Annotated in this window: 48 protein-coding genes, 2 tRNA genes and 1 pseudogene; 35 read left to right on the forward strand and 16 right to left on the reverse strand. The window is 37.6% G+C overall.

All coding sequences use genetic code 11. The features are described from left to right. The first annotated feature begins 299 nt into the window (after positions 1–299). Positions 300–372: transfer RNA gene (locus AC5I6P_RS06125), tRNA-Ala, on the forward strand. 209 nt (positions 373–581) lie between these two features. Here the strand turns inward: AC5I6P_RS06125 and AC5I6P_RS06130 are convergent. From AC5I6P_RS06130 to AC5I6P_RS06155, 6 genes are all read right to left on the reverse strand, one after another. Further along, positions 582–731, reverse strand: coding sequence for a hypothetical protein (locus tag AC5I6P_RS06130; RefSeq protein WP_495692869.1), 150 nt, complete (start codon positions 729–731; stop codon positions 582–584). 63 nt (positions 732–794) lie between these two features. Beyond that, positions 795–1397, reverse strand: a complete 603-nt coding sequence (locus AC5I6P_RS06135) for a hypothetical protein (protein WP_495691872.1) — start codon at positions 1395–1397, stop codon at positions 795–797. A 361-nt stretch (positions 1398–1758) separates the two neighbouring features. Beyond that, positions 1759–3108: a hypothetical protein gene (locus tag AC5I6P_RS06140; protein WP_495692870.1), complete on the reverse strand. Its 1350-nt coding sequence runs from the start codon at positions 3106–3108 to the stop codon at positions 1759–1761. 44 nt (positions 3109–3152) lie between these two features. Next, positions 3153–3548 (reverse strand): GNAT family N-acetyltransferase, encoded by a 396-nt coding sequence (locus tag AC5I6P_RS06145; RefSeq protein WP_495692871.1) that lies wholly within the window; start codon positions 3546–3548, stop codon positions 3153–3155. An 80-nt stretch (positions 3549–3628) separates the two neighbouring features. After that, positions 3629–4828, reverse strand: a complete 1200-nt coding sequence (locus tag AC5I6P_RS06150) for an AlbA family DNA-binding domain-containing protein (RefSeq protein WP_495692872.1) — start codon at positions 4826–4828, stop codon at positions 3629–3631. A 127-nt stretch (positions 4829–4955) separates the two neighbouring features. Next, on the reverse strand, positions 4956–5180 hold the full coding sequence (locus tag AC5I6P_RS06155; RefSeq protein ID WP_495692873.1) for a hypothetical protein: 225 nt from the start codon (positions 5178–5180) through the stop codon (positions 4956–4958). A 701-nt stretch (positions 5181–5881) separates the two neighbouring features. Here AC5I6P_RS06155 and AC5I6P_RS06160 point away from each other — a divergent pair. The 3 genes from AC5I6P_RS06160 (at position 5882) to AC5I6P_RS06170 (ending at position 9602) form a co-directional block, all read left to right on the forward strand. After that, a complete protein-coding gene (locus AC5I6P_RS06160) occupies positions 5882–6670 on the forward strand; it encodes a hypothetical protein (protein ID WP_495692874.1) in 789 nt (262 codons plus the stop codon). A gap of 285 nt (positions 6671–6955) precedes the next feature. Beyond that, a complete protein-coding gene (locus tag AC5I6P_RS06165; RefSeq protein ID WP_495692875.1) occupies positions 6956–7576 on the forward strand; it encodes a hypothetical protein in 621 nt (206 codons plus the stop codon). A gap of 268 nt (positions 7577–7844) precedes the next feature. Further along, positions 7845–9602 carry a phospholipase D-like domain-containing protein gene (locus AC5I6P_RS06170; RefSeq protein WP_495692876.1) on the forward strand — a complete coding sequence of 586 codons (1758 nt, stop codon included), beginning with the start codon at positions 7845–7847 and terminating at the stop codon, positions 9600–9602. Between the two features lie 537 nt (positions 9603–10139). Here AC5I6P_RS06170 and AC5I6P_RS06175 read toward each other — a convergent pair. After that, positions 10140–12950 carry a hypothetical protein gene (locus AC5I6P_RS06175; RefSeq protein WP_495692877.1) on the reverse strand — a complete coding sequence of 937 codons (2811 nt, stop codon included), beginning with the start codon at positions 12948–12950 and terminating at the stop codon, positions 10140–10142. A gap of 104 nt (positions 12951–13054) precedes the next feature. After that, positions 13055–13246: a helix-turn-helix domain-containing protein gene (locus AC5I6P_RS06180; RefSeq protein WP_495692878.1), complete on the reverse strand. Its 192-nt coding sequence runs from the start codon at positions 13244–13246 to the stop codon at positions 13055–13057. A gap of 289 nt (positions 13247–13535) precedes the next feature. Between AC5I6P_RS06180 and AC5I6P_RS06185 the strand changes: the two genes are divergently transcribed. The 28 genes from AC5I6P_RS06185 (at position 13536) to AC5I6P_RS06320 (ending at position 37908) form a co-directional block, all read left to right on the forward strand. After that, positions 13536–14339, forward strand: a complete 804-nt coding sequence (locus AC5I6P_RS06185; protein WP_495692879.1) for a hypothetical protein — start codon at positions 13536–13538, stop codon at positions 14337–14339. Positions 14340–14484: 145 nt separating this feature from the next. After that, the gene (locus AC5I6P_RS06190; protein WP_495692880.1) at positions 14485–14916 is read left to right on the forward strand and encodes a Crp/Fnr family transcriptional regulator; all 432 of its coding nucleotides are present in this window, start codon (positions 14485–14487) and stop codon (positions 14914–14916) included. After that, entirely contained in the window at positions 14906–16180 is a 1275-nt protein-coding gene (locus AC5I6P_RS06195) for a terminase large subunit domain-containing protein (protein WP_495692881.1), read from the forward strand. The genes AC5I6P_RS06190 and AC5I6P_RS06195 overlap by 11 nt, the downstream gene beginning before the upstream one ends. Positions 16181–16187: 7 nt before the next feature. Continuing rightward, positions 16188–17696 (forward strand): hypothetical protein, encoded by a 1509-nt coding sequence (locus AC5I6P_RS06200; protein ID WP_495692882.1) that lies wholly within the window; start codon positions 16188–16190, stop codon positions 17694–17696. Positions 17697–17788: 92 nt separating this feature from the next. After that, positions 17789–18370 (forward strand): hypothetical protein, encoded by a 582-nt coding sequence (locus AC5I6P_RS06205; protein ID WP_495692883.1) that lies wholly within the window; start codon positions 17789–17791, stop codon positions 18368–18370. A 14-nt stretch (positions 18371–18384) separates the two neighbouring features. Then, entirely contained in the window at positions 18385–19371 is a 987-nt protein-coding gene (locus AC5I6P_RS06210) for a phage major capsid protein (protein WP_495692884.1), read from the forward strand. 16 nt (positions 19372–19387) lie between these two features. Then, positions 19388–19732, forward strand: a complete 345-nt coding sequence (locus AC5I6P_RS06215; RefSeq protein ID WP_495692885.1) for a hypothetical protein — start codon at positions 19388–19390, stop codon at positions 19730–19732. Position 19733: 1 nt separating this feature from the next. Further along, positions 19734–20060, forward strand: a complete 327-nt coding sequence (locus tag AC5I6P_RS06220; RefSeq protein WP_495692886.1) for a hypothetical protein — start codon at positions 19734–19736, stop codon at positions 20058–20060. 47 nt (positions 20061–20107) lie between these two features. After that, positions 20108–20521 carry a hypothetical protein gene (locus tag AC5I6P_RS06225; RefSeq protein WP_495692887.1) on the forward strand — a complete coding sequence of 138 codons (414 nt, stop codon included), beginning with the start codon at positions 20108–20110 and terminating at the stop codon, positions 20519–20521. Next, positions 20518–21150, forward strand: coding sequence for a hypothetical protein (locus AC5I6P_RS06230; RefSeq protein ID WP_495692888.1), 633 nt, complete (start codon positions 20518–20520; stop codon positions 21148–21150). The genes AC5I6P_RS06225 and AC5I6P_RS06230 overlap by 4 nt, the downstream gene beginning before the upstream one ends. Then, on the forward strand, positions 21143–22597 hold the full coding sequence (locus tag AC5I6P_RS06235) for a phage tail sheath subtilisin-like domain-containing protein (RefSeq protein WP_495692889.1): 1455 nt from the start codon (positions 21143–21145) through the stop codon (positions 22595–22597). Before AC5I6P_RS06230 ends, AC5I6P_RS06235 begins: the two co-directional genes overlap by 8 nt. Positions 22598–22671: 74 nt before the next feature. Continuing rightward, positions 22672–23160 carry a hypothetical protein gene (locus AC5I6P_RS06240; protein WP_495692890.1) on the forward strand — a complete coding sequence of 163 codons (489 nt, stop codon included), beginning with the start codon at positions 22672–22674 and terminating at the stop codon, positions 23158–23160. 1 nt (position 23161) lies between these two features. Next, the gene (locus AC5I6P_RS06245) at positions 23162–23563 is read left to right on the forward strand and encodes a hypothetical protein (RefSeq protein WP_495692891.1); all 402 of its coding nucleotides are present in this window, start codon (positions 23162–23164) and stop codon (positions 23561–23563) included. 58 nt (positions 23564–23621) lie between these two features. Then, on the forward strand, positions 23622–23807 hold the full coding sequence (locus AC5I6P_RS06250; RefSeq protein ID WP_495692892.1) for a hypothetical protein: 186 nt from the start codon (positions 23622–23624) through the stop codon (positions 23805–23807). A gap of 2 nt (positions 23808–23809) precedes the next feature. Then, positions 23810–25819, forward strand: a complete 2010-nt coding sequence (locus AC5I6P_RS06255; protein ID WP_495692893.1) for a phage tail family protein — start codon at positions 23810–23812, stop codon at positions 25817–25819. A 1-nt stretch (position 25820) separates the two neighbouring features. Further along, positions 25821–26588, forward strand: a complete 768-nt coding sequence (locus tag AC5I6P_RS06260) for a CIS tube protein (RefSeq protein ID WP_495692894.1) — start codon at positions 25821–25823, stop codon at positions 26586–26588. Further along, positions 26589–26903 carry a LysM peptidoglycan-binding domain-containing protein gene (locus AC5I6P_RS06265; protein WP_495692895.1) on the forward strand — a complete coding sequence of 105 codons (315 nt, stop codon included), beginning with the start codon at positions 26589–26591 and terminating at the stop codon, positions 26901–26903. Between the two features lie 2 nt (positions 26904–26905). Continuing rightward, positions 26906–29044 (forward strand): CHAP domain-containing protein, encoded by a 2139-nt coding sequence (locus AC5I6P_RS06270; protein WP_495692896.1) that lies wholly within the window; start codon positions 26906–26908, stop codon positions 29042–29044. Then, positions 29041–29820, forward strand: coding sequence for a hypothetical protein (locus AC5I6P_RS06275; RefSeq protein ID WP_495692897.1), 780 nt, complete (start codon positions 29041–29043; stop codon positions 29818–29820). Before AC5I6P_RS06270 ends, AC5I6P_RS06275 begins: the two co-directional genes overlap by 4 nt. Before the next feature lie 79 nt (positions 29821–29899). After that, positions 29900–30247: a hypothetical protein gene (locus tag AC5I6P_RS06280; RefSeq protein WP_495692898.1), complete on the forward strand. Its 348-nt coding sequence runs from the start codon at positions 29900–29902 to the stop codon at positions 30245–30247. A 5-nt stretch (positions 30248–30252) separates the two neighbouring features. Beyond that, on the forward strand, positions 30253–31431 hold the full coding sequence (locus AC5I6P_RS06285) for a baseplate J/gp47 family protein (RefSeq protein ID WP_495692899.1): 1179 nt from the start codon (positions 30253–30255) through the stop codon (positions 31429–31431). After that, complete coding sequence (locus AC5I6P_RS06290; protein WP_495692900.1) at positions 31428–32060, forward strand: phage tail protein; 633 nt, start codon at positions 31428–31430, stop codon at positions 32058–32060. Before AC5I6P_RS06285 ends, AC5I6P_RS06290 begins: the two co-directional genes overlap by 4 nt. Positions 32061–32065: 5 nt before the next feature. Beyond that, positions 32066–34432 carry a hypothetical protein gene (locus AC5I6P_RS06295; RefSeq protein ID WP_495692901.1) on the forward strand — a complete coding sequence of 789 codons (2367 nt, stop codon included), beginning with the start codon at positions 32066–32068 and terminating at the stop codon, positions 34430–34432. Positions 34433–34467: 35 nt separating this feature from the next. Then, positions 34468–34905: a hypothetical protein gene (locus AC5I6P_RS06300; RefSeq protein ID WP_495692902.1), complete on the forward strand. Its 438-nt coding sequence runs from the start codon at positions 34468–34470 to the stop codon at positions 34903–34905. Next, positions 34905–35633 (forward strand): hypothetical protein, encoded by a 729-nt coding sequence (locus AC5I6P_RS06305; RefSeq protein WP_495692903.1) that lies wholly within the window; start codon positions 34905–34907, stop codon positions 35631–35633. Before AC5I6P_RS06300 ends, AC5I6P_RS06305 begins: the two co-directional genes overlap by 1 nt. 72 nt (positions 35634–35705) lie before the next feature. After that, the gene (locus tag AC5I6P_RS06310; RefSeq protein WP_495692904.1) at positions 35706–36836 is read left to right on the forward strand and encodes a phage tail protein; all 1131 of its coding nucleotides are present in this window, start codon (positions 35706–35708) and stop codon (positions 36834–36836) included. A 5-nt stretch (positions 36837–36841) separates the two neighbouring features. Then, the gene (locus tag AC5I6P_RS06315) at positions 36842–37252 is read left to right on the forward strand and encodes a hypothetical protein (RefSeq protein WP_495692905.1); all 411 of its coding nucleotides are present in this window, start codon (positions 36842–36844) and stop codon (positions 37250–37252) included. Positions 37253–37329: 77 nt separating this feature from the next. Then, positions 37330–37908 carry a C39 family peptidase gene (locus AC5I6P_RS06320; protein ID WP_495692906.1) on the forward strand — a complete coding sequence of 193 codons (579 nt, stop codon included), beginning with the start codon at positions 37330–37332 and terminating at the stop codon, positions 37906–37908. A gap of 159 nt (positions 37909–38067) precedes the next feature. Here AC5I6P_RS06320 and AC5I6P_RS06325 read toward each other — a convergent pair whose 3' ends face one another. The 4 genes from AC5I6P_RS06325 to AC5I6P_RS06340 all read right to left on the reverse strand — a co-directional run bounded on the left by AC5I6P_RS06325 (position 38068) and on the right by AC5I6P_RS06340 (position 42104). Beyond that, positions 38068–39183: a hypothetical protein gene (locus AC5I6P_RS06325; RefSeq protein WP_495692907.1), complete on the reverse strand. Its 1116-nt coding sequence runs from the start codon at positions 39181–39183 to the stop codon at positions 38068–38070. A 236-nt stretch (positions 39184–39419) separates the two neighbouring features. After that, positions 39420–39656, reverse strand: coding sequence for a hypothetical protein (locus tag AC5I6P_RS06330; RefSeq protein WP_495692908.1), 237 nt, complete (start codon positions 39654–39656; stop codon positions 39420–39422). After that, positions 39649–40758: a ParM/StbA family protein gene (locus AC5I6P_RS06335; protein WP_495692909.1), complete on the reverse strand. Its 1110-nt coding sequence runs from the start codon at positions 40756–40758 to the stop codon at positions 39649–39651. The genes AC5I6P_RS06330 and AC5I6P_RS06335 overlap by 8 nt, the downstream gene beginning before the upstream one ends. 203 nt (positions 40759–40961) lie before the next feature. Next, positions 40962–42104, reverse strand: a complete 1143-nt coding sequence (locus AC5I6P_RS06340) for a hypothetical protein (RefSeq protein WP_495692910.1) — start codon at positions 42102–42104, stop codon at positions 40962–40964. A 357-nt stretch (positions 42105–42461) separates the two neighbouring features. Here AC5I6P_RS06340 and AC5I6P_RS06345 point away from each other — a divergent pair, with 357 nt between their 5' ends. Then, on the forward strand, positions 42462–42866 hold the full coding sequence (locus tag AC5I6P_RS06345; protein ID WP_495692911.1) for a hypothetical protein: 405 nt from the start codon (positions 42462–42464) through the stop codon (positions 42864–42866). 416 nt (positions 42867–43282) lie between these two features. Here the strand turns inward: AC5I6P_RS06345 and AC5I6P_RS06350 are convergent, their stop codons facing one another. The 3 genes from AC5I6P_RS06350 to AC5I6P_RS06360 all read right to left on the reverse strand — a co-directional run bounded on the left by AC5I6P_RS06350 (position 43283) and on the right by AC5I6P_RS06360 (position 44953). Beyond that, positions 43283–43543: a hypothetical protein gene (locus AC5I6P_RS06350; RefSeq protein ID WP_495692912.1), complete on the reverse strand. Its 261-nt coding sequence runs from the start codon at positions 43541–43543 to the stop codon at positions 43283–43285. 66 nt (positions 43544–43609) lie between these two features. After that, entirely contained in the window at positions 43610–43855 is a 246-nt protein-coding gene (locus AC5I6P_RS06355; protein ID WP_495692913.1) for a hypothetical protein, read from the reverse strand. 27 nt (positions 43856–43882) lie between these two features. Beyond that, the gene (locus AC5I6P_RS06360) at positions 43883–44953 is read right to left on the reverse strand and encodes a site-specific integrase (protein WP_495692914.1); all 1071 of its coding nucleotides are present in this window, start codon (positions 44951–44953) and stop codon (positions 43883–43885) included. A 69-nt stretch (positions 44954–45022) separates the two neighbouring features. On the opposite strand from AC5I6P_RS06360, the gene AC5I6P_RS06365 reads away from it, so the two are divergent. Then, positions 45023–45091 (forward strand) — tRNA-Ser (locus AC5I6P_RS06365). Positions 45092–45714: 623 nt separating this feature from the next. Beyond that, positions 45715–45939 (forward strand): hypothetical protein, encoded by a 225-nt coding sequence (locus AC5I6P_RS06370; RefSeq protein WP_495692915.1) that lies wholly within the window; start codon positions 45715–45717, stop codon positions 45937–45939. An 8-nt stretch (positions 45940–45947) separates the two neighbouring features. Here AC5I6P_RS06370 and AC5I6P_RS06375 read toward each other — a convergent pair. Then, a pseudogene (locus AC5I6P_RS06375) lies at positions 45948–46109 on the reverse strand (IS1/IS1595 family N-terminal zinc-binding domain-containing protein); the annotation flags it as partial. Positions 46110–46200: the final 91 nt, after the last annotated feature.

The raw sequence follows: 46200 nt of genomic DNA on the forward strand, positions 1-46200 counted from the left end.
TCGTCACTTGAGTTATACCATCTGTAGCCTATCTTTGGAGATTTGGTATTATTCATCAAGTGGGCTGCGCTCAACCGCATGATCCAAGTAGCTAAGCCCCATAGTTATGTAGTTGAAGCTTAATCTCAACCGAGTTTAGGATGGATTTGTCTCAATTCTCAATCATGCAACAAAGCCGCGCTCTCGCATAAATTGACATAAGCTCAGATCTCATTTATGGGTTTGTGGGGTTTTTCTTAAATCGGCACAGTTCTTGAGTTGCGCTTTAGCGCTAAATGCGGCATGATTGAAAGGTGTAAGGGGCTATAGCGCAGTTGGTAGCGCATCTCAATGGCATTGAGAGGGTCAGCGGTTCGAATCCGCTTAGCTCCATAGGTTGAAAACATTGCTATATCAGGGGGCTCTAACAACTGCGCTATAGCCCCTTACACCTCTCAGTCATGCCGCATTTAGCGCTAAAAAAAGGAATACTCTATTTAGGAAAGTCTCTATATTATATGCAACTATATGCAAAAAAACCTCCCTATAGAATTTAAGGAGGTTTTTCAATTAGAGAGTTATTAGGTAAATTAAATTAATAATTACAAAAGCATAAGCAAAAGTAATGAAGGAATTAAACTGATGGCAATCCATAAATAAATACCAACAATAAAAGTGGTATCTACAATTTCTGGAGCAATGATCATCATTCTGAGTAACGTACGTTTCTGTTCAAAAGTTAGCTTAGACATAAAAATATTCCTGTAATTTATCTACTACAGGAATAATACAAAAAGTAAGGGTGTAGAATGTGGTCAATCTTCTAGACCTAACTCCTCCCTCAAGTCAATATCTTTAGGAATGCTGACATTTGTTCTGACATTGAGGTTAAATTCTTCAATAAGAGCTTTGGTTTTATCTTTATTTTCCTTTGCCCAGGCATCAGCAAACTTTTTATCTTGATTGCTTACATGAGAAAGAATTGCAGAGCTAGGGTAAATCTTAAATTGACCTTCCTCTGATCGGTTATATTCTACAATTGCATTAAATACTTCATCTAAATCAAGTGGCTCTAATTTGGTAGGTTCTTCTTTTTCTTCAGGACTGGGTGATTCAGTTTCAGAATTTGATTCATTTGAAGGATTAGCTTTGCCTGAACCTATGAGCAGTCTTAACCTGGCCTTTAACTCCTGCGATGCAATACCACTTGTTGCAGGTGTAGAGGATTCACCACTGAAATATGTTTTTATAGCTTCTAGGGCACTATTTCTGAGCACTGTAACTCCTCGTGGACTCACATCAAAATCTTTAGCTACAGTTTTAGAAGCATCACTATCTCCAGCTAATTCTAAATGAATGGTCGCTAGAGCGATTGTAGTTTTTTCATCTGGATGAAGTTCGTTAATTGAGCGAGGCATGGAATTGACCTAAAAGAAGAAACGCTCCTCAATATAACATTTCTTAAAGCTGATTGAACTTAATCATTAAAATACTCCCTCTAGAATGAGCTTTAAACCCATTGAAATTGAATGGGAGTATGATTGGTCATTTAATAAAATTGATCTGAGAGACATCTATTAGGCTCACTAAGGGATCAATATATCTGAGGACTTAAATTATTTAAGGAGCTAAGCCAGTCCCTTTAAAGCCTCTGAGTATAATTGCTTAGTCTCTTCGATAGCTTTATTCCAAGCTTCATCAGTGGGAGATTCAACTACTGGGAACTTGGAAGGGGCATTCATGTGATTAGTCTCCAGTGACGCGATCGTAGGATGACACTTACATGCTCTGAGCTGAAGGGCGTCTTCTATACAATCTTTCAGTATGTTCCTCAAGTAGAGCCATATCTGTGTATCCAGCTTCGATAAGACTCAATAAACTCAGAACTGTCCATGACGTATATTTGCATATTTCTATAAGCTCAGACTCATTTACTCCCCCTCTTAAACCTCTATGAACTATTCCTGATCGCTTATCGTAGAGTTTAGACAAGAAGGTGTATACCTGATCAATCTCACTCGGTTTTATGAATTGATAGTGACCATAAGCAGCTAAAGTAGAAATTCCCTTTGCTAGGGAGTGAGTAATGTTATCTTTGTGGCGCGAGAATATGCACTCAAGCGCAGTCCAATACTTTAAGAATGAGATATCCCAATCAAATTCATTCTGAGCTTCACCTGACCAATATATTGCTGCTATAAGGCAACCCTCCAGATCTGTGTGATTGCTATTATTTAGTATTCTGACAATTACCTCAAGAAAAAGCTTCTCTTTCATCTCGTTTACCATTTCTTGGTCAATACGGAACTTGTCAAAGGGCTTTCTTGTCGAACCTTGATGAAGAGTAATGTGTTTAGTATCTCTTTCCTCAACTAAAACTTGATTTTCATCAATGTATGTTTCAGATACGACATTTATTTTTAGCAAATTTTCATGTATTCGTTGATAGTAGATAAGACAAATCATGTATCTGAAAAAGTTTAGTGTTTCTCTTACTTTGATTTTTGAAAGCTCTTTGCAGAATTCATAATCTCCAAAGCAGGAATATCTGATACAAACTTTATCAAGAAAATTCTTCTCTACAAATTCAACACACCTTTCACCAAATGGTGTTGTTGCATCATTCTTTGACAGGACATCACCCATCATCTGCTCATCAAATTTTGATATTAAGATGGAATGCAAGTCTATTGATGCAACGTCAACTAATTCAATCCCTTCCAAGGAGAAGTAGAAATTATAGTTCTTCACATTTGAGTGAATTCTATAAAACAAGGACTCTAGAACATCTTCAAAATCTCTTAAAGGACTTGCCTCCACAAGCAAAAGCAGATCTGACTGAAGCTCCTGCTTCACACTCTTATACACTATTCCAAAACTACAGCTATCCTTAATTTCAGGAATTTCATGAATGATATTGGTTAAGCTTCTAATTCCTTCTTTTGCTGCATCCTTCGAGCAGAGATGAATTCCAGGCTTTATCTCTAAGCAATACGTATCAAACTCTCTGAATGGAAGTTCTAGCATTGCTTGGCTATCACTGAAGTAATTTTTAGTCTTCAGCAGAACGTTCTTCCAAATATATTTAGCCGTTCGTTTTGATTTTGTATTTTTGAATTTGAATACCATTAGACAGCCTAAAAGAGGATTTATACTCACTGAGAAACTTAGTTCTAGCTTGGTGGTTCGCGCCACATATAAGTTATCTCTGGATTTGAATGAGGAGTAAATCCATGTCTTTCGTACCAAGCTTTCCTATCAAATCCATTAGGAGCGATCGCATTTGATGGTCGTTCTAAGATAATATCCAGCTTCTTCTTCTTTTGCCAAAGAGCTTCACAGGTCTTTTCCAATAGCTGGCTACCGTAGTTATTACCCTGATATTCAGGCTCAATGAATATATCATCCAGATACCAAGCAAGCCCATTAAATTTGTCATTCCTACAAAAGGTTTCACCTAATTTAGTCCCGTCTTCCCTGAAGATCCCAAACATTACCCCTTCTATCTCATGTGTGTTGGGAATTTCCTTAAAAATGAGAGTTTCTCCATTTGAGTTAAATTTAGTCAAGGTTTAACCTCTGAATTCAAAGTTTAAGTAGCGGATCAAAAAAAGAGCATTCACAATATCTTCAAATACAATACGGCTCCCTAAGTATCTAGCGAACCTATCCACTTTCCTGCTTGGTCATAATTTGGACTGCCTTCACCCCCTGATGCTTGCCAAACTGCATCAAAAGATGGTCGCATAGCATTTTCTAGAACAACGCCATACTCTTCTAAACTGATTTCAGGAATGATTAGTACGTCTCGATCAATTATCCTTGCTGTGTAAGGAGAAGCATCAAATATTGAGCGGCCTACTTTGTAGCCCTTTACTCCAATCATGGTAAGAGAAATGATGATCGGGGAATTAATTGACAGCTCTTGCAGTAAGTGAAGGTACTTATCTAAACTTTTAAGAACCTTAAGTTCATAATCTTTTTCAATTACGTGCGTATCATCCCCCTTCATAAGAGAGCAAGCAGCTTCAATCGCTCCATTGCGAAAGAGCTGAGCGTAAGAATATGACTCATTATCCCGTGTGTAGTTATCAACAAAACTTAGGACACCATCCAAATTAAATCGCCTATCCCTTCTCGTAACTTCTCCAGGAGAGTAAAGATTATTTGCCCTAAAGACAGCGCGAACATCAACTTGCTCTGATGAACCAAACGTTGCAACTGGAATAAGGTGCAACATAAATTTTGCACCTGGCAAGAGTTTAGTTGGGCCTTCACCTTCAATAAGCTTTGCAACACGATCAACTCGGAATTGCCGAATCTGCTCTCCTAGTGACTCTGATGCAATAAAGGCATTACGTAATTCATCTACATCTAACTGATACTTTCCTGCACTGTTTCGAGAGAAGAACCGTGACCAATTCTTGAATGTCACCATATGAGGTGAGTTCCAACTTGGCGGAACCTGGATAAGTAGCACCTCTCCAGAGGAGAAACCATCAATTGCTTTGATTTGTAGCCCAATAATGCGACGAGAAATACCAGCTTGAAGGATGCTCTCTAATCGCAGCTTCTCAGCATCAATGTTGATATTACCCAAACCAACAATCGATTCAGGAAACCCAGTTGTTTTACCGCTCCCATCTCTCTGCTCACGAACTCCATAAATCAGAGTGCCTCCTGAAGCATTAGCAAACGATGAAACATCAGCTAAAAACTCACGCTTGTCATCATCAGCATTTCCGGGCAAAGCTTCCTTGTACTCTAATGTCCTACTCTCAGGAATATTATTAGAAATCAAGCTCTCAATGTCATCTTTACCGATTGAGTCAAATGGTCTGCTAATCATTTTGATCTATGTAACGCTCAAGTATCGGTTGAAGTTCTCTTGAGTATCTAGTTATAAAATAATACTCTTGTACTAAAGCAATGAGAAACGCCTTCCATTATAAGAAGCGTTTCTCATTACTCAACCGTTAGAACTCACCCCCTTCTTTATCAAGCTCAATTTCAAAAGTTGCAATTGGAGAATCAACAGTGACCCTCACAGATTCATACTTCTCGTGAACGGCAAAAGAGACACAAGCTACAACAACAACTCCACAGGCTAAGATGGCCCAACCAGTAGAGTTTGCTTTGAGCTTGTTATGAGACTTAGCTTTCTCTTTTGAGAAAGTTTGCAAGAACTGCTTAGGTGTCATATCATTGACCTACGAATTTTTTCAGTCTCCCTACCTCAAATGAAGTTGGGAGATTTTCCATTTCTGGAATAAAACCCAGACCTGATTTGAAGCAGGTTAGGTTTGTGAAGCTCAAGCTCACCAACCTAAGAGAAATGTACACGCTGTTTCGATATATGGCAAAGGAAATTTTTCAGGATACCGCTACAAATGGTGTTACGTCATATATATAAGCAACTTTAAACACCATATACGTCATATCTTACAGAAAGGCTCAAAGCTAATACAGAAGGCAGTTTAAGCGCCTATGCTCATCTAAAAAAGCTTCCTAAACTCGCACCCTGCAAGGCGATGACAACTCTAAGGCATCCTATCGATCTTTCTTATAGATGAGGATCGCGTCTAAATCTATAGAAGGTCATTTTACACCTATAATCGATTTCAAGCACCTTCTAGCCCAAATTTAAGGTGAGTAGTTATACTTAAACGCAACGTGGTAGTACTCCATTACTGATGTAGATCTATACAGATCTCTTATCAATAAGCTCAAAGCAGGCTGAAGCATACAAAAGAAGGGAATTTAAAGGACTGCAATAGGCTTAAGACAGCATCAATACCCTTCACCTTAATTTTATCTGTATAGATAATTTATGACTTTAAGTTGATTCGAGACAGCTAATGGGTAGTGGGATAGGATCGATAGCCTCTTTACCTTAAATAGAATGCGTGATCCTCATGTAGTTTGGCTGAAGTATCATCTTGAAACTGATGCAAGTGTTTCGTACAACGCCCCTGCTCTAGAGCGTGAGTATGATCTGTTCTCTCTGCACCTAGCTAATGGAGTGCTGATGGCAACCATGCAGCAGCATTTTTCATCAGAAAGTAAGGCTAGATCTAAAGTAGAGGAAGTCTTGAGAGCCTGGGAGTTGGATAATGCACTGAGGTTCGAAATTGGAGAACTTCAATTTATTTTTGAAGAAGCATCAGTCATTGATCGAGATCCTCCTCCTCCAGGCACACCTCAGGTAATAGCAGTATCTACAGCTATTTCTGCTACTTCTGCAATGTCAGCAACATTACATGTCACTCGTGGACAATACCCTGAGCCACCAACCAGATTTAAACTTTCACCAGATGTAGAGGTCATGTGGTTTAGGTATCAGCAGCATCTTGAGGGTAAGGAGCCCCTTCAATCAATGGCTTACTTCTGTCTGACTGTAATAGAATCACTAGTCTCTAAGGGTAAAAGAAAAAGGGCAGCAGATGAATACAGAATTGATTGGGAAGTCCTAGATAAGTTGGGCGACTTTACTACTACTAAGGGATCACAGTTTGATGCCCGTAAGCACAATAATGATTTTGTAGCTTTATCTGAAGCTGAAGAGAATTGGATGCGTGAAGCAGTTAAAATTCTAATTCGCAGAAAAGCCGAATATGACTATGATCCTGAGGAGGCTCATTCTCTAAAGCTAATTACAATGGCTGGTCTGCCTAAACTAGAACGCAATTAGCAATTTAACTTTACATTTGCGTTTAGTTGTGATTATCGGTTAATTCACATTTTTTGTTTGATTATTAACTCAGAAACAGAGATATTCACAATATCTTTAAACATCAAAGAGCTAAGTATGAACTTATTGAAGATTAGAGTTATCTCTGAAAATTATCTAAAGAAATGCTTCATTAGATAATTTGGTTAACCCTTTTAGCTATTTTGTATTTACACCGAGGACAGTCATAGAGATTAAAGGATAGAAAAGACTTGAACTCATTTTGAAGTACTTGTCTAGCCTAAAATGTTTAGCCTGAAAAAGATAGTTTCAATTCTCTTTACTACTGCAATTACAGTAGGGTCACTCTCATTTGCTTCTAGTGATGCTTGGGCAAGAGGGGGAGCGGGTGGAGGACGAGGAGGTTCTAGTAGTTATAGTGGGCAAAGTGGAGGAGGTCGCGTAAGTGTTAGAGGTTATACCAGAAAAGATGGAACTTATGTTCGTTCCCATACACGCTCTAATCCTAATGGCAGGTTTCAATTTGGTTCTAATAGCGGCTCATTCTCTACCGGAAGGTTGCGCTCTACGTCAGGTAGTTCAAACTTAACTTCACCTTTGAATACTCCAGATCTCAACTCCTATCCCTATCCAGACAATATTAATCCAATTAAAAAAGTACATCCAAAAGACAAGCAAGCATATGCTAGTCCTGATGATGAGGGGATGGGACTTGCATATACTCCAGAAGGAAATGTTGATCTATATCTCATGTATATGGACTGGGGGAATGAAGCCTTGAGTCAGTACCAGTATCAAACTGCCCTTAATTGGTTCAAAAAAGCTCTAGCAATCCGCCCTAGTTCTGTTGAAGCGGTTAAAGCTGTCCAGACCACTAAAGCACTTATTGCAAGTAGTAGAAATTGAACCTTTCTTCTAACTCGACTCCATTCAGAAAACAATAAAGTCCTCTAGATTGATGCTAGAGGACTTTATTGTTTTAGTTCATATGTATTGATAAGTGAGGAATTAATAATTTTGTACTAATCTTAAGTGAATTTTCTGTATGCGTTTCTTGAATAAACTATTTTTTTAGTAAATTTCCGACTTGATAATAAAGGCAAGGCAACGTTAGAACTTAGGATGCTTCAATCTAATAGAGAAGCTTCAACTGATACTAACGGAAGTAACACCTATGACCCTCTCTAACTCAAATCGAAAATATCTACGTTGGTTTGAAGTTGCAGAGTATGGTTCATTAGCAGGAGCATTTGCAGGATTACTATACCAACAGGTGCTTTGTGTACCTCTCCTAGCAGTATTTATATGGTTGAGTCAGAAGAACCGTCATCGTATGGAAGAAGCAACTGCTCGCCACATTGCAGTTAGTACTCGTCAAGTTCAAGAGCAGGTTACTCAAAGGATTACAGCTATTGAACAAAGCACCCTTATCCCTGACGTGTATCTGAAGCTCTCAGATGCAGCAAGTATTCAGGAGCAAATAGGGCAGCTACAGCACAAGCTCTCTCACGTCAGCGATCACATTAATAAACTTCCTCCTACTCCATCAGATTTAACTGAAGTTGAGAGAAAAATCGAACGCCTTTCAGAGGGTCTTGGCGTTATGCATTCTCTCGACCTAGCTAGTCTCTTTGAAAAGGTTACTCAAGTTCAGCAGCCTCTCCCTACTCCAACTCCTTTTAATCCAGTGCCAGTTCAGCAAGACATTGATACATTGAGAACTCAAGTGCAATCTCTACAACAACTTGTGGAATCTCAAAAGGAGAGTGTTACAAGTGAGCAGGTTGAGAATATTGCTAGTCTGGAGCATCAACTTCAGGATTATTTGACTATAAAAGATTTTGCTTCATGGCAGAAGAAGGTTGTAGCTTCAGAAGTAGTAACCATTCAGAGGAAGATTGAGGAGATTGACAGGGTAGTAATTTCCTTAAAGAACAAACTTCAAACTTCCCTTACTAAAGATGAGTTTTTATTGTGGCAACAGTCAGCAATCTCCCTAGATGAGTTGTCTGCTGTGAAAGAGCAGGTCGTTGCTTTGGCTAACAAAGTTGAAAACCGCCCAAAATTGAATGTTCAAAAACAGTTAGATACTCTGAGGGGGCACGTTAAGCAGTTAGAGGAGCATTTGACAGACCTAGATCATAGCTATCAGGATCTTCATGATGAGACTCGACCGCTTGAACAAATGCAGAATCAGCTAGAAATTTTAGCTTCAAGTAAAGATAATTCAACTGATTTTGAAAGCCTTTTGAAAGAGTTTTCTGAACGATTTCAAGGGCAGGTGGATGAAAGTCTGGAAACTCATCTGAGTGCTGTAAACCAGATGCTCAAAAATATTCAACCTAATTACGAGTATAAATTGGTGTGCGATCGCTCTGAAAGTCGGAAATATTTGGAGAAAGCTCTTGATGAAGTTGGGGAGCGGTTGATTATGGTTTGTCCTTGGCTTGCAACATACTCTATTGACAGCACTATAGAAGAGAAGATTGAAGCTAAATTGAAGAAAGAAATTAATATCAATATTGGGTGGGGCCATTTAAACGATATTAGCAAGAACTCAGTTCGGTATGGAGTAGGAGAGCTATGGCAAAGGCTCAAAAAACATTCTAACTTATACGATGCTATTGATTATCTGAGAGATTTAGAGGGTGACTACCTTAAACTTAAAATTATCGGAACTCATGAAAAATATATAGTCTGTGATCGCAAGTTTGCCGTTGTTGGGAGCCATAATTTTCTAACATCAGGTGACAGTTCCAAAGAGCGTGAAGCAGGACTCTTCACTACAGATCCCCGCATTATTAATGAGCTAATTAAACGATTTGATGAAGCAAAAGATCTGGAGTCAAAAGCATTATCAGTAATTAAAAGTTTTCCAAGCTCATCTAATTCACTAATCCATTCATTTGTTGATGATAGCCTTACTGTTTAAGGTTTAGTTTAATAACTGTAAAAATTTTCATGTTAGATGAAATAGTATGTCCTGCTCCCCCGAACATTAAAGCAGAACTTCTAATATTCAAAAGTTTAGCCCTCTGAGAATCAGTTTAGAAGGAAACTAATGTTTAAATGATAGGGGATTAGTTCAATCTTAGTTCAGTCAAGCTTGAAGGAGCTAATAGAGACAAATTAGAAAACATTAAGCACTCTATTCAAAATCATAGCGCCTCTTCTTAATAAATTTAATAGCCTCCACCTTCAAGTTTATTCTTTTTTAAGGAGCCTCTTTCATTAATTCTTTAATGTTTGCACCTCACTCACGTTCGGCCCAAACCAAGATTATGACATGGCTAAGTCGCCATGTCGGGGGCACTCCCCCAGTTAGTAAAATGAACTCCTGAAACCCTGATTATTAAAGGATTTTTTGTGGTTATGCCCCCCTACTTTTTTAAAAAAGCCCCCCCCCATAACCACTATTTTGACAATAAAAAAGAGCCGTTTCCGACTCTGTAATATGGTTAAAAATACTTTAGTTTTCTACTTCCTCTTCAACTAAATTATCCAACTTTTTGTAATCTGAATGAAACGGATGTAAAGATAAAACCTTTTCTTTAGGGTTCTTATTAGAGTACTTACAGATCCATGATTCACCGTCATCAATCTTTTCCTGAATAGTTGATACTGCTAATTGATAATTAATTGTTCCATCTTCATTCTGAAAGTACTGTTCAATACCCCAATTAGATTCTTTTTTCAATTTATCATTAGTTTTACTCCACGATTGAAACTGTTTATCACTTTGCCAATGAAACATGGATAAACTGATGATGGTAATCTGACTTTTCTTCTCTAAACTGTCCCCTGCTTCTAGATTATTTGTTTTAACTACATTATCTGAAAGGTTATTTAGCATTTCATTAGCTAAATTGCACTTTAAAAGTTGGCTAATGGTTTGGGGTGGCTGTGCTATGATTTCAGAAGGGTTATTTTCTAGATCATTGAATAAAGGAAACATGTTAGAAGCTTCAGTATCGTTGTTATATGGTGTGTTTTTTAACTTCTGCCCTCTAACTTTTGTTTTTTTATCTCCAGAAACGTGATGGAATTGATAATTAGTTTGAGAATGAGTGATTGCCTTTACATAAACGTCCTTATGTTCAAAAGTCAAGCTGTCTAAAATGCTAATCGGCTCACCATTTCTAAAAAAGTGTTGAACATGCTCCTTTAGTTTTTCATCTAGGTAAGTCCACTCACCTTCTTTACACTCTATAGTCACATTGCCGTCAGTTAATATTGTGTATCTATCATCCCCATTGCTTCTACCTTCAGTTACTAGCCATTTAGCATCTGTACCTAAAGATTTAGTATTTAAGTAGCGGGTTGCCGTTCTGTTTAATCTACTTTGATTTCTCCATAAGCTGATGGTGTTCATAGAAGGTTTGTGGTCTTTCCAATCTCTAACTGAATTTAAGTCATAAGGGGTTCCGTCTGTAATAGATAGGAAACCCCCTACTGCTGCTTGAGTACACCATAGAGCCGTTCTAACTGCTGCTGTGATGACATTTGCTAAGACGGCACTACCTACAGGGAAATAAGGGCTTGCAATAACTCCGTAAGCTGTATTGGGGATCAGCTTCATTTGATTCTGCTTAGAGTCAAAGAGTAGAAATTTATCAGAACCTTTCTCAAAGCTCCTCATTTTTCTTTTTAGATGTCCTCTAATATCTGAATACGGTTTGATAAAGCTATTTAGCGGTACAGCTAACCAATAAGTTGAACGGTTGTCTATGGTTACTTGTCTACCTTTTACGATCTTTACTTCTAATCTATTGCCTGTTTTATCAGTATGAGCTTTTGTTTTTTCAAACCATTCTTCAGGAGTTGTACACTTTTTAGATTTAGGATGCCAAACTGCACTTACCACTTCTAAAGATAGGATTTCAGATAGTTCCTTGCTTGAGCAAACGTTGTTAAGAGCTTCTAAAACATCTGAGGTTACAATGCCGTTGATAATCTGACGGGTATAAAGCCTAAAGTCAGCATTAATCTTAGGATTATCTTCTGAATAATTCTCATTAATCTTAATACTGTCTGTTACTTTTGAAGGGATCAACGTTTGATTGAAGCTTAAATCACCTGATACGGTAATAGCCCATTGTCTGTTCTCAAAGTCTTGTGATTCTTTCTTTAAGAATTGACCTAAAGTAACTACTCTCTTATCAGATTCATGCTTACCCCAACTTACGGGTAAACCAACAGCGTATTCTAACTTTTTCTGAACCTCAACATAAGCTCCACACATATCTGCATCGGCTATAGCCCCTTCAAAATAAAAGTCTGTCGGTCTTTCATTCTTGGCCCGACCACCTTGCACCAAGCTTGCTACGGACTTATTAGACTCTTTTTGTTGAGCAAAGTAAGCTACCGTTGACTTCTCTAGTAAATCTCTTAATGTAAACTTACGGGTTTTACCAAACTGAGTGGAAGTAAAGAATTCGTAAGCCTTAAATTCCCCAATATAATTTTCTAAGTATTTTTCCAACAGTATAGCTACTAGAGAACCCACGGTTAATATCTCATTTTGAGGTGGTGTTAGGTTTTGAATCTGAAAAAGTTTATTCTTTCTAAATTCATTCTTTTTCCTTAACCAATGTAAGATGCAAGCATCTGATTTAGAGTACTTAACGAAATCTTTCTGAAGGTTAGGTTCTGTGTAAGGGTATAACATATTGGTCTTGTATTGATCCATTAACCCTTTATCACTCATCTTGCCACCAAACATTTTTACCGTGTCTTCTAGCCCCCTCCCACCTAGCTTAGATAGGTCAATAACCTTCAGGACTAACTTTAGAATTCCTTTAGGGGTGTCTAAGTATATGGGTAGCTGTAATAGGTCTGGGTGATTCTTATCCTTTGTCTCAATTCTAAATCTAGTATCCTGAATACAATTCTTTTGAATAAAGCTTGTGATAGCTGGATCGTTAAAAGAACCTGCTAGAACATCTGCTGGCGCGAAAAAGATTATCTTTTCCCAAATTAGATAGCCGTCTGGAACTTTAACTGGACTTACTTCTTCAAACTCTAAAATACTGGACAATATACATTTAGTGTCCCAAGTAGGTAGAACTCCTAACCCTAAAGTTGGATGTTCTAGAACTACACATTCATTAGGGTCTTCTGAAAAAGCTGTTTGAGAAATAATCATTTTATTCTTCTGATTAGTCCTGCTCACATATTCAGTATCATCTCCAGTTGTGACTACATATGTGGGAGACTTCCAAAGCTTTGATGAACTCTCTTTAAGAAATTTGGAAAGGTAGTTTTGATATTCAGTTGTCATATATAATAGAAAGATTAAATAGTTTTTTAAGAGAGCAGAGGAGAGTTTATATTCTTCTCTGCTTATTTTTAGTTTGATATATACGTGATGTAATAAGTAGGCGATTAATCAAGAACTATAAAGTCTGGTCTAACTAATTTCTCCTCTACTTCAGCTTTAGAAACAAATTTCCAACCTCTAGGGTTTCTATAAGCTGTTAGACGCTTTGTTCTGATGTAATAACGGATAGTTTCAGAAGTAATATAACCTGCTATTTCTGCCGCTTCTTGAGTTGAAATCAAATCATCTGGAATCATTTTTTATCCTTTTGGTCTATATGCTTATCAATTTAAATAAAAAGAGTTCTCTAACTCCTTAATTAATACTACAAGTTTTATTACTTAAATTCCTGAATTAAATAAGTAGTAATTACCGAATTTATATAAGTACGGTTGAGAATAAAGTTCTCGGAATAAACTAGAAGTTGAAATAAACCTATATTAATAATTCAGCCCTCGCTTGAACTGCTACCTATACAACGCCCACTATTACACATATACAGTATGAAATATTAGAAGAATAAATCCTTTATAATTTATTCCTCTAATGAAACTCCCTAAAGAAATAATCAATCAAGCCTTTAACATCCTATCAACTGATACCAACTCCTCAGTAAGGAGCATCTCGAAGAAGCTTAATATCCCCTTTAGTACATTAAAAGATAATTTAATCAAGCAGTACGGTAATGATTACCGAGTAAAGGCTAAAGGGGCTGATGGAAGTCTCTATAAGATTTTAAAAGCCGAATATAAAAATAAGCCTGACCTTTTGAAATGGCTAGAAGAAAATAAATCAGCATTAATAAAGGATGATTCCATTTTATCCAACTCCCAACTGAACCGATTGACTAGAAATGAGTGCTCTCACTCAAAGAATGACTATCGAACCATCTTTGAATATTCCACCTTTATGAATGAGAAGCTGGAGCAGCAGAGAAGGCCAACTGAAGAAGTCATTCAGGAATTACCCTCCTACGATGAATCTAGAATCAAGACCTCATACATTGATCCAGTTCAACTTTTAAGGGTGCTGGAGGACTACTACAACGGCACTTTGAATGAATGTGATAAGTTCATTCCTAACATCTACAAGCCGCTCTCACAGTTGAATCCTGGCTCATCCTTATGGAGCCAGATAGATGAAAGCTTAATGTCAGATGCGATCGGTCAACTAAACTTTCCTCAATGTTTAGTTCTGAATTTTAAGATCACAAATGACCCTTCAGTACACTATCGGATTGGTTATATATTTACAGGGTTAAATACTTCAGAGACGTTTGAAGATTATATTGACCGTCTATGTCTCGAAGCTTTTGACGTTATCTCTGATTATTTACTAACCCATTTATAAATCCGCTCACTCGTAATGGTAGAGGAATCAATAATTTTTAACCTCCTAAATTACTGGAGGTTTTTTATTGAATCAATAATAGTCGCCACGAATTAAAATCTACGAATATTATTATTGATTCTATTTAACTTTCAACAAAAATCATATGGCTCGTTCAAAATATCAACCTGAAACGCTCGACGTTATTTACAAGGTTCTAGAGTTAACAGGTTCCGATAGTGCAGCCTGTGAAGCCGCTAAGGTATCTAGAGCATCATTCTATGACTGGCTTACAAAGTATCCAGACTTTGCTGAACGTGTTGCTGACATTAAAGCTACAAGACTCAGACAAGGACAAGAACAGGCTATAGACCGAATAGTGTTAGCTGAGGACTTTATCACTAAGGTTCTTAAAGGTGAGAAATTCAAAATCACTAGACAGGAAGCATTCAATTCTCAAGGTCAAATTGTCACTTTAGTAAAAGAAGAAGAAATTATACCTACTCCTCAAATGCTAGAGCGTGTTCTAGGTCAGACTCAAGCTGATATGAAAGTGGAAGTCTCTTTTGGAATCACCACTCCTGAAGATGATGGCTAAGCTTGACATTAAATTACACCCTACTCAGCATTCAGTCCTTACCTCTCCAGCTAAAGTAAAAGTTGTTTGTTCAGGTCGGGGGTGGGGCAAGACCAGACTCCTAAGAGCAGCAGCAATTAAAGCTCTACTAACCTACTCTGGTAAGTTTGACACTGAAAGTCCTTGTGAAGTTCTGATAGCGGCTCCAACCTTGAAGATGGCGATCGCCCTTCATTGGGAACCGTTAATAAACCTATTTGAAAGCTTGCCCCTCACTAGGAAAATAGATAGGTCTAAGCACATTATCTACTTTCACAATAATCTCCCCCTTCTCTCCTTAGCTGGAACCGATGATGGTGGAGAGCGGATTCGAGGTAAGAACCTTATTTTTGCTGGACTTGAAGAATATCAGATGTTTCCTCCTAAGACCTGGGATGAAATCATAACTCCTTGCTTTCGTGACCCTAGTGGATTCTATGAAAGTATGGTGATCGGCACTCCTAAAGGCAGAAACTCACACTTCTATAAGTTCCATCAAAAAGCTTTAGAGAATCCAAATTGGAAATATTTTCATTACACATCTGCTGATAATCCCTTTAACCCTTCAGAAATTAGAGAGCAGGCCCGACTAACCTTACCTCCTAGTGTTTTTAGACAAGAGTATGAAGCCAGTTGGGAGGACTTCTCAGGTAAGTTATACGATCAATTTAATGAAAGCCACACCGTTGATATTCTCCCTGATAGTTTCGGCACTATTTTAATTGGAGTTGATCACGGTGAGACTAATCCAGCAGTTTCAGTTATAGGAATTAAAGATAATCTCTACTACATAATTGACTGCTGGAGTAATCCCAACCCTTCAATCCCTGTTACTCAAGATGAAGTAATTAAGCAGATTATAACTTTCTGTAGAAAATATAAGGTTCATCAAGTAATGAGCCCCGATGATAGACCTAGCTTCACTATTGCACTGAGAAGAAAAGGGGCTACCGAGAATATTCAAGCCCTAAAGAATGCTATTACTGTTCCCAGATCAAAACCTGGTGTAATGGAAAGTATTGGAATTATTAACTCTCTCTTTTATCAAAATAGAATTTTAGTCTCTAATAGACTTCAAAGCTTAATTGATGACATTAACAGCTATCACAAAGCTGAAGATCGAGAAGGAAACATTTTAGAGAAGGTAGCTGAAGGTCAATCTGATCACATATTAGATAGTTTCCGCTATGTGATCCCGCAAATAGAAACTAAATATAATTTATCTTCAAGCCTATCTGCGGCTTAATAACAATATGGATATCCCTTATGAATTAAGTTTGGACTTTTTAGAATCCAAACATTCTGATTATATAAATAGTGAAGAATTAAACACCCAATTATATCCTCTAATTGAGGGATCAACAGTTCTAGAAAAAGTAAAAGGTCAATTCTTACCTATTCGAGCGGGAGAGGTTCCTGAAGCCTACACTGCTAGATTAAAAAAGTTCACTTACACTAACCTTCTATCTTCGGCACTTCTAGAATTAACTTCTAAACTTGCAGCAGGTAGCTATTCAATTTCAAATTTACCTGATAATGATTTCTGGAAGAACTTTAGAGAGAATACTTCCAAAAAGAAAGGGCAATCTGAACTTAAACTTCTACAGAGAATTTTCAGAGAAGCTTTAATTTATAAGAAAGTATTCGTTCAGGTTGACAAACCCCTAGCTCCTTTCATCCCTAGAAACAGAGCAGAAGAAGAGGCACTCAATCTAAACCCTTACACCATCCTACACAACTGTAGAGATGTATATGATTGGACTGAGGATGATACAGGCTCACTGACATTCATTAAGATCAGACAGCTTGTAGAGTACCGTCCAGACCCCTTCACTAAACCTGTCCCTCAAGTAATTTGGACGATAATCACCCCTGAACTGATCCTTAGATATTCGGCTTTAGTTGAGCTTAAGAACAATCAGATTGTCACACTAATCAAAGATGGAAAAATAGTTCCAGTTACTCCTAAAGATACTTATATCTCTTTAGATCAGGAACCTATCTATCATGGCTTCAGTTCATTCCCTGTTCTAAAGTTTGAACTACCTAGTGAACTCTATGCAATGAATCATGCCTATCTAAAAGCTAAAGAATATTTAACTATAGAGAATAATAGATTTGATGCTGCTGGAATGGCTTACATTCAAAGAATATTTAAGCCAATTCAAGAAACTCTTCCGAACTTAGAGATAGCTGTTAAAGAAGAAGAAACACCAATCTCAAGTAACGCCCACATTATGAAGGTTGAGGAATTTGAGTTTAAGGAAATGCAGGGATCAGTACTTACTATCCTTTCAACTCTTCTAGCAGACTTAGAGAATCAAATTAAAGACATACTCAATTTAGGTTGTATTTCATCTGATAAAGGGGCCGTTCAACAGTCAGGCATCTCTAAAAAGTTTGATCTCCATTCGGAAGAAATGGTGATGCGATCGTATGGAAAACTACTTCTAGAATTTCTACAAGATTTAATTCAATTAGTAGCTTCGGCTATTGGACTTCCATCAGAAACTATTAATTCAATCAGTGTTACTGGTTATGAGTCCTTTGAATTAGATTCGCTTGACTCCCTTTTAGCTACAGCTAATGAATTAATTAAAGTAGACCCTTATATTCCACAGACTAGTAAAAGACTATTTGCTAAATCACTTTCATCTCAACTTGCCCCTAATGCTTCATCTGAAGAAAAGGAATTAGTTAATAGCGAGATTGAAGCTTTAACTTTTGAATTACCTGAACTATCAACTAATCCAACCGTTTAATTCTACGCGGCTACTGGATAAAAGCCTTAACCCCAGATAAACCTACTGCATCATGCAGACACCTTAATTATTAAAAGGAAATTTCAATTCAAATGGATGAACAACAAGTACAGGCTCTTATTAATCAAGCTCTAGATACGTTTAAGACATCAATTATGACTGATGTTAATAAAGCAAATTCAGGCTTAGCTAAATCAATCGAGTCTACCCTTAAGAAATCCCTAGAAAACATTCAACCTAAAGCTGAAGAACCGACTGAAGAGAAACCTGCCAGTCTATCTCTTAAAGCTTTAGAAAAACAGATTCAAGATTTAACTACGCAACTATCTGAAAAGGATAAAGCTGCTTTTGAATCTGAGAAATCTGCCACTATTTCTCAACTTATTGCTGGTTCTGAAACGGTAAATAAAAGTGCCCTTCAGAAACTATTCACTGTTGAATTCGGTGCTTCTCTCAAGAAAGAAGATAACCAATGGTTCCTTGAGAAGGGTGATACAGTCACTCCAATCAAAGACCTTTTCAACTCCTACCTTCAATCAGATGAGGGTAAAAGCTTTGTACCTGCTTCACCTACTCAAGGTTCAGGAACTAAAGAATCTAAGACAATTACTGCTACTGACACTAAAGCTAAACCTAGTTCTATGGGTGAAGCGATCGCTCAATCTTTTATCTAATAATAAATTAAACAATGACTACGTATACAAACGGTGTAATTAATCTCTCTATCGAGCCTCAATTGGCCGAACTAGAGCAACTGAACGTACCTATGCTTGGACGTTTGAACCGCTATAGTACTTCTCAAACTCAAGTTAAATATAATGTGAATGTTGGAGGTGCTACTGCTGTTTCTGAATTAGTATCGGCTGACGCTGATGGTAATTCTGGAGATGTGATCAAGCCTGCAAAACTCCCTATTGCAGATTATAGACTCCGTTCTAAATTCTCTATTCATGAGGTTCAGATCGCTGAGGCCAAATCCCAAGGAATTCCAGCCCTCAGTAACTTGATCAGTCTCTCTGCTGAATCTGCTAAACGTGAAATCCTCCAAGGATTAGGTGCTGGTATCTTCGTAGGTAATGGTACTAGTCATAGTGATGTTCTTGGTCTAAGTCGTTTACATACGGCTATTACCGCTAGTAAAGCTACTAATGCTTATGCTGGTCTTGACCCTGCTGTTGATCCTCTATGGACAACCTATGTAAAGGGTACTTTTGGAGCTATCACTAAGGCTAAGCTTCAAGCTTTCTCTGCTGATTATCGTCAAGGTAAAACGACTGGAGTTGCTGGAACTTTTACGGCTTTAGTAATGAGTCCCACTACGGCTCTACTTTATAGCTCTGCATTTGACTCATCGGTTGTAGTTAATGCTGACTACACAAACGTAGCTGACCTAGGTGTACGTGGAATGAGCTTTGAGGGGCGACCTATTGTGGAAGATCCTAATTGCCCCGATGGAACGATCTACTTTGTAAATGAGAATGACCTAAGACTCTACTCCTTCCGTCAAACTAATGCTGGTGGAAGTGTTGATTCCTCAGAGCAAGGCATTCTAATGTATGTAAAAGAGATGGGTAGTGCTAACCCTCAAGAAGTTAGTTTTGTACTCTATGGTATGTACCAATTGGCACTAATGGAAAGACGCTCTGTAGCTGTAATCACAGGTGTAACGGCCTAATTAGCCCCTTAAACTAATGTTTATCACTCCTACTCTAGCTAATCACATTGCAGTAATTTTAGGAGATTCGGATAGTCTAAGGGATAAGTTAGCACAACCTGATTTTACTGAAGAGTTTACTGACTATATTGAGACTCTAGTAGTAAATCTAACGGCTATAGATTTAAAGATATTAGAAGCCACTGAGTTTTCATTTGTAGTTGGAAATAGAAGTCAGAAATTAGACTATTTCTCACATGTTAGACATCTGAAAGCTCAGGGGTCAGCTTACCTTTTTGAACTAGCTAATGCTCTAGAGGTTCAGGCTAGAAGGAATAAATACCTAACTGAATCCAGAACCTCTTATATCTCCAACTACTAAAATGTCAGTCAAAATTACAGTTACAGCAAGTGGCCCCTTATTCGATAATCCAACTAAAAATCTAAGAGAATCTGTAGAAGAAGCTTTAGACTTAACTTCTGATTTTGGTAAAGGGATTCTAAGAGATATAAGCCCTGTCAGAACTGGAAATTTAAAGGCTGGTTGGGATGTTGAGAGAGAAGATTATTCATCCTATTTAATTAATAATGCCGTAGATTACACCATTTTTGTTGATAAGAAAATTGAAATGGTTAAACGGGCACAATCACAAATAGATGAGTTTCAATCTCTCGCTTTAGAAGATGCAATCGATAGGACTTTCAATTAATGATAATAGCTAACTTATATGACAGACTCACCTTAATAGAAAATAAAATGGCACTTCTAGAAACAAATTTAGGTCTGCCGCAACGTAGACATCTATTAGTTAGAAAGTCCTATTTAAATTCTAGTAATGTCAGAGTTTATGATGACTCCCTAATTTTACCTCGCCCCTACATTGCTTCTGTTCCAGTTAAATTAATAGGTTTACCAATAGGTAGTATTACTGTTTCTCAAGCTGACTTTCAGGTTGAAGTTTCTAGATCCCAACTCATTGATTCGTATATTAAAGAAGATAAAAGTAGAATTATTTTATATATTGATCCCCCTGTTGTGGATTCAGAGATCCAATACATTAACCTCACAACTAAAACTTTAAGTACGGGAATTAAGTGTAGTTTGATTCACGTTATAGATGATGATCCTACCATCCTAAAATTAATATTAAGACGTGAAAAAGACAAATGAGTTCCAATATTCAATCAGTTAAAGAATTACTTAAATCCTGGATTCAAACTAAGGTTAGAATTGACAGTTTTGATTTAGATGTCCCTGAAGAACTTTATTCAAATGCTTCTACTGAAAATTTAAGTAAACCTGCCAATACAGGTACAGTTTTTCCAGTAGAGAACCTAAGTTATTCGAGAACACAGTTTAATTCTCTTGAAGGAACTGGAACTTTTCCCTTCTCTATTATTTTTAGATATCCTAGAGAATTTTCCTACCATCAATTACCAATATCAAAATTAGAATCTTTAGTTGAATACATTCAGGGTTCAGCTTTAGTTGAAGGAATTTGTTCAGATTCTATTAGTTCAGTTGAGCCAGAATCTACTAAGAATTCAGTTGGGGTTAAGAGAGATGGAACTGATCAAGATGATTGGCTAGTCAACTGCACCTTTTTACTTACAGTTCAGTTCAAAGTTACTCTACTTGAACTGGCCCCTGAATATGAACCTAATGATCCTGACACTACCCCTGTTGATAGCCCTATCAATTTAGGAATTAAGGTTTATAAATCCCCTTCACCAGTTGACCCTTCAAATTCAACTTTAGATACCGAATTAAATTTCACTAATATAAATAATTATGGTTAGTAGTTTATCATTTGCCAATTTCAAAGCCCCAGGAACCAGAATTGTAGAATCAACTTCTGGTTCTTCTATTTTAGAACTTACGAGTTTCCAAACCGTATACATGTTTGGCTACTCAACATCTGGCCCCTCACTTACTCCTACTAAAGTGGAATCCTTAGTGGATTTTACTAATCAATTTCCAAGCTCACAATCTGAGAATTCAGTAAAGCTATTCTTCAGAAATAATAAGTATGGAATTCTCTACTTTATTAGAGTTCCAATCGCCCCTAAGAAAACAGTAAAAGTTGATTCTATCAGTGCTGGTTCCTACACCTTAACAATTGCTGGAACTGCGGTTACAGTTAGCGTTACTAGTGAAAATACTAAACCTGAAGTAGTCTCTCTCCTAGTTAATGCCGTTAACACTGCTGCTGGTGTTTCTAGTTTAGTGACAGCTTACTCAAACACAGCTACAGATGAACTCTCGATTGTATCTGATAACCTAAGTACCTTTACTTTAACAGCTTCAGGTTCAATGACGGTTACAACCCTATCTAGTACTACTCCTACTGCATCTGATTATGTTTATAGTTTTGAACATACATTTGACATTGATGATGAGTATGAGCAAGGATTTTTGATCTGCCCTGAATTCTTCCAGGCTGCTACTAATACTCAAGCTCAAAGAACGGCTGTAGCTGCTTCTATGGAAGCCTTAGCATCTGATAAGAACTTCGACTGGTCAACTCTAATTGATTGTGCCCCCACTACTGTAAGCGTTTCAGATTTACAGACGGAATCTCAAAACTATATCAGTCCTCAAGGACACTCTAGCTACTACAGCACCTATCTAATCGATTTGGAATCACAGATTGTACCTCCCAGTGCCGCTATTGCTGCAATTTCTACTAGGCGTTACAGAGAAGAGAGCTTCGTTCAACCTGCTGCTGGTACTAAATACCCAATTTTAGGTGTTCTTGATGTAGTTACTAAGTACAGCAACAGTGATCAAGAGATTCTGAATCCTGCTGGAATAAACGTCATCAGAAACCTAAGAAATAAAGGTATTGTGGCATGGTCAGCACGTACTAGAGCTACTGAACCCTTGTATAAACAGAGCGTTTCACGGATCATTATGAACGTGATTAATGGCACTCTGAGAAAAGGCTTTGACAATCAACTATTTAATAGTATTGATGGTCAGGGTGTTTTACTTCACCGAATTGAAGAAACCGCTCGTGCTGTACTTCGTAAACTTTGGATTGGTGGAGCATTATTTGGTAATAGTGAACCTGAAGCATTTGAAGTCAGATGTTCCTTTGAGAACAATCCTAATTCAGAACTTGAAGTGGGTAATGTTTTACTTGAAGTTTATGCGGCTACTAGCCCCTCTGTAGAACGTATTTTAATTGCCTCAGTTAAAGTTCCAATCGGTCAAGTTCAGCAAGTAGCCTCACAACTCAATTAATCATCAAATAGAAAAGGAATCAATTTAGGTTCCTTTTTTATTGTCTAAATCTAAAAATAATAAATTAAAAAATAATGGCTGTTAAATTAATTGACCGCTCCCCGATCACTTCAGCAGATGTACTAATCACTATTGAAGGAGTACCTGGGTATTTTAGTAAGTTCTCAGGAATCAAAAAGAAGTTTTCAAGAGCTATGTATTCTGATGGTTTAAGTAATACTAAAAGACCTGCTGCTTCTGGTTCTATTGAATTTGAGAATGTAACGATCGCTAAGGCTCATGACCCTGAGAAAGATGATGAACTCCTTCAATGGATTGCTCAGCATGAGTGTGGTGAAGTCTTTAATATGTCTCTCAGACCTGTAAAAAGATGTAATGGTTTGGAGTTCCGAGGTAATAAAGTTTGGAATCTCTCTGAATGTAGACTTGCAGAAGTATCCATTATGGATTCTATGGATACGGAAGACGGTAGTAAAGTTTCCGAAATCTCTATTACCTTCAGCTACTCTAGTGCTGTTTTATCTGGCGCTAACACTACGAGTAATTCAGGACTAGGTATCTAATATGAAACCTATTATTAAAAAAGGAATGAAAGATTCCCTACAAGAACAATCTGAAGCCGTAGAGCAGCAGGAAGAAGCTAAGGAAGTAGAAGAGAAAGGTTATGAAGTTGACTATGATTCTACCCTAGATACTGCTTCAGTTGTCCTTTCAAGCGGTACTCAAATCACTCTCAAATCTCCAAAAGCTAAAGCATTATTAAAGATGCAGTCCTGGTATGAAAATGCTAGTGAAGAGTATCAATCTGATAGTTTTGCTGCCATGAAACTAGCTCACACCTGTCTAATCAATTCAAATCAATCCTTCGATGAATTCCTTGAATCACTAGAAATTGAAGATATTGAGCGGGTAGGTGCTGCTCTTACTTGCTTTCGTAATGTGTTCGACAAACTCAAGAAGCCCTAACCTTTTATTTGGAGTTCAGGATAGAGTTTTCACAGTTCAAGAATTACTTGAAACATTAATGTTAGCTTCTGGAGGTAAGGTTTCTGAAGGTTATTTTAAGCTTTTAGATACTGAAATTTCAGAAGCTCTTTATTTTGTAGACCTTTATATCAACGTTCAGAAAAGGATAAATCCACCTACTAAAAATAATGATATTGAGGGTTTTGAAGGGGTTGAGTTTGATTCTGAACCTTTAGTTTATTAATCATGAAAAATGTTATCGAAACAAGGTTAGTAGCTAAGGATGAATTATCAGCTACTTTCAAAAATCTAGGTGGGTTAATTAGAGGTAATGCCCTAGCCGCAGATTTAATGGGTAGAGGTATTACTTCTGCTGTAAATCTAGCTAAATCTGCCGTAGATGGATTAGCCAATTCCTTTAAAGATGCCGCAGAACTTCAATTAACTGCTGCTTCTGCATCTGCTACTTTTGCAGCCTTAACAGGTAAATCTTTTGGAGAAGGCACTAAATTTGTAGATGAGTTAAATGGTAAGTTATCTGAAGTAGCCTCTAAATTACCTGGCACTAATGCCGATTACAAATCATTAGCTTTAGGAATTCAGGATAATTTAATACCTGCTTTTAAGGATTTAAACGGTAATGTAGACACTTCTGCTTTCCAAAAAGATTTAATTGATATTACTAAGAGTATGACAGTTCTAGGGGTTTCCTCTAAGACTGCAACTAAAGATGTTAGTAAATTCACAGCTAAATTATTGGGTGGAGCTTCTGAAGCTGAATTAAACAATCTTTTATTTGCTGAAAATAATCCAGCATTTCTAAATCTCTATAAAGCAGAAGCCGAGAAAAGAAACATAGACTTAAAGGCTGCTACCGTAGCTGAGAGAAAGGAGCTAGTAAAAGCAGTCGGACAGAAGTTAGTCACCCCTGAACTGATTAAAGCCAGTTCTGAAGGTGTTTCAGGTCTAATCAGTGGATTGCAAGCTCAGCTATTCGACCAGGATACAGGTATCTTTGGTCTGATGAGAGACATTGATACTTCCACTAAAGAAAAAGAAACTGTTCTGCTGGCTATCAATGATTCTCTCTCCCTACTGATTGGTGGAGACGGTTTACTGACAGAGTTAACCAAGACGTTTGAATCCTTAGGGCTAACATTTGACCCTATGCGATCGTTGAGAAGTGGAATCTTGAAGTTCAATGAAACGATTAAATCCCTTAGAGACTTTGTAAGGTCTATCAATCAAATTTTTCTAGCCCCTAAAGCCGAGAAAGAAAAAGTAGATCTAAGTAGAATCAGACAAGGTATTTTTACTTATATTCAAGATTCAATCACTAATTACTTAAGCCAAATAAATGCAACTGAAATAGGTTCAAATATAGGTAATCTCATTAATCAAGGGATCAATTCATTAGGTAAGGTTGATTGGACTTCTACTTTTAAAGGTTTAGGTTCTGGAACTGCAACTCTATTCAGTAATTTACTAAAAGGTGGTTTAGCTCTTTTTGAAACTATTGATTGGCTATCTCTAGGTAATTTACTTCTGGCAGTTATTAGAGGCGTCTTTGAAGGATTAATTAGTTATATCAAGAGCATCAACTATCTAGCTGTTGTAGAGAATCTATTAACAGTAGTATCTGGTTCCATTATTGGACTTGCCTATTTAATTGGAGGGACATTAAAGATCGTTTCTGATCTCTACGTTAGAGAATCTACTGCAATGTGGAATGGAGTATTAAACTTTATTTCATCTAAGGTTGGAGAGTTCATCGGCTCCTTAAGTAATAAATTCTCAGAGCTAGGTCAATTTATCTCTAAGAAATGGAGTGAAGTTACTTCTACAGCTACTAACTTCTTTGATTCAGTTAGGAATTGGTTCACAGATTTACTGAGTAAGATTCCTTTTGTAGGGCAACCTAATCAAGCCAGTAATCAGGTTATTTCAGGCAATGTAGAAGCTGGAAATGCCGCTTCTGGATTCAATACTAAAGGCTTATTTGAAGCTGTTAATAGAGAGAATTCAGCTAAACCTGCTAATACTTCATTAGTAGTTGCTAACTCCTCAGAATCCATTTTAACTAACGCTCAGCAAGCTTCTCTAATTAAATCTGCTAATTCTCAAAATGCAGGTTCAGTAACAATTGGTTCTTTAACTATAAAAACCGAAGCTAAAAATGCTGAAGAGATAGCAGACACAGTTGTTAGCCTAATTACTTCTAAGTTTGCTGCCTACAGTAATGCAAGACTAGCTTAATATGAAATTATCCCCTTTAATTAATCCTCAATCAACTGCTAAGCTCTCTAGTGCTAATCAAAGTACAGGTCACTATGCTCGATTAGTAGACGCTAAGAATCAGAGAGTATTTGAATTCCAATACAACCCAGAGTCAAAGGAGTTTAGCCGTAAAGCAAATTATGGTGCTGCTCCTACAGCAGCTACTTCAACACCCAGTCAGAACTATTTATTTACAGAAGGTAAAACACTCAGACTCTCAAACCTTCTATTAGATAGCTTCTGCTTAAAGAAGAGTCTCAGACCCATTCTCAATGATTTAGAAGCTCTATTAGTTATTAATGAGAAAAGTTTCTCTCCTACCCCTGTCTACTTTGTATGGGGTACAGAGAAGTTCGGGCCTTGTGTAGTAACAGATATTGACTGGACTGAAACAGCTTGGTTAGCTGGTGAGCCTGCTAAAGTTATCCTCAATGTGAGCCTGCTTCGAGTACCTGATCCTGATTCAGTCCCTAAGCAAACATCAATCCCTAAGAATCTGACAAGCCCTAAGTTATCACAGAGACAAAAGGTAGATGGCTCTAAAAAGGCTAAGGAATTTCTAGTATCTAATGTAGCTAAATTCTCACCCAACATTAAAAAAGCAATTCAAACTAACAGCTATAAATTATCTACTTCTGATAGTGGCTCTATTAAGGTTCTGAATTCTAAAGGTGAAGAACTAGGAATTATCGGAACCTATAATGCTCTCACCAGTAAATTAGACACTTCTAAAACCACTATTAAATAAATGGAAGAACTCCAGTATGAAGTCAGTTCGGGTTCTACCTTAGCTGATATTGCCTATGAAACATTAGGTAGTTCTTCTAACTTTAGAGAAATAGCCGATTGGAATGAGTTGGATATATTTCAACAGCTTCCGATCGGTCAATCTTTATCTATTCCAAGTAAAGAAGAACTAAAAACATTAGCCATTAATCTAGCCAAAACTGAAGTTAGAAAAGCTGTTGATCCCCTACTCAAGGATTTAGATTTAAGCAGTCTTAAAGCGGCTAACCCCTTTGGATTATTTGACCATCAGCTAATCTCATGGCTTGACCTATAGATATGACTATTCTTATAAATCCTAATCAAGGACGTTCACTATTAACTCCTTTCATCAGAGTAACTATAGGGGATAAAGACATTTTCCAAACTGGAGACGGTTACTTGAAAGCCGCTTCTATCACCTTAGATGAAATGGAAGCGGGTTCAAGCTGCTCCTTTACTGTTAGTGATCCAGGCTCAAAAATAGCTGATAAATACTTTCAGATTATTAAAGCTGTAAAGGGACTGACTCCCGTTCAAGTTAAAGAAGAGACTACCCCTCCCTCAAATCCTGGTAATGCTTCTAATTCTGCAACTGATAATAATCAGAGTGCAAACATGAAGGCTTTCCTTGACACGATCGCTTATGGAGAGGGAGCAAACTACAACACTAAAGTTGGTGGAGGTACTTTTGTCAGCTACAAGGATCACCCTAGAGTCTATTTGGCTAGTGTAAACAGTGATGCAGCAGGTAGATATCAATTCATCTCAACTACTTGGGACGGTCTTAAATCTCAGTTAGGACTAAAGGATTTCAATTCAGTTAATCAGGATAAAGCAGCAGTAGCGCTCATTAAAGAGCGAGGAGCTACATCTGCTGTAGAGTCTGGAAACTTAGATGGAGCTATGGACATTCTCTATCCAACATGGGCCTGCTTCCCGCCAAGTCCTCAAGCTCACATCACTAGAGAGCAGTTCAGAGCTTACTTCAAACAGATGCAAGCTAAGTATTCTCCAGGAGTTCAACAAGCTAGGACAGCCGTTGATTCAACCCAAGCAGCAGGGGACATTCCTAAAGTCCCTATTACAACCACAGCAGCATATACAGGCTCTCAGATCACAGTTGAGCTAGGTTTTAGTGGACAGCTACTAGCCGCTTCTAGCTTCATCCACACATCCATAAAGTGCAGCCGATTTGATTCACCTACTCTAACTTTTGAAGGTCAGAGTGCAGCTTGGGTATTAACTCAACGTATTAAAAATACAGCCTATAAAAATCTCAGTCTCAGACAGATGGCTACCAAAATCTGTACCGCTTACGGTTTGAAGCTAGATATGAAAGAAGAGGGGCCGAAGTATGAATATTTCCCTCAACGAGGAGTATCAGACTATGAATCGCTTTTGATTGAGTGTAAGCGAATCGGGTATCGAATTTACTGTAGAGGAAATATTCTCTACATATATTCAGGCTTAAGGAAAAAAGGGGCTGAAGCATTCATCCTTACCTATGCAGATAATTGTGGATTCGTTCTTAACGTCAGTCATCAAGCTCGGAGTGATGAAGGTTCTGATAAAAAGTTTGCTTCAGGTCAGAGAAAAACAGTAGTTGACCCCTCTAGTGGAGTTCAAAAGATTATCAATCTTGAGAATCCAGTTGGAGCAGGTGTCTCTCCAGATACGGCAACAACCGGAACTAAAAAACCAGAAGTCAAACCTAAAACTGATGGGGCTACTGATGTTGAAGATGATGCTCGTAGAGAAGGACAGTCAATCTTAAGTCAAGTAGATGCTGATTTTGAATGCCCTACTACTCCTGAACTACTAACCTTAGATCCCAACTCTGCATTTGCAAGTAAAGGCTTCAGTGACTTCCTAGATCGGTACTGGATTCTCAAATCAATCAGTCACTCGTATGATGTTTCATCTGGATTCAGTTCAAATGGGATTTTATATAGTCCTATTAAAAGAGGAATTCGAAAGTCCAGTACCTCTTCTGGAAATAATACTTCTACAAGTACTTCCTCTAGCCCAATAGGGGGTAAAAATGATGCCCTGTATCAAGCAGCTTTGAAATATAAGGGTTCCGATACATCTGCTGGCCCAGGTAACGGTAATGAGGCTTGTGTGTATGCGATCAACAGAGTTTTCCAGAAAGCAGGCATAAATCCTCCTTGGGGTAATTCAGAATATGTACCGACTGCTGAAAGTGCTCTACAATCTCAAGCCACTTTAGTTTCTCAAGCTCAAGCTCAACCAGGAGACATTGTGATTTGGGATAATGCCGCAACTCAAAGAGGACATATAGGTATAGTAACTCAAGCTGGAGCTACAAAAGTTCTATCAAATTCATCTAGTAAAGCTAGGTTTGTTTGGGAGGATAGTAATTCAACTTATGAATCCTTTTATGGTGTCAAAGCCAGAATTTACAGAGTGAAATGACAAACGAATTAAATAATATATTTGAAATCTGGCATCAATCCAAGAAAGCTAACAAAATAGCTCTCGACTTAAATAATAGAGAATTAACCCCTAAATTAGCAATTGTTTCTAACAATAATGATCCAGAAAATAAGAGAAGAATTAAGGTTTCATTACCTGAATCTCCTGCTCTTGAATCTGATTGGATTCAACGCTCAGAAACCTGTCCTGGTATTGATCCCCCTTTACCTAAAGTAGGTCAAACAGTTCAAATTACTCACCTAGACGGCACTTTAGAGGCTCAATACACAGTAGTTGTAAATGACACTAATCCACCCCTAAAAAAGGATGATCCAGTGAATGACCATTATGAATCAACTCCTGGAAAGAGATGGTTAGAGGTCATTAAGGACTATGTTCTGAACGTTTCTAAAAACTTCATTATTAAAGTTATTTCTAACATCTTGATAGATGCAGACGGCAACATCAACATTACAGCAGGACAGAGAGTTACAATCTCTAACCTAGCTGGAGCTTCTTTAGTCCTTAGTGAGATAGGAGTTGCAATTTTATCTGACAACCTGGGAAATTCTGTGATCCTAGGGGCTGCTACTAATGGTGGAACTCAACCTACTGACATCCAGATGCATCTCACAACAGGCAGTTTCCACTTCAACTTGAACGGCAATTCTGTTGAGTTCAAGAATGCTGCTAATGTGACCATCAACGGCAAGGCGATCGCAACTATTGGGGCTACAGACACTAGAGGCGATACTTTAGTAACTAAAGGCTACTAATTGAGTAAATATACTTAGCCTCTAAAACAGGCTAGAAGCCCCCTGAAAATAATTGCCCTTACGTTTCTACCTTACAAAAATGAATATTACAGGCTTAACTTACCCTTTGCAGATAGATCCACTCACTAAGAATCTAAAGCTCTCCACAAATGTAGATTTAATCAGAGATCACATTATCAGCTACCTAACCGACACTAAAAAGAGTCACATAATGCGACCTGGTTATGGAACTGATGATTATCTGTTTCAAACTTATTCAAGTTGGGATGTGATAGCGGCTGAAATTGAGAGAAGTTTAACAGCTAATGTTCCTCAAGCCACATTTAATGTTTCAGGTTCTTTAACCGATGAAGGGGAGGGGCTAATTGAAGTTGAGTGGCAGTATCAAGGAATTAAACAAGAAGCCATTCCGGTTTTAATCAATTAAATAAAATGTCAGAAACTAATTTTGAAGAATTAACTTCCTATATCCCCCTTATAGATGAGCGGAATGAGGAGCAGCTAGTTACTGAAGCTCAAAGAACAGCTTTTAATAAAAGTAATGGACTGCTGAATGACTTTTCAGACCATAACCCTCTAACTTGTCTTATTCAAGGACAAGCTTACTCTGGTGCTGAACTTTTATATAGTGTAAATAAATTACCTCTAGTCCTACTCCTTAAGTTTCTACAAACAACTGGAGTTCAGAGAAATCTAGGAAGTAAAGCCGTTACGACTCTAACGTTTACATTAACTGCCCCTTTAACTCAAGCATTTCAAATTCCAGCTAACTTTGAGGTAGTAAGTTCTAATGGAAACCTTAACTTCTTCACTAATGAACTACTAGTAATTCCTGCTGGAAGTATTATAGGTTCTGTGAGTGCTACGGCTGGAGAAGTAGGGGATCAATACAATGTTGAGTCATATACCCTCAATCAATATCTACAACCATTAGCCTTCTTATCATCTGTTAATAACGACATTAAGGCTCAAGGTGGAGCTAATAGTGAAACTATTGAAGAAACTATTAACAGAGCTTTAAGAGCCCTTAATACTCGAAATCCTGTTAGTGCTAATGACTTTGAGGAACTAGCTCAAACTATTCTAGGTAATGGTTCTCGATGTAAAGCGATCGGACTATTAGGTTCAGATAAAATTACTTATGCTCCTGGTGAAGTTCATCTATTCTGTCTAGATGCTAGTGGAAGTCCAGCTAATCCCGCTCAAATTCAAGAGGTCAGTCAGTCTATTAACCTTAAGTTGATGTTAGGGACTCAACTGAATGTCTCTCCTATGAACTTAGTTGAGATCTCAGGAGAATTGATTATTAAAGTTCTTAATGGGGTTGAAATTCTACCGTTAGCTGACGAATTATGGGAAATTTATAAATCATATTTATCTCCTACTAAATTCGAAGTTGGTGCTTCAGTCCTAATTCAAGAAGTGCAGTATGAGCTTCGATTTGCTAAAGGAATTAAGTATATTGAGGAACTTAAGCTGAATGATGCAAGTTTGAATATTCCAATGCCTAACGCTTATTCCCTACCTCAAGCTTTTAATCTATACATGACGTTTGTAGATGAGGACAATAATATCTTCACCACATTAAAAGGAGTGGGTGAACCTTCATGACCTATAAAGCCTGGAATAGTGGAAGACCTGTTTATTCAAGACTACCTGATACCTATCTAGAAGATGGTGTTAGTGATGCTTTAACTTTCTACTGGGATGAATTATTAGTAGAAACTAAATCTAAAGTTGATAACTTTGGACTTCAATTAGATCCCCTAACTTGTGATGCTAAGTACTTAGACTATCTATCCCTGATGCTTGGTTGGATTGACGTTTGGGATGTTACTTGGAGTGAACAAGCTAAGAGAACCTTATTAGATAACTCCTATAGAAATATTGGCATTTGGATAAATAAAGGTTCAGCTAGAGTTCTATCTTTCATTTTAGATACTTTAGGTGTAGAGCACTTTATTCAAATTGGAACGTCCTTCTTAGTTGGCTATTCACGAGTTGGAGATCCGATCGGTACTGTAGCTTGGGATTTTGACATCATCATGAGGACTAGAAGTAAAGATAGTGACTCAGCTAAATTAGCCGCTAGAATTAAGGATTTATTTGCTCCTGTTTGGTGTCGATCTTCAATTATTTTTGATGACACAAGATTCTCATCAGCTTATTACTATGTTCTCTCCTTCAACGATGACTTCGTATTAGCAACTGATGAAGATAAAGCTTTAGAAATTAAATAAAAAATATGGCTGAAATTATTTTAAAGAAACTAGAAGCATTAGACCCTGCTCCTAGTATTAATGATAGTGATGTTCTTTTTGTAGAACAAGAAGGAACTTCACGTAAAGCTACAGTAAATCAAGTTAAAGGTGACTTGGTTAGAACTTCCACTCATACGGCTCACACTTCTGATACTAGTAATCCCCACTCTGTAACGGCTGCTCAAGTTGGTAATACTACGGCTCAATGGAATGCTGATAAGCTTCAAGGTCAAGCTGTTAGTAATGCCCTACCTGAAGATAAACAGTATCTCAAGTATGATTTTGTTTCTAATACCTGGAAACCAACTAGTGAAAATAATGTAGATTTAACTTCTACTCAAACGATTACTGGCACTAAAGCATTTAATAACTTAAATCTGAGTGGCACTTTATCCTTAACTAATGCCCTTAGTATTACTAGTGGGGGTACAGGGGCTAATACTCAAGGTCAAGCTCAGATTAACCTGGGATTGAATCCTGATACCGCACAATATAATGCGACTAAACTACAAAGTGTCAATTTAAGTTCAACAACTCCTACTGATAAACAGTACATGAAGTACGATTCAGCTACCTCTAGCTGGAAACCTACTACCGAGAATAATGTAGATTTGAGTTCCACTCAAACTATTACAGGAGCTAAAACCTTTAACTCGAATTTAACTATTGCAACCGGAAATCTTCTTACAGCGAGGAAGACTAATATTGTCTACTCAGGAAATACTAGTGGTGATCACACTCTAGCGGCAATCTGTACAACTGGTTCTGGAGATAATGTAAGTGCCTTTAATGCTGTTTCGGGCAACCCTGACTTCAGTGCTGTTCAATTTACTGGACAGGAATATTCTCACGGTACTTTAAAGATCGCCCATGAGAAGCCAGTAGGAGCAGACAATAATGATGCAGGCTCATCAGCTTTAAGTATCGACCTGAAGAGTAAAAGTAATGGTCAAACTGCTGCTCAAGGTATTTTCCTTAATACCTCAGATGGAACAACTAGTGGAAATTATCTAACAGTCAGATCTAATGGCACTCAATTATGTCATCTGACAGGTAACGGTCGATGGGGTTTTGGAATTGGTTTCTCAACTCCAACCGCCAAAATGGATGTTAAATCTGATAGCGATACTCTTCCAGCTTTAATTCTTGCCCCTAACTCAAGTTCCAGTACTGCTAACATTCTTGAAATTAAAAGAGGTAGTGATGGGGCAGTCAGAAGTAGATTTGATGTCAATGGTCAATTCATCTCAAACTCCATTGCCTTCTTTGCTGGTTCAGGGGTTCAATTTGGGAGTACTTCTACTCAGTTTGGTGGTGGTGGGGGAGTCATTGGAATCACAAATGCCACTACAGCCCCTACAACTAATCCTACTAATGGCGTAGTTCTATTTGCAAATAATGGAACTCTCAAGTTTTTAGGTACTAGTGGAACGGCTGTAGATTTGGCAGCACCCTACAACTTAAACACGGCACAATTTAACGCAAATAAGTTACAAGGAACTTCTGTAAGTAGTACGGCTCCTACTGATGGTCAATATCTAAAATATGATTTAGCAACTACCAGTTGGAGAGCGGTTACTGAAGCTAACGTTCAACTGTCAGGTACTCAAACCATTACTGGAGCTAAAACTTTCACTAGTAATTTGACGCTCAGTAATTCAAATTTATCTGTAAGTAATGGAAGCATCAGTGTAATTAATGGCGGATTGACTCTAGGAACTGCTCTCACTGTTGGTAATGGAGGTACAGGAGCTACTACAGCTTCAGCCGCTAGAACAGCATTAGGGGTTGATCCAGCTACGGCTCAATATAATGCTAATAAGATTCAAGGTAGAAATGTAAGTAGTACTGCCCCTGCTGATAAACAGGTCTTGCAATACAGTAGTGCAAGTTCTCAATATGAGCCTGCATTTGGGGCTGGAGGTAAAGTCCTTCAAGTGAAGTACATGAATCAAGCAACTTCTGTTGTTACAACTTCCAGTACTTTTATTGATACGGGAGTTGGACTTACAATCACCCCTCAATTTGCTTCTAGTGAAATACTGATTTTGGTTAGTATCAATGGAGTCTACCAATCTGGAAATACTTGGGTAGGTCTTCGACTCCAAAGAAGACAAAATGGTGGAACCTACACAACCTTAAATCTAATCGCCAATGATAATGCTTTTATTAGTACTTCAAACACGGGGGCTATAACCTCATCTAGTTCAAATCATTTAGATTCTGATCATCTTACTGGACTACTAGAATATAGAGTTTTTATAGCAAATACAACCGGAGTAGGATCTGTAGCCGCACAAGTTAACAGCGCTTCAACCTCCACAATCACCCTAATGGAAATAGCCGCTTAATAAAAAGTATGAAAATTAATTTAGTAGAATGCCTCATGTATTTAGCACCAGGGGCAGAATTTGCTTTGAGAGGAAATGAACTTTCAGGACTCACTTGGATGGATGAAAGACCTATTCCCACTCTTGCTGAATTAGAAGCTGCACAGGTGGAACTAAACAAAGTCATCATTAAAGATTGGAATCTATTAGTTCAGAAACTTTTAGGTTGTCAACTTTATATGAAAAGCTTCTATTTGAGTAAAGATAGTCTAGCAATCGCTCAGAGCTTCAATAAATTAGAGCAGGTAGTTTTAATTACTAGAATTGAAGATGCCCTAGCTTTCTTTATGGATGATCTATTAGAAGAACTAAAAGATTACATTACTCCTGAAGAAATGGATGAAGTAAATCAGATTCTAAAAGAGTGTGGATTTAATAATATTGTGCTTCAGTTAAAGGCTGCAAGTGCTATGAGAGCTAGTTCAGGAGCATAATGACACAAATACTAGGAACCATTACAGACTCAGCCCTAACTCCTTTAAGTGGCACTCTAGAGATTAAATTAAATAACCCTAAGGTTCTAGATTCCACTACTCCCAATAGTCTGATGACGGTAAAGAGTCACATCTTTAATATTACCTCTGGAGTAGTTAATATTGAATTATCTGTCTCTGAAGAGGTCAGCTATCATCTCAAATTTACAAGTGACGAGGTAGTTTACTTAGAGTTTGATTTTCTAATTCCTGCTGACGTTAGCCCTATTGAATTAAGTACCCTATTTCCAACTGGAATTGTAAACGACACTTTAACTACAGGGGCTCTTAGAGTAGCTAAAATCTTAACCTCTATTGAATCTTTTAGGCAAAAGGTAGCTCCTGTCTACACTTTAGAAATGGAACTTTCTGGAAATACTATATCTAAATTTCAAAGAACCGCTAAACCTTTTGCAGGTAGAATCAAAATCAAAAGATTAAATGTTTTGATTCTGAGTGGTGGAATTGATTGGGATTTTGAATCTGGAATTATCTATCAGGATAATGGTTTGGATACCCCTTTAGATACCCCTACATTTACTTCTTTTACTGTAGGTGGACGTACTTTTATTAATTATGACTACGATGAGGAAATCTCTGATAGTGCCTTAGGTCTGTATACAAAAGCTATTGCAGGAACCGGAAATATTACAGGCACAGTAACTTTAACCTATCAAGAATTACCTTAATTAAAGGTGCTGAAAGTAGAGACTCTAGATTAATTTCTAGGGTCTTTTTTAATTAAATATATATAGATTAAAATGGTAACAATTAAGAATAATGACATCTGGACTGAGGCTTTAGCTAATGCTAGTGGCTTTCCAATTCTAGATGGTAATACTGAAGTTTTCGGTCACGGTCAGAAAGTTATTGATGACTGGCTTAATGATGCTCCTGATCAAATTAAAGCTCTCTTCTACGGTTTTTACAATCGTATCAAGTTGAGTATCGGAACAGGCTTGAGTGTCAATTATTCAGGAGGCTCGGTCTTAACTCCTACTGGAATTGTCAACTTTAGTCCTGGAAGCATTAACGTACCTCCCAGTAGTGCCAGTTATGTTTTCATCAGTAAGAACGGTGTAGTTCAACAAGCCTCTAGCCTGCCAAATGAAGGTGTAGCGTTAGGTCTAGTTTCAAGTGGAGCTAGTACCGTTTCTCAAATCTCAGACCTACGCTATCAAGTCTTAGAACAGGTTAAAACATTAAGTCTACCTGCTCAAGCATCACCCTACTTAAGTGGAGATATCAAACCTACTTTCAGAACGTCTGTAGAAGATGGCTTTTTAGCCTGTAATGGCGCTTCTTACTTGAGAACTGCATACCCTGATTTATTTGCAGCGATCGGAACTCAGTTTAATCAAGTTGGAGACTCAAACTTAAACTTCAGAGTACCTGATTTACGAGGTCAAACACTAGTAGGTTCCTCTACAGCTAGACCAATCGGAGCTAGGTTTGGGGCTGAGACTGTTTCTCTAAGTGTGTCTCAGATGCCCTTACACAATCACTCAACCACTCAGAATTCTCATAGTCACGTTCTGAATCAAATACCTCACAGTCACGGTCTAAATGATCCTGGACATGCTCATGGTGTGTTCGATCCAGGGCATAGACATCACTTAGTAATTCCTGCATTTGGAAGTGATTCAAATGGGGGTCGATTAGTTGATGGTAGTGGGCCAGCAGGAGCACCCGATTACCACTACGACACTGAAACTTCAGGCTCTAACATTGGCATTTATGGAAATGGGACAGGTATCTCCTTAAATGCTGCAAATGCTAATGCAAATATTCAAGCCAACACTATTGATATTTCTGTAAATGCTAATGGCGGAAATGCTCCTGTTAGTGTCCTACAGCCTTCTGTTAGCTGCAACTATTTAATCAAAACTTAAATTTAATGGAATCAAAACCCTCTACCGACAATACAACTTTAGTTACTGAAAAATCAAGTGGCCCTACTGAAATCAATCTTGATCGACGAGCAAGTTCAGGCACAACATACATTGCAGTTCAAGCTGACACTCAAGCCAAAGTAATTGATGCAGTACTTCAAAATACTGCTGGTGTGGGCCTAGGTGTCATTCTATGCACTTTAGGCTTAGTAGTTGTGGCTAATTGGCTAGGAATCAAAGATGTGTTCAAATCCTTTATTAAATCTCAATCTGAGAATGCTGATTCAATGAAAAAACTAGCTTCTGGTGTTGAGGATCTAGTCAGAACTTCTAATCACAATAGAGAAGACATTGATAGATTGACCAAAAAGGTTGATGGAATCAATGACACTGTTCAGGAAATTAAACACAAATAGACAGTCCACTAATTTCATAGAGGCCAGGGTAATAACTACTCTGGCTTTTTTATTGTTTATTTATAAGAGAAAATAATATGTCTTGTGAATTTTTACTTCCTAATTTTCCGCTATTTCCACAACTAGATAATAGACTGCATCCTGATAGCTCCTGCAATATGACTTCTCTAGCTATGTGCTTAGTCTATTTGAAGAAGTCTAGGAATCAGACTTATGCTTCTAGGTTTGCACAATTTGAAGATGAACTAGTGCAGAGATGTGCTGATCGTGGGTTAAATCGCCGTGAGCCTGGAGTCATTAGAGAATTAACTGAAGTGTATGGCGCTAAGGATGAACTGATTATTGTAGAAGGTTGGGGTGCTGTAGGGAAGGCAGTCTATAAACTGATAGCTCATCTAAAAGAGAATAAGCCTGCCATTATCCATACCTACCTCACCCTTAGTGGTCATATTGTCTGTGTGGATGGGGTGAGGCTAGATAGTAAGGGTGCTCCTGTAAGTTGGCACTTTTCAGATTCCTACGGGGAGTTTTACCCACAAGGATATGAAAAGAATTGGGGTGGAGATCCTGACTTAGGAAAATATTGGCTCAGCCATAAGTCTTTTACAGAGAAGGTGCTCACTGATGGAATTTTCTGGGTTCATTTACTGAGTTAAGAGATGAAACTCATTCAGTTAGTGATACTACTATTCATTCTGATCAATGAGCTGCTTGAGAAATGTTTAGATAAAGACTAGAACCTATAGCTGGTTTGAACTCCTGGAGATTGTGGAGCTGAAAATCTAAACCTTTTCTGTTTGAAGAGAACACTTATTTCAAAATGATAGTGTCACAAATTTAAATTTCCCTTCATAATGGTAAAGGCTTTTAAGTAGTTCCTCTGTTGTACTGATAAGGAAGGGAAATTCATTCAGCTCCTGCACTTGAGTTTCGTTCAGATCTAATTCAATTTTCAAACATCCTGATTCATCGGGCTTATTTAAGTAAATAAATAATTCCTCACCATCTTCTACTTTTACTCTGTAATTAATGATAGGTTTTATCGCTTCTGAAAATTCTTTATGAAATATTTTTCTTCTTTTATAATCATCCAAAACATTTTTATAGAAGTCATCATAGGCATTTTGGAAGAAGGAAGCATTAGCTTCATGAAGTGAATCATAATCATTCAAGATGCCTTCAAAAGCATCAGCTTTAATAAAGTGGACATGAGCAAATGTGGCTTCTCCGTTAAGAATATACCTGCCAACATGGTGATCTTGCTCTACCGCAGATCCCTTTATTTCATCTTCTTCAAAATGAAGCCTAATCAGATCAGAATCAATAATAGACACTAAGTTAAATTGGTAGATTCGATTAGGTCTATCATTTTTAGGAAGAGAAGACATCTCATAAGCTTGAGCCTTCATTAAACCAACTATAGAGTCATAAATAGGAGTATCGTTTTTTGCTTTTCCTTTCTCATTATTTTTATCCTTATCTATTTTCAGCATCGTCTGAAAAGCAAAAATATCTACTTCAGGAATGCGTATAGACTGAGTCACTCCTTTTTCAGCAACATAGCTATAGTATTCATCTTTCCAGCCTTCTTGAGACATTACAAACTCTAATGCCTTGAGGTTTGTCCAAGCATGAATAGGTTTCCAATCAGTATTCACATCGTTGATATTAATATCTTTTGAAAGTAGAGCCCAAAGACAATCTTCGCTCTTCTTGCAGCTAATAACAATACTTGTAAAGAGTTGAAAGTCTCTAACTTTTCTAACTTTATAAGCAATTAAATCAACTTCTCTGACAGTGCCAGTCAAGTCATCCGCATAATATCGGTTGTTGATGACACTCCATCCTGCTTTTCTCAGAATCTCAGCAATGCGGAACTCAAGGGGGAATCCTGTCTTCCTTATATTTTCTTCAAATGAACTGAAATCCATAAGTAGCTGTAGACTGCCTTGCCGCAGAGAATAATGGGTAGCTGGAAACCTGCTCTGCTAGTTAAGCAACTGCATCTCCTCGTGTCAATGGCAGATGGAGGTAGTAGCCGTAACCTTCATAAATCAGAAGACCCTGTAAGAATTAAATTCTTACAGGGTCTTTTTTTGTGTCTGAAAGTACCGTATGGTCTGGGTTCCACATCATTGTGGAGACGGAATTATACTTTTTAGGTTATCTACATTTCATCATCTTGCCAACCAGTCTGCTTTACTTCCTCCTCTATGACTTCAGGGGCTTCCTTAATATGACTGTCAGTTATAGTCTGAGAAAAGGGGTGAATACCTGCATCAATATTAGTTAAAAGCCATTCAATAAACTGCCTATCATTTCCAATAAAGTTAGGATTACACTTCTGCTTTACCCGATTGATCATCTCTTGATTAACTTTCATTTGAGATACTGGATTAGCCATTAATCTGTACCTCAACTGCTTTAGATTTGATATCAACTACATTACTAATCTTTTTAGAAGCTTTTTTAGTTCTGGCTTTATTGAAATTCCCTAAAGTAATACTAGTTTCAAACTTCTGACCAACTGCTCGCACCATTCCATCAGCGTTATCCCAGATGGGATTAGAAGCGACTCTGAAGCCGTTACTAATTAGAAAGTCACTAACTACTGGAATCTCACATCCTCCTCCTGTAGCGACTAAAGAGCTTGAATCAAGGAAAGCATTCTTCATCACTCTCTTACTCTCCTTAAGTCCTTCAGTGATCCAAGTAAGGGCTAACTTATTGACAAGCTCTGTAATTTCTACACCGTCAATTACATAAGGAGTATTACGTTCAAACATATCTAGAACTTCCTGAAAAGTGGGAGTCTTACCTAGATATTTAGGAGAGTTAATTTCAGGAGAGCCGATGATATTAGTGATTAATGAACGGACTCCAGCACTTTCTAAAGGGATACTATTCTTACAGGCGTAACCTTCAAACTGAGAAACAATTAAGGTGTCTGAACCTAAGTCAAGCATTAGAATGTTTCTATCAATTCCTTTTTGCTGCTTGATGACACCTTGACCTTCAAAATAAACCTTAACTACTTTAATCTGAAAAGTTTTCTTGACCCCATTAAACTCAAATCTAAACCTTCCTTTTAAGTGGCTTATAACCTTATCTTCTAGTGCTGAAGCATTAGGAACTGATATACCTAATTGAATTAAAGTGTCTTCAGTCTCAATCTTCTCCCACACTAAAGCTACAAGAAGTGGTAGAGCCAATTTAGCTTTATGGTCATTATCATCTAGAACTCTATCCCCTCTTTTAGGATTAAAATCTAATGCAGGCTTACCAACTAGAAATTCTTTATTCTCCCAAAATTTAGAGTCACTACTATCTTTAATGCATTTGAATGCTTTAGGGTAAGTTCCTGCTTCTAATTCAAGTACATAGCTCTCACTCATATTCTTGAACTCATTAGCTGAAACACGAGAATGTAAGTTGCCAATATCAAAACCAACAAATAAATTTGAACTCATTTCTAATTCCTCTAAATTACCTTCAATTAGTGACATATCTAATTTAATACAAATGAATACTTTTTTCTCCTTTCTTATCTAATAGTATATAAATGAATCCATAAAAGCAATAGGTGAAGGTTAAAAAGAATCAGAATATATCTAATTGAATATGATTAGATACAAATAGATATAAGGGTAAATACAATAAAAACCCCTCTAATTAATAGAAGGGTTCAGAATTTAATTTAGGTTTTATTTTAAGCAGACTTTAGAATAGGTGCAGGCTTAGCAGCAGGTAAAGCAGGGTTAGATAGAATCTTTTCAAACTTCTTAGCTAATGTTTCAGTTACAAAGTAAGGATCTAATGGATGCTTCCTTAAAGCTGACTTCATTAGTTCATTACTTAAAACTTGAAGGGTCATAATTTCAATACCATACTCAGCCGCTTTCATACAGGCTTCTTGAGTACCACCAAAGGGAGCGACCATAATTAGCTTCACATGCTCAGTGTTGTAAGCTAACTTGCCTAGCTCTACATAGCGCTTAGCTTCAATCGTAGTGATAACGTCACAGAGATCAATTACGTTTCTCTTCAGTTCGTAGATTGTAACTACTTTACGTTTGTGTTTGTCAGGACGTTTGTGAACTAGGTCAAACCTTCTAACTACACATTTACTTTGAGGAAAGTCTTTTACACTCTGTTCTGGTTCCAGTTTGTAGTAACCGTGATTGCAGAGTAATAGAAGTTGATCCTGAATCTGTTCCTCAGAAAGGCCAATCCCATTAAGCTCTCTACGAGTCACATCTTCAATAGGCTCTAGGGCTGCTTGAGTGATCGCATCAGAACCTAAGGATTGAAAACCTTGAGCCGCTTCTGTAGATCCTTGAACTAAGTAGCTGTAGGCATGTTCAAAGTCGCCAACCCAAATAGAATTAATTCTTCCTAAGTCTTTACCTGTACATTCAAGGTAGAGTCTCTTAAAAGTCTTAAGTTTTGCACCTTCTAACTTGAAGCTTTTACCAGGTAGTGACGGGTTCCCTTTTTCAGAACTCGTGGATTCAGAAGGTCTTACAGGTTTTGGCTTAAGGTTAGGGTTGACGACCGCTCTTTGATAGCGGTTGTCAGAAGTGTTGCTAGGGCTGCATTCTGACGACATCCCTTCTTCGGATGTCGTCGATTCTTTCTTTTCACAAGCCCAATGCTTTTGATAATCATCCTTAGTAAGTCCTTTAGCTATACTAAGCTCACTCATAATAAAGTAGCTTCCAGTTTTACTTGAACTAGGAACCCAACTGATATTATGCTTTTCAATTAAATCTGTAAGTTTAGAAATAATGGTTATATCAGCATTAGGATTTTTAGCGAGAATAGAATCTTTTAAATTTAAAGTAGTATTCATCCGAATTATTCAGTTTTATAAATATTGATTAAGGATATGTTTTTACTCCCATATTCATGAATTTATCAGGATTGATATTTAGAAAGTGGGCGTTATAACTGCCAATAAAAGAACCTCAATTAGTAACTCTCTAATTGAGGTTTAATTACATCTACATTTCAAAAATTAAAAATATTACAAGATAACTACACTAACTACATGTAGATTTAGTAGATTCCTTTACTTCAATATATAGGGGTGTCTGGAAGTTAAATTCATTCCTTATAGCTCAACCTATTGAATAGTACCCATGTGGGTAATGTACTTAATTCATTAAGAATCTAGCCTAGAAGCAGTTAACAGATTGGAGCAGATTCTATGGCTAATAGTACTTCTCTTGCTGACTACCAAGTCCTTTCTGATGCATCTTTTCCGCTTACTGGTACAGGCTCAAATAGTAATCAAGAGTTAGAATTTGGAGTTCCTGATGATATTGTCGTGACGGGGGGATCAAGAAAACCAGTCCTAGCCTTTAAGATTACGACTTCAGAGGCAACTTCCTTTAGAGTTTATCTCGATGACATAACTGATGAAGCCATTATGTTTGATGGTTCTTTTCCAGCCAATATAAGAACTGTTTACTGGGAGTCATTTAACTTCCTGCCTGCTTTTAATCAGCATGGCAATCCCGTTACAGTATTTTTCAGGTGCAGTCAAGGTGCGTGTAATATATCTGATGTAGTAATTTGGTATCAAGTTGACAGAACTCAGTGGGATGATTGAAGCCTCACTGATGCATAATCTAAGGGATAACTGGAGAGAGTTAAGTACTTTTGGTAGAGGCTTAACTCTCTCTCTATTTTTATATATCAGTCTCATCCTCATCTAAATAGAATTCTGAACGACGCGAATTAACTTCTGAAAGTATTTGCTGTACTGTTTCTTCATCAGTCTGATATGTACTTAGAATACCGTCAGAACGTCCACTAACTACACCTAATGTAAATCCTATAGCTCCAGTTAGGAAGGCTATGAATAGGGTCTTATCGACGAATAGGAAGATGATAGATAAGGTGATTAATGGATTAACTTTTAGAGTATTAATAATTGACTGGATGAAGCTGATACAGAAGTTCAGGAAGTTATACATAAAAAAGAGAGTAGGTTTATTTACTCTCAAAGTTTAGATTTAATGGTGCTTAAGAATGTGGGCGATTCTTAAGATCAATTAGGGGCATCTCCTTCGCAATATATCTGTAAATCCAATTCTCAAACCATTTCCTGAAATAACGGCGTTCTTCAACTGTTAATTTCTCAGAAATATGTATTTCTTTACCCTCCAAATTAAAACTTAAATCATTTTCAAGTTCATCTACACCCAAAATACCTCTTAGACTAACCTCAAAGAGTACACAAGCTACAGGAGTATTATCAGAGTCGATATCTATTTGAATCTTCATGGTTAATTAAGGAGGCGAATAACTCTAAGTTTAACGTAATCAACACCCACAGATTCAATCATTTTATTAGTGGGACTTCTTTAAACTATCCTTACGTTGTAAATACCATTTAATTCTCTGCTCATCTAATTCATCAATTTCTGAGGGAGTTATTTCGATTTTCATAATTTGAGGCTTACCTTCAACATCCCTTTCGTAGCAGATAAGCGTATTGTCTTCCTTAGGAGGCTCAATCTCTACAGCCGCTACTGCAAAAAGTAGGTAAGTTAAACATAGATTCATGTCACAATCTAAATTGATTTCGACTTTCATACTATTTATCTCCTTTTGTACGCCTAATTATAGTTCAGGTAGAATGGGTTTATTGATTGCCCCTAAATAATTCTCATATAGAATCTTTACATCGTGACCTGTAATCTGAGCAATATTAGCAGGCTCCATTCCAGAAGCAGCACAATGACTAACAAAAGTACTTCTAGTTACTCTCATAGGTCGATGTGGAATATCTGACTTCTCTAAAGTTATTCTCCAGCATCTTTGACTTAGAGTATGGTCATCAATTGGTTTACCTTTATGAGATAAGAATATTAGGTCTGAGCCTTTTGAATCCTTAGACTTTCTATTAGTAAGAATGTCACATACTTTATTATTGATGGGAACTACTCTATGCTTTGAAGTTTTAGTGGTTTTTCTAATTCGAGTTGAGATTTTACCTCTATTTCTTATTAGAGATTGATAAACTTGAATCTCTCTATTATCTAAATCAACGTCTTGCCATCTAAGACCTATAGCTTCATTAATCCTGAGTCCAGAATTAAATAAAAACAGAAAGAAGTCTACATAATGGCAGTAGTTAGGAGATCGTTCTAATTCAGCTATAAATCTATGTACTTGTTCAATAGTAAGGGGTCTAGGTCTAGGTTTACCTTCTAATTTAACCTTCAGATGACCGAATAAATCTTTTCTAACTACTTGTAGAACGGCTAGATAGCGTTTCTGAGTGGATGTAGCTACTCCTCTATTCTGAATCCACTTTAGAAAGTCTTTAGCTTTACAGGGATTATCAACAGAGATTTTATACTGCTTTAATAAATTCAGAACTGATTGATCAGCACTACTGTATAGATTCTCTAGACGTTCTTCTAAAAGTGTGATTAGTGAGGGGCACTTAACTTTAGAGTAACTATTAACGTCTGGAACAATCCCTAATAGCCAGCATTTATATTTATTGAGAGAAGTATCAAAGTTGTTAGTTAAGCAATCCTGGTAGATTAACTTACCTGCTAATTCAAGCTTAGCTCTATCAGAAGGGTCAGAGTATTTACCCCATGTAAGAGAATAAGAATCATTATCATAGTTCCACCTGATAATGCAACTATTAGAATTCTTTCTGACGATTAAAGGCTTCATTTCTTTATGCAACTCTATGCAAGGGTCAATCCCCCTTCATAAATAGAGTGCTTACAGAATTGGGCTTCAGGAGGCATGATTGAGAGGCGCATCTCAATGGCATTGAGAGGGTCAGCGGTTCGAATCCGCTTAGCTCCATATGTACATTCGCACATTAAATGTCGCGATTCGCAAATTAATGTCGTTTTCGACGATTTTTGGCGTTTCGGCTGTAGTTTCGCACATTAATGTCGTTAATCAATAGATTCTTGCTATTCACACATTAATGTCGCATTTGTCGTTAATCTCACGGTTCGCACATTAATGTCGCTTCGAACAATTTCTGCTAGGTTGTTTGAAAACTTGCAGATTGGTGTCGGTGTAGGTGGTCTGCTGAACCGTAAATCAGTTCCGTGCTAATTGTGCATTATTCCAGCTCAACAAACGTTGCTTGAGTAGAAGCTTGATCAACAAATAAGAGTATGGCTAATCTCTTTCTCTATCTTTTTTGCACTTCAATGGCAACGCTAGTTTCATTGCATCATGCCATTAAGATGCGCCTTTCAGTCCTCCCCATTTACAGTAGCTGGAGCAACGCAATTTCTTGTGATGCTTAGGATGCTACAGGTACATAAATCTGAAATTTCCTGAATAGATATTATGAACGCAGCCTTGAAATCTTTCAGCCCACCCATGTCTGGGAAGGCGATTGCAACGTAGGTTTTATAGTTGAAACGCGATCGCGCAGTAAACTTTCAGCCCACCCATGTCTGGGAAGGCGATTGCAACTCAGCAACGACAAAAACGACTTTCGCTATGGAGTCTTTCAGCCCACCCATGTCTGGGAAGGCGATTGCAACACTGAGCTAAAAGAGAAATGTCTTCGTGAAGGCATCTTTCAGCCCACCCATGTCTGGGAAGGCGATTGCAACGCAATCGATGAGGGATGGCGAACAGGACGAATTGCCCTTTCAGCCCACCCATGTCTGTGTACATTCGCACATTAAATGTACGTGTACATCAGCAAGCATTCTCGTTTGACGTCCTCCGAGTAGCCTTGAGGGGGGTCATAGCTATCGATGAACTGTCGCCCACAGTCCACGCAGATATGATTTTGCTTGTCTTTGCGTTTTCCATTCTTCCGAATGTGAGTAGACTGGCATTCCGGGCACTGCAGAGAATCACCTTATTCATCTCTCCATTATGCAACGCCGAAAAATTAAACGTATCGTCAACTGTTCTAGCGATGGGGCAATCGTTAAAGCAAC

Source organism: Myxacorys sp. (genome assembly GCF_059501405.1).

What these genes read in the sequence shown, in the direction of transcription:
- AC5I6P_RS06130 (WP_495692869.1), bottom strand. Translation starts at nt 731, where the DNA reads ATGTCTAAGCTAACTTTTGAACAGAAACGTACGTTACTCAGAATGATG.
- AC5I6P_RS06135 (WP_495691872.1), bottom strand. Translation starts at nt 1,397, where the DNA reads ATGCCTCGCTCAATTAACGAACTTCATCCAGATGAAAAAACTACAATC.
- AC5I6P_RS06140 (WP_495692870.1), bottom strand. Translation starts at nt 3,108, where the DNA reads ATGGTATTCAAATTCAAAAATACAAAATCAAAACGAACGGCTAAATAT.
- AC5I6P_RS06150 (WP_495692872.1), bottom strand. Translation starts at nt 4,828, where the DNA reads ATGATTAGCAGACCATTTGACTCAATCGGTAAAGATGACATTGAGAGC.
- AC5I6P_RS06155 (WP_495692873.1), bottom strand. Translation starts at nt 5,180, where the DNA reads ATGACACCTAAGCAGTTCTTGCAAACTTTCTCAAAAGAGAAAGCTAAG.
- AC5I6P_RS06160 (WP_495692874.1), top strand. Translation starts at nt 5,882, where the DNA reads ATGCGTGATCCTCATGTAGTTTGGCTGAAGTATCATCTTGAAACTGAT.
- AC5I6P_RS06165 (WP_495692875.1), top strand. Translation starts at nt 6,956, where the DNA reads ATGTTTAGCCTGAAAAAGATAGTTTCAATTCTCTTTACTACTGCAATT.
- AC5I6P_RS06170 (WP_495692876.1), top strand. Translation starts at nt 7,845, where the DNA reads ATGACCCTCTCTAACTCAAATCGAAAATATCTACGTTGGTTTGAAGTT.
- AC5I6P_RS06175 (WP_495692877.1), bottom strand. Translation starts at nt 12,950, where the DNA reads ATGACAACTGAATATCAAAACTACCTTTCCAAATTTCTTAAAGAGAGT.
- AC5I6P_RS06180 (WP_495692878.1), bottom strand. Translation starts at nt 13,246, where the DNA reads ATGATTCCAGATGATTTGATTTCAACTCAAGAAGCGGCAGAAATAGCA.
- AC5I6P_RS06185 (WP_495692879.1), top strand. Translation starts at nt 13,536, where the DNA reads ATGAAACTCCCTAAAGAAATAATCAATCAAGCCTTTAACATCCTATCA.
- AC5I6P_RS06190 (WP_495692880.1), top strand. Translation starts at nt 14,485, where the DNA reads ATGGCTCGTTCAAAATATCAACCTGAAACGCTCGACGTTATTTACAAG.
- AC5I6P_RS06195 (WP_495692881.1), top strand. Translation starts at nt 14,906, where the DNA reads ATGATGGCTAAGCTTGACATTAAATTACACCCTACTCAGCATTCAGTC.
- AC5I6P_RS06200 (WP_495692882.1), top strand. Translation starts at nt 16,188, where the DNA reads ATGGATATCCCTTATGAATTAAGTTTGGACTTTTTAGAATCCAAACAT.
- AC5I6P_RS06205 (WP_495692883.1), top strand. Translation starts at nt 17,789, where the DNA reads ATGGATGAACAACAAGTACAGGCTCTTATTAATCAAGCTCTAGATACG.
- AC5I6P_RS06210 (WP_495692884.1), top strand. Translation starts at nt 18,385, where the DNA reads ATGACTACGTATACAAACGGTGTAATTAATCTCTCTATCGAGCCTCAA.
- AC5I6P_RS06215 (WP_495692885.1), top strand. Translation starts at nt 19,388, where the DNA reads ATGTTTATCACTCCTACTCTAGCTAATCACATTGCAGTAATTTTAGGA.
- AC5I6P_RS06220 (WP_495692886.1), top strand. Translation starts at nt 19,734, where the DNA reads ATGTCAGTCAAAATTACAGTTACAGCAAGTGGCCCCTTATTCGATAAT.
- AC5I6P_RS06225 (WP_495692887.1), top strand. Translation starts at nt 20,108, where the DNA reads ATGGCACTTCTAGAAACAAATTTAGGTCTGCCGCAACGTAGACATCTA.
- AC5I6P_RS06230 (WP_495692888.1), top strand. Translation starts at nt 20,518, where the DNA reads ATGAGTTCCAATATTCAATCAGTTAAAGAATTACTTAAATCCTGGATT.
- AC5I6P_RS06235 (WP_495692889.1), top strand. Translation starts at nt 21,143, where the DNA reads ATGGTTAGTAGTTTATCATTTGCCAATTTCAAAGCCCCAGGAACCAGA.
- AC5I6P_RS06240 (WP_495692890.1), top strand. Translation starts at nt 22,672, where the DNA reads ATGGCTGTTAAATTAATTGACCGCTCCCCGATCACTTCAGCAGATGTA.
- AC5I6P_RS06245 (WP_495692891.1), top strand. Translation starts at nt 23,162, where the DNA reads ATGAAACCTATTATTAAAAAAGGAATGAAAGATTCCCTACAAGAACAA.
- AC5I6P_RS06250 (WP_495692892.1), top strand. Translation starts at nt 23,622, where the DNA reads ATGTTAGCTTCTGGAGGTAAGGTTTCTGAAGGTTATTTTAAGCTTTTA.
- AC5I6P_RS06255 (WP_495692893.1), top strand. Translation starts at nt 23,810, where the DNA reads ATGAAAAATGTTATCGAAACAAGGTTAGTAGCTAAGGATGAATTATCA.
- AC5I6P_RS06260 (WP_495692894.1), top strand. Translation starts at nt 25,821, where the DNA reads ATGAAATTATCCCCTTTAATTAATCCTCAATCAACTGCTAAGCTCTCT.
- AC5I6P_RS06265 (WP_495692895.1), top strand. Translation starts at nt 26,589, where the DNA reads ATGGAAGAACTCCAGTATGAAGTCAGTTCGGGTTCTACCTTAGCTGAT.
- AC5I6P_RS06270 (WP_495692896.1), top strand. Translation starts at nt 26,906, where the DNA reads ATGACTATTCTTATAAATCCTAATCAAGGACGTTCACTATTAACTCCT.
- AC5I6P_RS06275 (WP_495692897.1), top strand. Translation starts at nt 29,041, where the DNA reads ATGACAAACGAATTAAATAATATATTTGAAATCTGGCATCAATCCAAG.
- AC5I6P_RS06280 (WP_495692898.1), top strand. Translation starts at nt 29,900, where the DNA reads ATGAATATTACAGGCTTAACTTACCCTTTGCAGATAGATCCACTCACT.
- AC5I6P_RS06285 (WP_495692899.1), top strand. Translation starts at nt 30,253, where the DNA reads ATGTCAGAAACTAATTTTGAAGAATTAACTTCCTATATCCCCCTTATA.
- AC5I6P_RS06290 (WP_495692900.1), top strand. Translation starts at nt 31,428, where the DNA reads ATGACCTATAAAGCCTGGAATAGTGGAAGACCTGTTTATTCAAGACTA.
- AC5I6P_RS06295 (WP_495692901.1), top strand. Translation starts at nt 32,066, where the DNA reads ATGGCTGAAATTATTTTAAAGAAACTAGAAGCATTAGACCCTGCTCCT.
- AC5I6P_RS06300 (WP_495692902.1), top strand. Translation starts at nt 34,468, where the DNA reads ATGTATTTAGCACCAGGGGCAGAATTTGCTTTGAGAGGAAATGAACTT.
- AC5I6P_RS06305 (WP_495692903.1), top strand. Translation starts at nt 34,905, where the DNA reads ATGACACAAATACTAGGAACCATTACAGACTCAGCCCTAACTCCTTTA.
- AC5I6P_RS06310 (WP_495692904.1), top strand. Translation starts at nt 35,706, where the DNA reads ATGGTAACAATTAAGAATAATGACATCTGGACTGAGGCTTTAGCTAAT.
- AC5I6P_RS06315 (WP_495692905.1), top strand. Translation starts at nt 36,842, where the DNA reads ATGGAATCAAAACCCTCTACCGACAATACAACTTTAGTTACTGAAAAA.
- AC5I6P_RS06320 (WP_495692906.1), top strand. Translation starts at nt 37,330, where the DNA reads ATGTCTTGTGAATTTTTACTTCCTAATTTTCCGCTATTTCCACAACTA.
- AC5I6P_RS06325 (WP_495692907.1), bottom strand. Translation starts at nt 39,183, where the DNA reads ATGGATTTCAGTTCATTTGAAGAAAATATAAGGAAGACAGGATTCCCC.
- AC5I6P_RS06330 (WP_495692908.1), bottom strand. Translation starts at nt 39,656, where the DNA reads ATGGCTAATCCAGTATCTCAAATGAAAGTTAATCAAGAGATGATCAAT.
- AC5I6P_RS06335 (WP_495692909.1), bottom strand. Translation starts at nt 40,758, where the DNA reads ATGTCACTAATTGAAGGTAATTTAGAGGAATTAGAAATGAGTTCAAAT.
- AC5I6P_RS06340 (WP_495692910.1), bottom strand. Translation starts at nt 42,104, where the DNA reads ATGAATACTACTTTAAATTTAAAAGATTCTATTCTCGCTAAAAATCCT.
- AC5I6P_RS06345 (WP_495692911.1), top strand. Translation starts at nt 42,462, where the DNA reads ATGGCTAATAGTACTTCTCTTGCTGACTACCAAGTCCTTTCTGATGCA.
- AC5I6P_RS06350 (WP_495692912.1), bottom strand. Translation starts at nt 43,543, where the DNA reads ATGAAGATTCAAATAGATATCGACTCTGATAATACTCCTGTAGCTTGT.
- AC5I6P_RS06355 (WP_495692913.1), bottom strand. Translation starts at nt 43,855, where the DNA reads ATGAAAGTCGAAATCAATTTAGATTGTGACATGAATCTATGTTTAACT.
- AC5I6P_RS06360 (WP_495692914.1), bottom strand. Translation starts at nt 44,953, where the DNA reads ATGAAGCCTTTAATCGTCAGAAAGAATTCTAATAGTTGCATTATCAGG.